Genomic DNA, 55,964 nt, shown 5'->3' with positions numbered 1-55,964 from the left:
CCGAACCGGCGCGAACGGGTCGGTGACGGGAACGCTCACGACGCGGGGCGCCGGGCGAACAGGTGCAACTGGGCGGCGATGTCTCGGTACGGCGGAAGCGCGGCGGCGGCCAGCTCGAGCTCGAGCAGCGCCGACGGATCGGCGTCGGCGACCACGGCCGGGATCAGGTCGGCGAGCACCCGTACCCCGTGGGTCTGCTCGACCTCCAGCCCCGCGGCGCGCAGCAGCGCCCCGGCGCTCCCGGCGTCGTAGCGCCGCCGCAGCGTGTCGCGCGCCCCGGCGCAGCCGTCGGGGTCGGCGAGGATCGTGGCGGCGAGGTCGAGATGACCGTTCATGGCCCGGGTCAGCACGGCGGCGGCCCGGCTGGCGACCAGTACGCTCGCCGCGCCGCCCGGTCGCAGCGCGGTGGCGACGGCGCGCACCACGTCGGCGGGATCGTCGACCACCTCCAGCACAGCGTGACAGAGGACCAGATCGGCGCTGGCCGGCTCGACGAGCCCGGCGAGCGCGTCGCCGTCGCCCTGCACCGCCCGCACCCGCTCCGCGACGCCGGCGTCGGCGGCCCGGCGGGTCAGCGCGGCGAGCGCGTCGGGGCTGGCGTCGACGACGGTCACCCGGTGCCCGGCCTCGGCCAACGGCACCGCGAACCCGCCGGTGCCGCCCCCCACGTCGAGCACGGTGAGCGTGCGGTCGCCGAGGCGCTCGAGTTCGCGCCGCAGCACCGCCCAGACCGCGGCGGTGCGGGGGCCGGCGGGCGGGGCGCCGTGGCCCCGGGTGTGTGTTCGCTCCACCTGCGCGAGCCTATGCCACCCCTCGCAATGGCGTCATCGGGCGCTATGGGTGCGGCCGCCGCCGCTGAGCTTCATTTAGGAGAAACGGAGCACGAACCGGGTGGATTCGCGTAGGACGGCCGTAGCACCGGCGAGATCGGCGAGGCGCGCGGCGACGGTCGCCATCGCCAGCCGCTCCGGTAGCGCCACGCTGGCTTCTCCTTCCGCTGCTTCGCGAGCCGGTCGACTGCGCGCGGGGTGAGCGTCACCGGCGGGTCCGCATCGAGCAGCACCTCGCGCATGGAGCATGCCGTCGTCGCTGTCGAGGTAGCCGGATCGACGAGATGCCGCACGATCGGTTCGGCGCACCGACCGAAGGGGTGCAGTCCGTTCGGGTTGCCGCATTGCGGGAAGTTCGTCAGGGGTCACCGGAGGTGAACCTACCCACGCCACCCCGTGAGCCCACGACACGCCGACCTACCAAAGCCCTACTTCGCGACCCAGAGATCTCGCTAACGTAGGTCGTCGAGGACGTCGGCAGCCAGGCCACGCAGAATCTCCCGATGCTCCGCCAAGGCATCGTCCCAAGCGGATCGCTCCAGCTCGGCAACCTGGTAGTAGACCGTGAACTCGGCGTTGCTGGACAAAATCGACAGCTTTATGGTGACGCGGTCCTTGTGGATGCTGAGGTAGGCCTTGTCCTCCAGAGCTGGTTCGGGCTTCCAGTACACGGTCGAACCGTCCGCGACGTACCGGTCGAAGAAGCGCTGGAACTGCTGCGCCGTCGCCTGGTCCGCCGGCAGCGGCCCGTCGCTGCGATTGAGGGAGAGGAGCACGCCGACCGATTTCTCGCCCTCACCCCAGGTGCAGTTGACGATCTGCGCCACCGGTGTGTCCACGTTCCCAGGCCCAGGTTTACCGGCACCGGTTCTCCCCACCGAGGCGGCGGTCGCGCCGGTCAGCGTCGGGCACACACCGGCGAGCTTCGTCCACCGGCCCGTGAACGACGTTGTCGGCACCGCGGGCACCGTGGTCTGGCTCTCGCGCTCCGGTGGTCGGGATCCAGCACATCCCGCCGGCAGCGCCAGCATCAGGACCGACAGCGAGGCCCGCGCGAGCCGAGAAAATCGCCCCACTCTCCGCACCATGGTTCTCCTCTTCAGCCTTCGGTCGTCATGCCTGCCGCCGGTCGCCGGCGACACCGTCACGACGACACCGGCGCCGGCCATGTCCCGTCCGGCGTCAGTCCGGTCAGGTCCGATTTCGACGTCTCCAGGGCGAGGATCTGGTTGAGTACTTCCGCGATCCGGGCGCCCAGTGCGGTGATGTAGCCGATGACCTGCGAGACGGCGGTGCCGATCACCTCAGAGATATGCGCCAGCGCCTCCATGACCTGGGTGATGGCGCCCGCGCTGGCGGCCGCCAGGTCGACACAGGTCGTGGCGACCGCCCCGTAGACCTCGCCCATGCGCGCTCCCAGGTCCGCCATGTACGTCATGTTGGCGGTGGCGGCGTCACCGAGGAACGAAGCCAGCGACTCCACCTTGTCGGAGGCGTTGGTGAGCGCGTTCTGCTGGTCACCGACCCGCTTCTCGTAGGTGATCTTCGCGGGTCCGCGCCAGAAGTCGATTTCGCCGGACCCGGTCATCTCCCCGTACATGCCGGTCAGCGGACGGTTGATCTTGTCGCCCAGGTCCAACGCCCGGGAAAACAGCGAACCGACCGCGATGGAGCCGGCGACCGACTTCTCCGCCTTCTCCAGCAGCTCGCTGATCTTGTTCGTCGCCCGTTCGAGAAGCTGCCGGATCTCGTCCAGCCCTTCGCTGATGTCGTTGTTGAAGAACTCGAAGAGGGAGTCGATCCAGCTGTCCTCGAGTTCCTTCTGCGCGTTCGAGATGAAGGTGTTGACGCGGCTGATCAGATTGTCGAGTTCGGTTCGGATCTTCGCGATGAACTGCTCGACCAGGGACACCGCCCTGTCGAAGCCCTCGATCGAGATCGGAGTGTACGCGGAACCGCCGCCGGGAGACGTCACGCTGTGGCCCTTCAGATGCGCGGAAACCGTCACGACTTTGCGATCTTGTCGAAGCTGGCGGCGCTCCGGCCGTCAGTCTCGTCGTACTCGTTGGCACACTTCTTCAGCGCGTCGCCCAACTCGTTAAATCGCTGTGCCGCGTCTCTGAACAGCTGAGTGAGCCAGCCCTGCGTCGTGGTGTACGCGCCGTGCTGGTCCACGGTCGTCATGGCGGCCGACACGTCGATGACCGCGAACGCCGCCGGCTGCAGCGTCATGGACGCCATCTGCTGGGCGATGGTCTCCGTCGTGTCGGCGAATCCGTACCACTTCTTCGCCTCGGCGCGGATGCCCTCGGTCGCGGCCTCGATGGGGGCTGAACTGAACCAGTTGTAGTCGGTCACCGCCGCGCCCCCTCCCCGACGAACCAGTACGCCGGGTCCTGTTCCCGACTCGCCTGCCGCAGCGCCGCCCTGGCGTCCTCGGCCAGCCGGTCCGTGTCCAGTTCGGAGAGCGACTGGACGTCGACCTCGCTGCCGGTGATGGCGAATCCGACCAGGTGCAAACGGAAAAGCCCCGACGGGCCGGAGATCGACCGCGGCTGGCCGGAGTCTCGGAGTTCCGCGACCCGATCAGCAATCGTCATCAGGGCGTACCCCCGCTCGACCTTCGCCTCCGCAGCGGCCCACGCCGCCCACGCGTCGCGCGATGGCCCCGACGCCGAATCCCCGGCCGAAAACGGATCGTCCCGTGGTGCGGCTGGGACCTGCCGGCCACGGCGACGCAGCGTCATCCTCGCCAGCATGGCCTTGTCCTGAGCGAACTGAAGGGCGTCGAGAATGGCCGAGGCGATGCCCGACGGGCCCACCGAGTACCACCAGTCAGCGCCGATGCCGAGATCCACGAACTCGCCGCGGGCGTCGACCGTGCAGGTGACCGTGGCGGTCCGGTCCGTCGCCGAGATGCGTTCCAGCCCGTCGACCGGCCGGTTCGCAGGGACGCGCGAGAGTGACTCCTCCATCTGCCGTACGAACTGCCGGGCCTGATCGAACCGTGGATCGCCCCTTGTGACCGTACGTGATGTGTGAAGCACGTCTCCCCCGCTGGTCCCGCGTCCCGTTCCAGTAGCCGGCTGACAATATCGCCGGTCACGGATCGTAGCCGCACCGCGCAACGGCGCTGGCCTTCCAATCGCTTGGCGCCTGCCCTTGCGGGTCGAGGTGTCCGTATTCCAGCCGCCTTGGCCCGAGTCAGCGGAAGTCCCGGGAGGCGGGGCTGACCGGCGCGGTGATCGCGTCGAGCCGGTCGGCGGTCAGGTTGAGCACCCCCTCGTGCTTCTCCAGCCGGCCCCGCACCACCAGCGCCGCACTGGTCCGCGCGACCGTGCGGTAGCGCTGCCACAACCCCGGCGAACAACTCACGTTGAGCATGCCGGTCTCGTCCTCGAGGTTCAGGAACGTGACCCCGCCAGCGGTCGCCGGCCGCTGCCGGTGGGTCACGATGCCGCCGACCCGGACCCGCCGTCCGTGCTCCACCCGGCCGAGCCGCGCGATCGGCACCGCGCCGAGTGAGTCGAGCTGCGGCCGGATGAACCGCGCCGGATGCGTCTCCGGCGACAGGCCGGTCGCCCAGACGTCGGCGACCAGTTTGTCCACCTCGTCCAGCCCGGGCAGGGTCGGTGCCGTCGTCGCGGCGATCGTGCCGGGCAGCCGGTCCGGACGCTCCTGCGCGGCCGCCCCCGCCGCCCAGAGCGCCTCGCGACGGCTCAGCCCGAAACAGGCGAAGGCGTCCGCGGTGGCCAGCGCCTCCAACTGCGCGGTCGTCAGACCCACCCGGCGGGCGAGCTCCGGCATGCTCCCGTACGGGCCGTTCGCCACCCGCTCCGCCGCGATCCGCTCGGCCAGGTCATCGCCGAGCGTGCGCACACTGGACAGCCCCATCCGCACCGCCGGACCACCCAGCCCCCACTGGTGCGGCGGCTCGCCGGGCGCGCTCCCCCACCGGGTCTCCCTCGCCGACTCCAGCACCGCCTTGGCGTGGCTGGCGTTGATGTCCGGGCGCCGCACCTCCACCCCGTGCCGGCGGGCGTCGTCGACCAGGGTCTGCGGCGAGTAGAAGCCCATCGGCTGCGCATTGAGCAGCGCGGCCAGGAACGGCGCCGGGTGGTAGCGCTTGAGCCACGAGCTGGCGTAGACCAGGTAGGCGAAGCTCATCGCGTGGCTCTCCGGGAAGCCGTAACTGGCGAAGGCCGACAACTTGAGAAAGAGATCGTCGGCGAGCTCGCCGATGATGCCCCGCTCGGCCATCCCGGCGTAGAGCCGTTCCTTGATCTGCGTCATCCGCTCCATCGAGCGCTTCGACCCCATCGCCCGGCGAAGCTCATCGGCGCCGCCCGCGTCGAAGCCGGCCACATCGATCGCCAGCTGCATCAACTGCTCCTGGAACAGCGGCACCCCGAGCGTCTTCTCCAACGCGTTGCGCATCAACGGATGCGCGAACTCGACCGGCTCCAGGCCGTTCTTGCGCCGGATGTACGGATGCACCGAGCCGCCCTGGATCGGACCGGGTCGGATCAGCGCCACCTCGACGACAAGGTCGTAGAAGCACTCCGGCTTGAGCCGGGGCAGGGTCGCCATCTGCGCCCGGCTCTCCACCTGGAACACCCCGACCGAGTCCGCCCGTTGCAGCATCGCGTAGACCTCGGGGTCGTCCAGCGACATGCCGCCCAGGTCGAGTTCGGACTCGATCATGTCGTACGCGTAGTGCAGGGCGGAGAGCATGCCGAGGCCGAGCAGGTCGAACTTGACCAGTCCGGCGCTCGCGCAGTCGTCCTTGTCCCACTGCAGCACCGTGCGCCCCGGCATCCGCCCCCACTCCACCGGGCACACCTCGATCACGGGCCGGTCGCAGATCACCATCCCACCCGAGTGGATACCCAGATGCCGCGGAAAGGTCTGCAGCTCGTTGGCGTACGCCACCACGTGCTCCGGGATACCTTCGACGTCGACCGCGGCGACGGACCCCCACCGGTCGATCTGCTTGCTCCAGGCGTCCTGCTGTCCCGGCGAGAAGCCGAACGCCTTCGCGATGTCGCGCACCGCCGACCGCGGCCGGTAGGAGATGACGTTGGCGACCTGGGCGGTGTGCTCCCGGCCGCACTTCGCGTAGACGTGCTGGATGACCTCCTCGCGCCGGTCGGACTCGATGTCGACGTCGATGTCGGGTGGACCGTCGCGCTCCGGGGCGAGGAAGCGCTCGAAGAGCAGGTTGTGCCGGACCGCGTCGACGTTGGTGATGCGCAGCGCGTAGCAGACCGCCGAGTTGGCCGCCGAGCCGCGGCCCTGGCAGTAGATGTCGTTGTCCCGGCAGAACTGGACGATGTCGTAGACCACCAGGAAATAGCCGGGGAAGCCCAGCTCCTCGATCATCCGCAGTTCGTGCTCAAGCTGCTCGTACGCGCGTGGATGTGCGGCGCGCGGGCCGTAGCGTTCCAGCGCCCCACGCATGGTCAGCTCGCGCAGCCAGCTCATCTCGGTGTGCCCGGCCGGCACGTCGTAGTCGGGCAGCTTCGGCGCGACCAGATGCAGGTCGAAGGCGAGCTCGGCGCCGAACTCCGCGGCCCGGGCGACCGCACCCGGATACGCGGCGAACCGGGCCGCCATCTCGGCGCCGCTGCGCAGGTGGGCGGTGGCGGCGGCGGGGAGCCAGCCGTCGATCTCGTCGAGGCTGCGCCGCGCGCGGACCGCGGCGAGCGCCGTGGCGAGTCGGCGGCGCGACGGGTTGGCGTAGTGCACGTTGTTGGTGGCGACCGTGGGCAGGCCGTGCCCGCGGGCCAGCTCGTCGAGCGCGTCGTTGCGGTCGCCGTCGAGCGGATCGCCGTGGTCGGTCAGCTCGACGGCCACGTTCTCCGCGCCGAAGAGCGCGGTCAACCGGTCCAGTTCGCGCGCGGCCCCCTCGACCCCCTCGGTGAGCAGCGCCGACGGCACGAGTCCCTTGCGGCAGCCGGTGAGCACCAGCACGTGGTCGCGGAGCTCCGCGGCGAGCTCTTCCAGCTCGCCGTAGACCGGGCGCCCCTTCTCCCCGCCACGCAGCTGTGCCCGGCCGATGGTCCGCGCCATCCGCGCGTACCCCTCGGGGCCGTGCGCGAGCACCAGCAGGTGCCGCCCGAGCGGATCGGGCTCCCCGGTACGGATCGCCGAGCGCCCCCGGTCGGCGGCGGCCTCGCCGAGCGAGAGCTCGGCGCCGAAGATGGTGGGCAGGCGCAGCGCGCGGGCCGCGTCGGCGAAGCGGACCACGCCGTAGAACCCGTCGTGGTCGGTCACCGCGAGCGCGGTCAGCCCCAGCCGGACCGCCTCCTCGGCCAGTTCCTCGGGGTGGCTGGCCCCGTCGAGGAAGCTGAAGTTGCTGTGGCAGTGCAGCTCGGCGTAGGGCACGTCGGCCGGATCACGGCGCGCGCCGGCCGCCGGCGGTTCGTACGCCGGCCGCTTGCGCGTCCACGCCGGCGAGTCCCCGCCGTCACCATCGACGGCGAGCGGGTCCACCACGTGCAGGTGGCCGGCCTCCCCCGGCTTCGCGCGGCCCTCGCCGGAACGGCCGGAGAGCGTGCGCTCCAGCTCCGACCAGGACATCTTCGGGTTGTGGAAGCTCATCGCGTGCTCACCGGCCTGGTCGTCCCCGCGCTAGTCATAGATCGCCTCCACCGACCACTGCCCCGCGGCGAGGGAGAGCAGCAGCGCCGTCCCGTCGGCGAGGCTGACCTGGAACCGGGCCCGCCGCCGCGACTCGGCCGGCGCCCACCAGCGCTCGTCGACCGGCCACGGACCCGCCCAGCCGACGATCTCCACCAGCGCCTGGCTCCCCACGGCGATGCGGGCCGGCGCGGCGCTGACCTCCAGCCGGGCGGTCACCGCGACGAGCTCGCCGGCGACGTCGTAGACCGCCGCGGGCAGCGGCGTGGGCAGCACCAGGGCCGGCGCCGGCGCCGGCAACCGGCCGGGCCACGGCGGAACCGCGCGGCCGTTGTCACCATCCTGGGCACCCGGCCGGGTCGGCACGCGCTCGTCCCCCCACGGCACCAGCCGCACCTGGTCCCCGGGGGAACGACCGCCACCGAGCACCGGGGTGACCACGGACTCCGGACCGAGGATGCCCTGCACCCGGCTCAGTGCCCGGTGCGCGCGCTCCCGCTCCTCGCCGGTCTCGCCCCAGAGCCCGGGCTGCAGCCCGACGTGCGCGAGCACCCCGTCGGGGATCAGGCGTAGCCGGATGATCCCGGAGGTCGGCCGGGGCGGCATCACCCGACCGGCGCCGCCCGGCCGGACGCGTCCCTGCCCGGAGAGCCATCCGTCGAGCTGCCAGCGCACCCGGTCGGCGATCGCCGCCGCGGTCAGCAGCCCGTCGTGCCGCCAGACCCGGTGCAGCTCCTGGCCGTGCGCCGTCACCGCCTCGATGCCGAGCCGGGTGCAGGCCAGGCCGTACCGGGCGAGCGTGTCGTGCAGCCGCTCGGCGAGCGACCGGGCGGCGAACGCGGCCACGTCGACCCGGTCGATCGGCTCGTCGTAGGTGTCGGTCACGTCGAGATCGACCGGGGGGCGACGCGCCGCGAGCGGCCGGTGGTCGCGGCCGGCGGCGAGCCGGTGGGCCAGCGCCGCGTCGAACCCGAACCGGGACAGGACGTCCGCGGCGGGCAGCGCCGCGAAGTCCCCGAGGGTACGTACACCGAGCCGGCGCAGCAGGTCGGTCAGCGTAGGACGGCCGAGCGCCCCGACGGGCAGGCCGGCGAGGAACCGTGGCGTGGCGCCGGGCTCGACGATCTGACCGGCGCGGGCGGCCATCCCGGCGGCGAAGACCCCGTCGGCGATCCCGATCTGGCTCTCCACCGCGCACGTCTGGGCCACCTGTTCGATGATCTGCTCGGCCGCCCGTTCCTCGCCGCCGAAGTAGCGCGCCGGCCCACGGGCGGCGAGCGCACAGGCGCCGGGGCGCACCACCTCCACGCCGGCGGCGATCTCTTCGACGGCGGCGACCACCGGCTCGAACGCGCGCGCGTCCCGGCCGGGATCGTGGTCGACCGTCGTCAACTGCGGGCAACGGCTCTGCGCCTCCCGCTTACGCAGCCCGCGACGCACCCCCTCGGCCCGGGCCGCCTCGGAACAGGCCACCACCCGGTTGGCGTGCAGCACGGCGACCGGCGTGGACGCCGGGACCCCGTCGACGATCTCGGCGGCGATCACCGGCCAGTCCGGACACCAGACGAGCAGCGTGCGCACCGGAGCGGTCACGACGCCGACCGCCCGACGAGGGTGAGCGCGGCGCGGCGCGCCGCCGGCCCGGAGCGGGTCGGGACGAGCGGGCTCCCGGTCGTGGCGGGCGGCCTTCCGGTCGCGGTGACGGCGCGGGTCGCCCCGTCACCGGGCATCCAGACCTTGACCTCTTTGGGGCGGGCCGCCGCTCCCCGACCCCGTGCGGAGATGGTCACCTCACGTCGGCGCAGCCGTCCCCGGCCCTGTCCGAGCCCCTCCCACATGCCCCGCATCACCTGGAGCGTGACGTCGGCGCCCTCCCACGGGCCGTACGGGACCAGCACGCTGCCGCGCTGCCGGGCCCGCGCCGCCAGCCGGGTGGCGACCGAGGCGGTGAGCGCCGGCGGAACGGCGACGACGACGACGTCGACCCCGTCGATCAGCGCGGCGACCACGGTCGCCCATTCGGGCCCCGGATGGGGCACGAGAGCGAGCCGGTCGAGCGCGATGCCCACGTCGGCGGCGGCGACCGCGCCGAAGGTGGGCACTCCGACGACGGCGCACCACGATCCCGAGCGCGACGCCTCGGCGAGCAACGCGAGCACCAGCGAACTCCCGCCGCCGCGCGCGGGACGGCCGCTCGCGACCGCCACCGTGCTGCCCCGGCGCAGCCCGCGGTTGGGCAGCAGCCCACTCAGCTCGGGCAACACCGGCAGCACCCGGTGTGCGCCGGCCGGATCCGGCTCACTCGCCGGTCGGACCAGTCCCGCCGCGACGGCGGACAGCGCGGTGGCCCCGACCACCATCCGGCCCGCCATTATCTCGCCCCCGTGTTACTCATCTGATTTCTTCGCTTGAGTGGATCCCGAAATGCATTAACGGCACAAAATGGACTTGCGATGGACAAGCTCGCCCCGACGGTGGGGCGACGATTTCAGTGGGTTACGCGCCAGGCACGCGACGCGTCACGCGCCCTCTACGAGGGCGGGCGCCGCACGCTGCCGCCGCACGCCGCCGATCCGCGTGGGCGACGCTGCACGCTGCACGCCGCCGATCCGTGTGGCGCTGCACGCTGCCGACAGTGTCGGCGTCGGCGTCGGCGTCGGCGTCGGCGTCGGCGTCGGCGTCGGGTCAGGCTGCCAGGCCGTCGAGGACGGGCTGGTGTGCCACGCCGAGCGCCACCTCGACCACCGCCACGAACTGCTCCGCGGCGCGCAACAGGTCATCCGCCTCCCGGGCGCTCACCACCCGGGGGATGCCCGCCTCGGCGGCGGCCCGCTTGCTCGCGCCGGCCGCGAAGAAGGTGGCCCACTCGTCCAACTCGGGAGCGACCATCAGCAGCAGCGTCCAGACATTGGTGACGCGGTTGCGCCGGGTGGGCGCCGGTCGGGCACGGGTGGCGAGCATCGCCGCGGCGGCGCGCAGAGCGGCCAGGTGCGCGGCGGCGTAGCGCAGCCCGTCGGGGCGCGTCACCGCCGCCTCCGCCAGCCCGTGCCGGGCGATGACGAGCAGCTGGGCCGGGGTGCGGTGCGGTAGCACATGGGCCGGCACCGTAGGCGGCTGAGCCGGGCTGGTCGGCATGGGACTGTCTCCTCCGGGTCGCCAATTCGGGGTGTCGCGCGGTCGGGTCGAATCCGACCGCCGACACCTGGATCGAAGAGCCCGCCCGCGGAGGAAGACGCGGCCGTGCGTGGCCGGCCGGGTGTGATGCTTCCCCACACCCACCCGGCCGGCTGTGCCGGCGGGTCCGCTGTCCGCCACCCGGGGGTCGAGGGCGGCGGACAGCGGTCCTGCCTGTTGGGCTCGGACCCGCGAACGTCCAGAACCCTGTGCGGTCCGCGGAACCGCACCGCCGGGAGCCGCGCCGCGAATCGCCGCTCCCGATCAGCTAGCACGGGCGTTCGAGTGAATCGAACACTCGTTCTAACTACTGGAGACAGTACACCCCGCCGCCGACAAAAAAGCAACGTCCCGCGCGGCGAGTTCGCAGGTCCGCGTCGCGTAAGGGGCCCGGCAGAATCCGCCCGTGACACGTACCCCGGTAGCCTCACCGCGTGACGACTCGGCGACCGGCTCTCGGCGTGGCGATGGTGGTCGGCTCGGGCGTGCTGTTCGCGGTCAACGGCACCGTGTCGAAACTGGTCCTGCGCGCCGGCATCGAGGCCCCGCAGCTCACCCTGCTGCGCGCGGCCGGCGCCTTCGCCGGCCTGCTCCTGCTGAGCGTGGCGCTGCGTCCCGGCGCCCCCCGGCTCCGGGTCTCCCGCCACGAACTGCCGCTCCTCGTCGCGTACGGCCTGACCGGCTTCTTCCTCGTCCCCATGCTCTACTTCGTGGCGATCTCCCGGATGCCGGTGGGGATCGCGCTGCTGTTCGAATACACCGCTCCCCTGCTCGTCGCGCTCTGGGCCCGCTTCGGCCAGCGCCAGCGGGTGCGCCCCCGGCTCTGGGCCGGCCTGACCCTGAGCCTCGCCGGCCTGGCGTGCGTGGCCGAGATCTGGGGCGACCTCAAGCTCGACGGCCTCGGCGTCCTCGCCGGACTCGGCGCCGCCGTCATGCTCGCCTTCTACTACGTGCTCGGCGCGTACGGCGTGACGCGGCGCGACACGCTGTCCCTGACCACCTGGGCGTTCGGCGCCTCGGCCGTGGCCGGGCTACTCACCCGGGCGGTGACCGCCGGCAGCGGCGGGTGGGAGCCACTTGCCGCCCGTACGGACGGCGGCATCCCGGTCATCGCGCTCTGCGGCTACGTGATCGTGCTCGGCTCGATCGCGCCCTACCTCCTGGCGGCCGCGGCGCTGCGGCATCTGCCGGCCACCAGCGTCGGGATCGTCGGCATGGTCGAGCCCGTGATCGCCGCCGCGGTCGCCTGGCTCGCCCTCGGCGTCGGCGAGGCGCTCAACGCCGCCCAGCTCGCCGGCGGCGCCCTCGTGCTGGCCGGCGTGGCGCTGGCCGAAACGGCGCGCGTCGCGGGGGCACCCCCGCCGGTCCCACCCGCCCCCGACGTCATCGCCCCCACCGGCCAGCAAACCGTGTCTTCGTGATCGCGAATGATCGGTGTGGTCATGGCCCCACCGATCATTCGCGATCATCGGGAGCGCCGGCTGTGGACAACCCGCGTGTCGTCCACAGCCGGTCGACAGGCTCTGGCGCCGTACGAGTGAGGGCAGCAGTCTGGGCGGCGTGTTCGAGGAGATCTGTCGGCACCAGCGCGGGGTGGTGACCCGGCAGCAGGCGGTCGCCTGCGGCCTCACCCCGGAGCAGATTCGGGCCCGGCTGCGCTCGGGGCGCTGGCGACGGCTGTTCCCCGGGGTCTACGCGACGTTCAGCGGCACACCACCGCGTTCGGCCCAGCTCTGGGCGGCGCTGCTGACCGCCGGCGACGGCGCCGTGCTCAGCCACGAGACCGCGGCCGAACTCTGCGGGCTCCTCGACGCGCCCCGACCGGCCATCCACGTCACCATCCCGGCCGCCCGGCGGGTCCGCCGGATACCGGGGATGGTCGTACACATCTCGAAACACCTCGACGCGGCCCGCCACCCCGGCAAGGCGCCGCCGCAGACGCGCGTCGAGCAGACCGTGCTCGACCTGACCCAGACCGCACGAACACTTGACCAGGCGCTGTCCCACCTGACCAGGGCGGTGGCCCGCCGGCTGACCACCGTCCAGCGGCTGCGCACCGCGCTCACCGCGCGCAGGAAGGCGCGGTGGCGGGCCGAGATCAACGCCACCCTCTCGGACGTCGAGGAGGGCTGCCATTCGCCACTGGAGCTGCGCTATATGCACGACGTGGAACGCGCACACGGACTGCCCGCCGGGCTGCGGCAGGGGCGGCGCGCACGACGGGGTGGCCGGTGGTACGACGACGTGCGCTACCCAAGCTACGACACGCTCGTCGAGGTCGACGGACGCGCGGCGCATCCGGAGGACCAACGGTGGCGCGACCTGCACCGGGACAATGCCGGGGTCGCCGAAGGGCTCAGCGTGCTGCGGTACGGCGCGGCGGACGTGACGACCCGCGCGTGCGCGGTGGCGGCGCAGGTCGCCGGGGTGCTACGGCGCAACGGCTGGACGGGGCAGGCGACGCCCTGCGGGTCCGACTGTCCGGTGCGGCCCGATGATCCGGAACGATCAGTGGGGTCAGGGCACCACGAATCATTCGTGATCACGCGGCGGGCGCGCGAGGGCGGCGCGCCGATGCAACCCGCTGGTCAACCCGGGGTCACCACGAGCAAGATAGGCACTATGCAGCGACACCCGAATGTGCAGGCGGTGCAGGACGCGCTGGACAATGCCGGCGCGCGGGACGGGTCCGGCGAGGCGTGCCGGGTGCGGCTCCTGCCCGAGGCGGTGCACACGGCGGCGGCGGCCGCGACCGCGCTCGACGTCGAGGTGGGGCAGATCGCCAACTCGCTGATCTTCGACGCGGACGGCGAGCCGCTGCTGGTGCTCACCTCCGGCGCGCACCGGGTGGACACCGCACGGGTCGCCGCGACCCTCGGCGTGACCGGCGTCAGGCGGGCCACCCCCGAGTTCGTCCGCGAGCACACCGGCCAGCCGATCGGCGGGGTCGCCCCGCTCGGGCATCCCAAGCCGGTGCGCACCCTGGTCGACACCGCTCTCGCCGGGTACGACGAGATCTGGGCGGCCGGCGGCGTACCTCAGTCGATCTTCGCCACCACCTACCCGGAGCTGCTGCGAGTCACCGCCGGCACGCCGACCGCAGTGGCGTGAGCGACGTATCTGAGCTGGTCACCCTGCACGTCTGGCGGGTGCCCCGCCGGGCGCTTCCCCGTGCCCTGACCCGGATGGCGCTCGACCCGCGCCGGCTACGCCGCACCGCGGGAGTCCGCTTCGGCAAGCTTCTCGGCACGGGCACCGGCACCGGCTTCGGGCCGACCGACACGGATCTGACCCGGTGGGCCGCGCTGGTGGTGTGGGCCGACCCGGCCGCCGCGGCGCGCTTCGACGCCACCGGTGTCGGCCGGGCCTGGCAGCGCATCGCCACCGCCGGAGCGCGTCTCGACCTGCGCCCGCTGGCCAGCCGTGGCCGGTGGTCGGGGATCGAACCCTTCGGTCAGCCGGACGGCGGGCGGAGCGACCGACCGGTGCTGGCGTTGACCCGGGCCCGGCTCCGGGCGCGGCGGGCGCCGACGTTCTGGCGCGCGGTCCCGCCGGTCGCGGCGGCGCTGCGGAGCGCGCCGGGACTGCTCGCCCGGTTCGGCGTCGGCGAGGCCCCGATCGGATGGCAGGGCACAGTGAGCGTGTGGCGCAACGCGTCGGACCTGGTGCGGTTCGCGTACCGTCACCCGGAGCACCGGGCGGCGATCGCGCGTACGCCGACGGAGCGGTGGTACGCGGAGGAGCTGTTCGCGCGCTTCGAGGTGCGTGACGTCGCCGGGGACCGGGCAGTGCTCGGTTGGGTGGGGGACGACGGTGAGGCGAACGTGAGGAGCGGGCACGCATGAGGTTGGTGCCGTGGCAGCCGGATGATCTCGTCCGGCGGTTGGATGACGTGGTCACCGTCTACGGCGAGGCGATGGGTTACCGCGCCGAGCTGCTGGAGTCGCGGCGGGGCTACATCGCGACCCACGCGCGTCGCCCCGGTTTCCGGGCGGTCGCGACGCTGACCACCGAGGGACAGCTCGCGGGCTTCGGCTACGGATACACCTCCGCGGCGGGGCAGTGGTGGCACGACCAGGTGCGCGGCCCGCTGGATGAGGCGACCCGCCGGAGATGGCTGACCGACTGCTTCGAGGTGGTGGAGCTGCACGTACGGCCCGCCGCGCAGGGGCACGGGCTGGGCGACCGGCAGCTGCGGGCGCTGCTGACCATGGCGACCGGCACGACGACGCTGCTCTCCACACCCGAGACCGACGAGCAGACCTCGCGGGCCTGGCGGCTCTACCGGCGGTACGGCTTCGTCGACGTCCTGCGCGACTTCCGCTTCCCCGGCGACGAGCGGCCCTTCGCGGTCCTCGGACGGGACCTGCCGCTGCCGCCGCCCGGGCAATGATCCGCCGCCGACCGTCCCGGGCGCTGCCGACCGCCTGGGCGATGCTGGCCTGTCTGGTGCTGGCGCAGATCGCCTACCCACTGACCGGCGGCGCCGCCCGGGCCCGGCTCACCGTCGTCACCGTGGTGCTCGGCTATCTGCTGTCGGTGACCCACGCGCTGCTCACCCGGGGCCCGCGCACCGCCGTCGCGCTCGTGCTGGTCACCACCGGGGGCGGCCTGGCCGTCGAAGCGGTCGGGGTCGCCACCGGCGTGCCGTTCGGCGACTACGACTACTCCGGCGGTCTGGGCCCGAAGCTGCTCGGGGTGCCGCTGGTCATCCCCCTGGCCTGGACCTGGATGGCCTGGCCGGGGTGGCTCGCGGCGCTGCGCCTGACCCGCTCGCCCGCCGCCCGGATCATCGTGGCCGGGGTGGGGCTGGCGACCTGGGACGTGTTCCTCGATCCGCAGATGGTCTCGGCGGGCTACTGGACGTGGCACGACCCGACCCCGGCGCTGCCCGGCGTACCCGGCATCCCGGTCGGCAACTACCTCGGCTGGCTGGTCGTCGCGGTGGCGATGATGGGGCTGCTCGGGCTGGTCGGCGGAGCCGCCCCGCGGCCCGCCGACGCGGATCAGCCGATGTACGCCCTCTACCTCTGGACGTACGCCTCGAGCGTGCTGGCGCACGCCGTCTTCCTCGACCTGCCCGCCTCGGCGGTCTGGGGCGGGCTGGCCATGGCGCTGGTCGCCCTGCCACTGGCCGTCACGCTCGCCCGCCCGCGACGCCGGGCCGTGCCGGTGTGAGCTGGCTGCTCACCGCGGCCGTCGCCGCGCTCACCGCGCATACCGCCGTCAACGCCGGCCGCTGGCTGCGTCGACCGTCGGCTACGCCATCCACAGTGGATGAGCCGGTCACCGTGCTGCTGCCGCTGCGCGACGAGGCCGACCGGCTCGCTCCGTGCCTGCGCTCGCTGCTGGCTCAGGAAGGGCTGTCCCGGATGGAGCTTCTCGTCCTCGATGACGGCTCCACCGACGCCACCGCCGAACTGGTGCACGCGATCGGCGGCGACGACCCGCGGCTGCGGCTGCTCACCGGCGCCACCCCGCCGCCGGGCTGGCTGGGCAAGCCGCACGCCTGCCACCAGCTCGCCGCGGCCGCCGATCCGGCCAGCACCGCCCTGGTCTTCGTCGACGCCGACGTGGTGCTCGCCCCGCACGCCGTCGCCACGGCCGTGGCCACTCTCCGCGCGGCCGGGGTTGAGCTGCTCTCCCCGTACCCGAGGATCGTGGCCGGCTCACCCGGCGAGCGGCTCGTGCAGCCGTTGCTGCAGTGGTCGTGGCTGACGTTCCTGCCGCTGCGCGCGATGGAACGCTCACCGCGGCCGTCGCTGGCCGCCGCCGGCGGCCAGTTCCTCGTGCTGGACCGGTCCGGCTACCAGCGGGCCGGCGGTCATGCCGCGGTGCGCGACCGGATCCTGGAGGACATCGAGCTGGCCCGGGCGGTCAAGCGCGGCGGCGGCCGGATCGCCCTGGCCGACGGCTCCACGCTGGCCACCTGCCGGATGTACACGTCCTGGCGCGAGCTCTCCGCCGGCTACACCAAATCGCTCTGGGCGTCATTCGGCTCACCGGCCGGCGCCACGGCCGGCGTGCTGCTGCTCCTCGCGCTGTACGTCGTGCCGCCGCTGCTCGCGATCGGCGCGGCGCTCGCCGGCGAGGTCGGGATGGCGGCGGCCGGACTGTCGGCGTACCTGCTCGGGGTCGTCGGCCGCGCGGTCAGCGCGCGGGCGACCGGCGGACGCGCCTGGCCGGACGCGCTCGCCCACCCGGTCTCGGTCGCGCTCTTCGGCTGGCTGGTCGCGCGCTCCCACCACCTGCGACGTCGGCGGCGGCTGTCCTGGCGCGGCCGTCCCGTGGTGACGCCGTGAGCCACGTCGTCGTGGTCGGCGCCGGGGTCGGCGGGCTCGCGACCGCCGCCCGGCTGGCCGCCACCGGGCACCGGGTCACCGTCTACGAACGCGCCGAGACGGTCGGCGGCAAGCTCGGTCGGTTCGTCCGGGAGACGCCCGCCGGTCCGTTCCACTTCGACACCGGGCCGAGCCTGTTGACGCTGCCGCAGGTCTTCGCCGACCTGTTCGCGGCGACCGGCCCCGCCCCCGCGCCGCTGGAACCCGTGCCGCTCGACCCGATCGTGCGGCACGTCTTCCCCGACCGGTCGGTGCTGGACTCGTGCGCCGATCCGGCCACCTTCGCGGCCCGGATCGGCGCGGTCCTCGGCGCCGAGGCCGCCGAGGACTGGCAGCGGTTGTGGCGGCGCGCCGAGCGGGTCTGGCACGCCTCGTGGCGGGACATCCTGCGCGCCCCCGTCGATTCGCCCCTCTCCCTGGTCCGCCTCGGCTGGCGCTTCGGTGACCTGGCCGCCATCGCCCCGGGGCAGACGCTGCGCGGGCTCGGCCGACGGCATCTGCGGGATCCGCGGCTGCGGATGCTGCTGGACCGCTACGCCACCTACACCGGCGCCGACCCGCGCCGCGCGCCGGCCGCGCTGGTCGCCGTCCCCTACGCCGAACTGGCCTTCGGCGGCTACTACCTGCGGGGCGGCCTCGGCACGCTCGCCGACGCGCTGCTGGCCCGCTGCCGGGAACTCGGCGTGCAGGTGCGGACCGGCACACCCGTCACCGCCATCGACGCCGCCGGCGGTCGGGTGCACGGCGTACGCCTCGCCGCCGGCGCCCGGGTCCGCGCCGACGTGGTCGTGGCCAATGTGGACGCGCTCACCGTCTACCGGGACCTGCTGCCCACCCCGACCCGGCTGGCCGGGCTCACCGACCGGAGCCTCGCCGGCTTCGTGCTGCTGCTCGGGGTACGCGGCCGAACCCCCGGGCTGGCCCATCACACCGTCTTCTTCCCCGATGATTACGACGCCGAGTTCGACGCGGTCTTCGGCGATCCGGGGCGCGGTGTCGCGGCCCGCCCGGCCGCCGACCCGACCGTGTTCGTGACGGTCGCCGACGATCCGGCGGTCCGCCCGGACGGGCACGAGGCGTGGTTCGTCCTGGTCAACGCCGCCCGGCACGGCCGGGCGACGTCGGCGGTGGACTGGCGCCGGCCGGGGCTCGCCGAGGCGTACGCCGACCGGATCCTCGACGTGCTCGCGGCGCGCGGCGTCGACGTCCGCGATCGGCTGCTGTTCCGGGAAATCCGCACGCCCGCCGACCTCGACACGGCCACCGGCACACCGGGCGGAGCGATCTACGGCACCGCCGGCGGGCTGCTGCGCCCCGCGAACCGCGGTCCGGTGCGCGGACTCTTCCTCGTCGGCGGCGCCACCCATCCGGGCGGCGGCCTACCGATGGTCACCCTCTCCGCCCAGATCGTCGCCGCCGAAATCGGCCCCGCCTGACCCCTCCCCCCCCGGCGGCCACTGCCCCGTCGATCAAGGACGTATTCGCATGGATGGATCTCCGATCGGGTGAATACGTCCTTGATCGACGGGAAAGTCCTTGATCGACGGGGAGAGGCCGGACGCAGGGCGGCGGGGCGTGCGGGGTTCGGGGTTCGGGGCGCGGCGGTCAGCCCAGAGCGGCGCGGACGGCGGCCAGCAGTTGGACCAGGCCGAAGATGCTCAGCAGCACCCAGACCACGGCCACCAGGGTGACGATCCCCGCGGCCAGATCCGGCTGGATGATCGCGCCCGCCCCCGCGACCAGGAACCCGACCAGGGCGACGGAGACCCGGGTCGGGCGCTCCCCGACCGTCACCGCACCGATCTCCCGCATTCCCGCCGCCGCCGCGCGGGCACGCACATACTCGTGCAACCAGCACAGCACCCCACCGGCCACGACCAGCGGACCCGGTGCCCCGATCAACCAGAACGCCGCGAGCCATGCGGCCTCGCCGAGCCGGTCGGCGAGCGAGTCGTAGACGTAGCCCAGACGGCTGGCCTGCCCCGTGGTCACCGCGACGGCGCCGTCAACGCTGTCGGCGACCGCCGACAGCACGACGAGCGACGCGCCGAGGAAGATCCCGTACGGGGGTCGGGTCACGCTCAGCGGCACGGCCAGGCAGAGCAGCAGCCCGAACACGGTGACCGCGGTCGGCTTCACGCGCAGTCGGGCGAGCACGGTGCCCACCGCGTACGCCATGCGCAACCAGCCGCTCACCACAGGTGTGGCCAGGCGCGGGTCGAACCCGCCGTGCAACCGCGCCCAGGTGGTCGCGTATTCGTCCCAGTTCAGCCGGGTGCTCACCACGGATCAACCGCGCAGTGGGGGGCGAGGTGGCGGTCTCACACCCGCGCGCCGGCCTCGAGGTTCTGCCACACCTCACGCGTGGCGGTGGAGCGGTTGAGGGTGATGAAGTGGATGCCGGGCACCCCTTCGTCGAGCAGCCGGCGACACATCTCGCTGCATTGTTCGACGCCGAGCCGGCGCACGGCCTCCGGGTCGTCCGCGACGCGCTCGAACTGGGCGGCCAGCGCGGCGGGGAACGGCGCGCCGGAGAGCTGCCGCGACCGCTCGATGGTGGCCATCCGGGTCACCGGCATGACGCCGGCGACGATCGGCGTGTCGCAGCCCGTCTCCGCCACCCGGTCGCGCAACCGCAGGTAGTCGTCGGCGTCGAAGAACATCTGGGTGATCGCGAAGTCGGCGCCGGCGCGGCACTTGCGGACGAAGTGCGCGGTGTCGGTGGCCACGTCGGGCGAACGCGGGTGCTTGTACGGGAAGGCGGCCACCCCGATGCTGAAGTCACCCGACTCCTTCACCAGCCGGACCAGATCCTCGGCGTAGAGCACCCCTTCGGGGTGACGCACCCAGTCGCCCATCGGGTTGCCGGGCGGGTCGCCGCGCAGAACGAGCACGTTGCGCACCCCGGCCCCGGCGACCCGGCCGATCACGTTGCGCAGCTCGGCGACGGAGTGGTCGACGGCGGTCAGGTGCGCCATCGGCAGCAGCGTCGTCTCGGTGGCGATGCGCTCGGTGACCGAGACGGTGGTGTCGCGGGTGGAACCGCCGGCGCCGTAGGTGATCGACACGAACGACGGCCGCAGCGACTCCAGCTCGCGGATCGCCTGCCACAGCAGGCGCTCGCCCTCATCGGTCTTCGGCGGGAAGAACTCGAACGAGAACGTCGGGCGCCCGTCACGGATGAGGTCCCCGATCGACGGCTGTGAGCCGGGGAGGACTGATGGGAGACCGAGCGCCATTCCGCGACTCTACCGGCCGACGTGCCCGTCATCCGGTTCGTCCCAGCCCGTGGCGCCGCCGTGACGAGCGCCACGGCACTCGACGCCCGGGCACTCGACGCGACGGCACTCGACGCCCGGGCACTCGACGCCACGGCACTCGACGCTCGGGCACTCCGCGACGGCCTCAGTACGGTCCGGGCCGGTCGGGGTCGGGGCGGCGGTACCAGTCGGAGTGGGACGTGGCGCCCCGTGGGGCGCGCGGGTCACGCAGGGCGGCGACGAGCCCGCGCCGGGCGATCCGTCGGGGTCGGCAGGGCCAGGGGTCGCCGCAGGCACGGCAGAACGGGGATCCGGCCGCGTCGGGTCGGCCGCGTTCGTGGTCGCGGTGCAGTCGTAGGGCCAGCCGCCACATCATCGGCTGCCGCACCTGCTCGGGCGGTTCGTCGGGTGGATTGTCGGGATCGAACGGCAGCTCTGCCATGGGTCGCTCCTGGGCCCTCATCGGGGATCGCGACGGGTTGCGCGACGGCGACCAGCAAAGCGTCGTACCGGTCCGGTAGGGAGGAGCCAGCGGGTGGGGGCCAGGTGCTGGCCCCCGGGGGCCAGCGCACAGTGACGGGCCGGCACAGGCGACGCGGGGGCGTCGTGCCGGACCGCCGGGACGCGCCGCGTCGGGGGCATCACCGACGACCTTCGGAGGACGACGTGACACCGCCCATCCCCGGCCCCTTCGACGCGTTCCCGCCGCCGCTCGGCGCGCTCCTGGTCCAGCTGCGGCTGGCCCGCGGGTGGAGCCAGGCGCGCCTCGCCGAACGGCTGTGCGGGGCGTCCGGCGTACCGACGGTGAGCCGCCACGAGGTTTCGCGCTGGGAGCGGCAGGAGCGGATCCCGGCTGATTTCTGGCTCGGCTGGCTGGCGCGGGTGCTGGCCGCGCCCCTCGGCGAGCTGACGGCCGCCGCCCGGCGGGCACTGGAGCAGCGGGCCGCCGCCGGCAGCCCCGAGACCGCTTTCCGGCGCGCCCGCACCGATCTGGTCCGTGTCGCCCATGCCTGGCTCGCCGACCCGACCAGCGCCGCCACCCGGGACACGGCCGACCCGGACGACGGCGCGTACCTGACCGGCGGGGCGTATCCGGACGACGGCGGGGCGTACCCGGACGGCGGCGCGTACCCGAGGACCGACCGGAACGGGGCGCGACCGTGCCGTGGTCGACGCGGGGTTCCCCCCACGGACGCCGTCGCGGCCGAACTGGCGACCCTGCGCCGGATGGACGACACGGTCGGCGGTCTGGACCTTCTTCCCCTGGTCCGCGCGCGGCTGGCGGCCGGCACCCCACCGCGACGCCGTCGCATGCTCGGGCTGGTCGCCGAGTTCGCCCAGCTGGCCGGATGGATCTCCGCCGACGCCGGCGACCCGGTGGCGGCGCTGTCGGCGTACCGGCGGTCCGTCGCCGCCGCGTCCGGCGCCGCCGACCGCCCGCTGGCGGGGCACGCGCTCGGCTCGGCGAGCCATCTCCTCGTCGCGCAGGGGCGCCCGCGCGAGGGGTTGCTGCTGGCCCGCACCGCGTACGCCGGCGCCCGCCGCGCCGCGTCCCCGCGCACCCGGGCGCTCCTGCTGCACCGCGTGGCCTTCGCGGCCGCCTCCTGCCGGCAGCCGGGCGAGGCGGCCCGCGCGCTGGTCGCCGCGGAACGGGCGGCGGACCGCGCGGCGCGGCAGGCGGACCCGGCCTGGCTGTACTGGCTCGACGACGGCGAACTCCGCGCGATGACCGGGCGGTGCCTCGCGGCGCTCGGCCGTCCGCTGCGGGCCGAGCCGCTGCTCGCCGCCGCCGTCGCCCGGGGCGGTCCGCCGCGGTCACGGGCGCTCTACGGCGCGTGGCTGGCCCGCACGTATCTCGATCTCGGCGAGGCGGACCAGGCCTGCCGGGTCGCGGAGGTGGCGCTGCTGGACGCCGTGCGCGCCGGCTCGGCGCGGGCGGTGGCGCTGATCGACGGAGTGAACCGGCGGCTCGCACCGGTCCGGGACCGGCCGGCCGCGTGGCGGCACGCGGCGCTCGTCGCGGCCGCCCGACCCTACCTTCCGGAACCGGCCGGAACGCTGCCCGCATGCCCCGCGACCAGCCCCGTCGACGGGGCGGGAGGGTGGGGACCGGCGCCCCGCGCATCGACCGACTAGCGTCATGGCGTGACCGAACGTACCCCCGTCGCTCCGGTTGACCGCGCCGGCCTGCGTCAACGCATCGACAAGGCGCTCGCCGACTTCCTGGCCGAGCGGCGGCGCTGGCTGCACGGCGTCGATGACGCCCTGCTGCCGGTGGCCGAGGCGCTGGAAGCGTTCGTGCTGCGCGGCAAGCGGCTCCGCCCGGCCTTCGCCTACTGGGGATATCGCGGGGCGGGCGGGGTCGACACCGACCAGGTCGTGGCGACCCTGGCCGCGTTGGAGCTGGTGCAGGCGAGCGCGCTGATCCACGACGACCTGATGGACCGCTCCGACACGCGGCGCGGCGAGCCCGCCATCCACCGGCGGTTCAGCGCCCAGCACCAGGCCGCCGGCTGGCGCGGTGACGCCGACAGCTTCGGGGACTCCGCGGCGATCCTTCTCGGCGACCTCTGCCTGGTCTGGTCCGACGAACTGCTGCACAGCAGCGGCCTCGAGCCGGAGACGCTGGCCCGCGCCCGCCCGGTCTTCGACGAGATGCGCACCGAGGTGACCGTCGGGCAGTACCTCGACGTGCTCACCCAGGCCACCGGTGACACATCGGTCGACCGGGCGAGCAAGGTGGCGCGCTACAAGTCGGCCAAATACACCGTCGAGCGTCCGCTGCTGCTCGGCGCCGCGCTCGCCGCCGCGCCGGCCGAGGTGACGGCCGCCTACTCGGCGTACGGGCTGCCGCTCGGCGAGGCCTTCCAGCTGCGCGACGACGTTCTCGGGGTATTCGGTGACCCGGCGCAGACCGGCAAGCCCGCCGGCGACGACCTGCGGGAGGGGAAACGCACCTACCTGGTGGCGGCGGCGTTCGACGCGACGGACGAGGCCGGCCGGGCGACGCTGGAGCGCCGGCTCGGCGATCCACGACTGGATGCCGCCGGGGTCGGCCAGCTCCGCGAGATCATCACGGCGAGCGGGGCGCTGGCCCGCACCGAGCGGCGGATCGACGAGCTGACCGAGGGGGCGCTCGCCGCCCTCGCCGGCGTGGAGTTGGACGGTGAGTCGCGCCAGGTACTCGTCGAACTGGCCGCCGCGGCGACCCGACGGACGGACTAGACGGCACAGCGACAGCCGCCGCAGGCCCTGGGCGTGACGCGGCGGCAGCCCGCCCAGGGGCGGCGTCACAGCACGGGGATCGGCACGCCCTCGGGGTCGTTGACCGGGCCGGCCCCGCGCAGCAGCAGATAGAGCGGGGGCAGGCCGGCCGCGCGCCGGGCCTCGGCCGTCGTCGCGAACGTCTGGTAGGCCAGCGTCCACGCCTTCGGATCGGTGCGGGCGAGCACGCCGTAGCGGTCCCACAGCAGCAGATGTCCCCGCCCCGGGACCCAGGAGAGGTCGGCCAGGCAGTCGGCGAAGCCGTCCCAGGTGTGCCGGAACCACGCGGGGAACGCAAGCTCCTCGGCGTACCGCTCCAACACCTCCGTCGCTCCGGTCAGGGCACGGCCGTCGAGCAGATGGCTGGTCCAGCCGGCGGCGGAGAGCTCCCGACGTACGGGTTCGGGGTGCGCCCGGGACAGCCAGCGGTAGACGCCCGGATTTCTGGCTCCGCTCAACACCGCGTCGAGCCGGGGGGTCGTGGCCGGGCCGGACGGGCGGTCGAACCGGCCGCGGTTCGACGATCGGCTGCCGGCCGACCCATCGTGCCGCATCACCGCGGCACCTGCCGGAACCCGTGCACCGACTCCCCCTCGCCTCACCACTACGCCCCTCCCCCGACGCACGTCCCGTTTCGGCCCCCCGGCGCTGGACGTGCCTGCGCAGTCTGCTGCCCCGGCCCGGCGGAGGCAAGCCGCCGGGCGGACGATCCGACCGGGGCCCGTCCGGTGGAGCTCTTGGCGAGCGTGACGGAGGCGGGCGGCGACGCGTGATGTCCACCGCACGTGGCCGGCGACCGGTCCGTCGGGCCGCCGGCGCGGCTAGCGATCGCGGCGCAGCCGCCGCAGCAGCCGGCTGCCCTCACCCGCGGCGGGTAAGGGCTGCACGCCCCGCCGGCCCAGCCACACCCAGACCGACAGCGTGAGCAGGATCAGCGCGAACCCGAACAGCAGGTCTTCCACGGGGGCGTGGACCAGGCGTACGCCGACGATGGCGGCCGGGTCGTACCGGACGATGTCGCGGCCGGTGAGGATGCCGTTGGAGAGCAACTGGAAGAAGAAGATGATCGGGTAGGTGGCCCAGAACACGGCGCGCCGCACCAGGCGGGTGCGGAGCACGGCGAGGTCCACGACGAGCGCGCCGGCCACGCCGAGCAGCACGGCAGTGGTGTACGTCATCGCGCCTCTCGGCCGTCAGCGCCGGGCTCGTCGCCCACCCGCCAGCGCGGGTCCGTGCTCCCCGCCGGAGCGAGGACCGCCCGGACCGCCTCGAAGCCGAGTACGGCACAGATCGGCACGACGACGAAGAAGAGCATCTCGTCCAGGGGCAGGCCACCGGGGAGCAGCACCCCGGTGATCTGCTCCGGGTCGAACGTCCAGTGTCCGGCGGCGATGGCGGCGAGATCCCAGAGGACGAAGACGACGACGACCGGGAGCAACGTCAGCAGCAGCCGACGCCAGCGGCGCAGGACGTTGACGCGCAGCGCCGGCTCCAACCACAATGCGGCGGCCAGACATCCGACGAGGACGGCAAGGTAGGAGAAGTGCCGCACCCCCGGCTCAGAACCCGAGCGCCTGCGCGCGGCGTTTCACCTCACGCGCGCGGTCGCCGCCGAGCGCCGCCGCGTGGGTCCCCGGAAGGGTGTCGTCGGGCAGATAGAGCCACCGCAACGCCTCTTCGTCGTTGTACCCAGCATCGTGCAGCAACGTGAGGATGCCGGGGAGGTGCTTGAGCACGGTGTGGTTCGCCACCAGCTCAGCCGGGACCCGTCGCACCGCGTCGCGGCGCACCGCGAGCAACTCCCGGTCCCGGATCATCTGGTGCACCTTGCTGATCGACACGTCGAGCCGCTCGGCGACGTCGGGCAGGGTCAACCACTCGGTCGGCTCCAGCGGAGCGGGCTGCGAGGTGTCGGCCGGCGTCCCGGCAGGTAGGGAATCGGTCACCCGATCACACTGCCATGTCGCCGCCGTCGCGTACCACCGGCACCGCCGACACGTTCCAATTGCCCCGGTCCACGTACCCCCGGTCCACCTGGCCGGATCCACATGCCCCCTGATCCCATCGCGTGTTCCGGCAGCCGGACCTGACCGGACACGCCCGTTCGTGCGGTGACCCGTCCGCCTTGGTCGCCGTCGAAAGGAACCCACGTGAGCACCTGGCAGGGCGTACGCCGAGAACTGGCGGGCGCGTGGCGCTCGCTGCGGTACGACCTGGCGCGGCGGCCGACGGCCACACGCCACCCGTACGGAAGCGCCGACTGGGCGGAAGGACGTAAGCCGCGGCGTCTGCTCGCCATGTCCGGAATCGGGATGCTGGCGGTGGTCGGCGCCATCGGAACGTACTTCGGGGTGGTCATCGGTCTGGGCGCGCTCATCTCCGATGAGGGCGCACCGGCCGAGCAGGCGCCCGTGCTGGTCCGGCCGGACCGACCGGTCACGCAGGATGTGGTCCTGACGCCCGACCCGACGCTCCATCCGGCCGTCAACGATTCGCCGGCTCCGCCGCGTCGGGCGACGCCGTCGCGGAGTCCGTCGCCCCGCCGCAGCGGCGAGCCGAACCCGAGCAGGTCGTCGCCGCCGCTCCGCCAGTCGCCGTCGCCGAGCCGGTCCAGCGTCAGTCCGTCGGCGTCGGTGACCCCGTCGCCGTCGCCGAGTTCCCCCGGCACGCCGACGGTGGAGCCCTCCTTGCCGCCGCCGACGGGCGGCTGACGACACATCCGCCCCCGATTTTCGGGATAATTGTCCCGGTCCGTGTGGCTGCGTACCGGGCCGGCGGGTTCCTCTTCCCCTGCCGCTGTGGCATCCTGTTCTGCCGTCACCCTTCCGACACATAGACTGCCTGCCGATGGACACACAGGTCGCCGACACGCTGCTGGGCTCGCTGATCGACGGGCGCTACCGCATTCGCGGTCGCGTGGCTCGTGGTGGCATGGCTACCGTCTACACAGCCATCGATGAGCGGCTCGAACGCACCGTCGCTTTGAAGATCATTCACCCGGCACAGGCCGAGGACGCGCGGGCGAGCCTCCCCGGTTTCCTGGAGCGCTTCACCGACGAGGCGAAAACGATCGCCCGGCTGACCCACCCCAATGTGGTGGCGGTCTACGACCAGGGCACGCACGCCGGCCTGCCGTACCTCGTCATGGAGTACGTGCGCGGCCGCACGCTGCGCGACGTCCTGAGCGAGCGGCGGCGACTCAACCCGGGCGAGGCGCTCGCGATCCTCGAGCAGATGCTCGCCGCGATCGCCGCCTCCCACCGGGCGGGTCTGGTGCACCGCGACGTCAAGCCGGAGAACGTGCTCGTCGCGGAGGCGCCGAGCGGAGGCGCCGGCAACCTGATCGACAGCGTCGTGAAGGTCGCCGACTTCGGGCTCGCCCGGGCGGTCGAGGCCAGCGCCGACGAGGACTCGACCGGGCCGCTGATGGCGACGGTCGCGTACGTCGCGCCGGAGCTGGTCACCAGTGGCCGCGCCGACCCGCGCACCGACGTCTACTCCGCCGGCATCGTGCTCTTCGAGATGCTCACCGGACGGGTCCCGTACGACGGGGACAAGCCGGCCGAGGTCGCCTGGCAGCACGTCGACCGGGACGTGCCGCCCCCGTCGAAGTTGGTCGCGGGGCTCCCCCCGGTCCTCGACGACCTCGTCGCGCGGGCCACCCGGCGTGACCCGGGCGCGCGCCCCACCGATGCCGGCGCGCTCCTGGCCGAGGTGCAGGTCGTCCGGGACGATCTCGGCAACGCCAGCGCCAACACCGCGGTCCTGCGCCAGGTGGCGCAGCCGACCGTCGTGGTGTCGACGGTGCGCCCCGCCGAGCGCCCCGCGTGGGCCCGGCTTCCCGACCAGAAGGAGAAGCCCCAGCCGCGCCGGCGTCGCGCGGAGGACGCGGCGGCGTCGGAGGGCGCGATCGCGCGTCTTCGGCTGGCGTGGCGGCAGATCCTGGCCGACAAGCGGGGGCGGAAGGCGGTCACCGCCGCGCTCGTGGCGATCGTCCTGCTGGCCGTCTCCGGCGGGTGGTGGCTGGGCTTCGGGCGCTACACCGTCGCGCCGGAGCTGGTCAACATGCCCAAGGCCGCGGCCGCGGCGCAGGCCGCGCGGGGCGGCTTCACCATCGCGTACGGCGAGCAGCGCTACAACGAGAAGATCCCGAAGGACGTCGTGCTGGGTCAGCAGCCGGCGTCGGGCGACCGCATCGTCAAGGGCGGCAAGATCACGCTCATCCTTTCCATGGGGCCGGAGCGCTACCAGGTGCCGGACGTGCTCGGCAAGACGCTCGACCTGGCCCAGGCCGACCTGGAGAAGGCCCGGCTGGTGGTGTCGAAGGGCCCGGACAAGTTCGACAACAACCTGCCCGCCGGCATGGTGGTGGCCATCGATCCCCCGGTCGGCACGCAGGTCAAGCCGGGCGACAAGGTCACCGTCACGGTCAGCAAGGGCAAGGCGCCGATCACGGTGCCCAACGTTGTCGGCAAGAGCATCACCGACGCGCGCGCCGCGCTGCAGCAGCTCGGGCTGGCGGCGGTGGAGGTGTACGTCCCCTCCGAGAAGACCAAGGACCTGGTCCTCGGCCAGGACCCGCCGGACGGTTCCGGGGCGGAGCAGGGCGCGCAGATCACACTGCAGGTCAGCAAGGGTCCACCGACGATTCCGGTCCCGCGCGTGATAGACATGCCGTGCGCGCAGGCGAAGCAGATCCTGGAAAGCCAGCAACTGCAGGTTCGGGTGGACTTCAACCCGAACGGGACCGTGCGCTACCAGGTCCCGGGCGAGAACACCCAGGTACCGCCCGGCACCCAGATCGCGATCGGATGCCTCTGACATGTCCCTCAACCGACCCGTGGGTTCGCACACGCCCACCTCTGGCGGCCTCGCCAAAGCGGCCCTCCCCTACGCCGACGCGGCGGAGTCCGAGGTGGTGCAGGTCTACGTCTCCAACTCCCGCGGCTGGGCGCTGCCCATGGGTAACCCCGCTCAGGACGCCGCCTTCCGGGCGGGATGCGAAGAGCGGGACATCCCGGTCTACATCCACGCGTCGCTGCTGGTCAATCTCGGCTCGCCGACCGAGGCCACGGTCGAGAAGTCGGTCGCCACGCTGACCCACGCGCTGCACCGGGGCGCGGCGATCGGCGCCCGCGGCGTGGTCTTCCACGCCGGCAGCGCGGTCGACGCCGGCCACGCCGACAAGGCGATGGCACAGCTCCGCGAGGCACTGCTGCCCGTACTCGACGCCGCGGAGGCGGCCGGCGGTCCGGCCCTGCTGGTGGAGCCGAGCGCCGGTGGCGGGCGGTCGTTGGCCGCGCGGGTCGAGCAGCTCGAGCCCTACCTGGCGGCGGTGGACCGGCACCCGCGCCTCGGCGTGTGCTTCGACACCTGCCACGCGTGGGCGGCCGGCCATGACCTGGCCAGCGAGGGAGGCATGACCCGTACGCTCGACGCGCTCGTCGCGGCGGTCGGCGCCGACCGGCTGTGGCTGGTGCACGCCAACGACTCGCGCGATCTGTGCGGGTCGACGCGAGACCGGCACGAGACGATCGGCAAGGGCAACATCGGCGAGCCCGCGTTCGCCGAGTTGATGACGCATCCGGCCACCGCCGGTGTCCCGATCGTGGTTGAGACCCCCACCGAGGGGCACGAGGGCCACGCCGCCGACATCGCCACCCTCAAGCGGCTCCGCCCCTGAGTCGCGCGGCCCGCGGCCGCGAGTCGGTTTCCGGGTCAACAGGTCGGCGCGGGTGCCTCCGATCGCGGATCCGGCTCCTCGATGCCCATCGCGGCCAGCACCTGCCGCCGGAGCGCGTCGGCGTCGGGGGTCAGGATGACCACCCGGATCACGGTTTCCAGCAGTACGGCCTCGTGGCGGTCGGTGCCGCGTCGGTAGCGCTCGCGGTCGCCCTCGACCCAGGCGGAGTGGATGCGGTGGCCGCCACCGCAGGGGGCGAAGTCGGCGTAGTAGATCCCGTAGCCGCTCCAGCTGCGGTGCAGGGAGAGCCGGTCCCCTTCGACCAGCGCCAGCCACGGCTCGTCGAGCAACTCGGCGTTGACGCCGCGTCGGATCCGTCCCCACTGTGCGGCGGTCCAGACGCGCGTCGGCGGGGCGATCGGCTCGGGGCGTCCGATCGGAATCAACCGGTAGAAGTCAGCGCGGGTGACCGGGTCGGCTTCCATCTGCGTCAGCGTATCGAGCACGCTCACCGACGCCCCTGACCGATGGTTCAGTCTCCGGAGCCGATCGGTCGTCCCCGATCGCCCGGTCGCCGACGCATTCCCGTCGATCCGCGCCGACCCGCGCTCCCCACCCCGTCGATCAAGGAATTACCCGTCGATCAAGGGTATATACACACGAATGAAGATCAAAGCGTGTGAATACGTCCTTGATCGACGCGGCAGGCCCGCCGGGCGGGGCGGCGGGTGGGTCAGCGGCGGAAGATGGTGGTGAGGACCTCGGTCGCCCGGTCCACACCGGCGTCGTCGAGATCCAGGTGGGTGACGAGTCGCGCGGTACGCGGGCCGAGCACCGACACGAACACGCCTTCGGCGCGGGCCGCCGCGCCGAGCGCCGGGGCGTCCAGCGCCGACTTGGTCAGGTCGAGCGGCACGATGTTGGTGCGGACCCGCGCCGCGTCGACGACGCCGAACGGCGCGAGCGCCTCGGCGAGCCGCGACGCCCGGGCGTGGTCGTCGGCGAGCCGCTCGATGTGGTGCCGGAGCGCGTGCAGGCCACCGGCGGCGAGGATGCCGACCTGGCGCATGCCGCCGCCCATCCGCTTGCGGATCCACCGCGCCCGCTCGATCTTCTCGGCGCTGCCGACGACGAGCGAGCCGACCGGCGCGCCCAGCCCCTTGGAGAGGCAGACCGACAGGGTGTCGAAGAGCGTGCCGTAGTCGCGCAGCGGCACGCCGTCCGCCACGTGGGCGTGCCAGATCCGGGCGCCGTCGCAGTGCAGCGCCACCCCGGCGTCGTCGGCCACGCCGCGCAGCTCACGCAGGGTCGGCAGCGGGATGACGCCGCCACCGCCCCGGTTGTGGGTCTGCTCGACGGCGATCGCCCGGGTCGGGACGGCGAAGTAGCCGTCCGGCCGGATCATGCCGGCGACCACCTCGGGGTCGATCTCGGCGCCGACCGCGGGCCAGGTCCGCGAGGAGATTCCGCCGTACGCGGCGGCGGCCCCGATCTCGTACGTCACCACGTGCGCGTCGGCGTCGCAGAGCAGTTCGTCGGCCGGCGACACGAGCAGTTGCAGGGCGATCTGGTTGGCCATCGACCCGGTGGGGGCGAAGAGCGCCGCCTCGTGCCCGAAGAGCGCGGCGACCTCGGCTTCGAGCACCGCGACGGTCGGGTCCTCGCCGTAGACGTCGTCGCCGACCTCGGCCTGCGCCATCGCGGCCCGCATCGCGGGGGTCGGCTTGGTCACGGTGTCCGAGCGGAGATCAACCACGGAGCATCTCCGCCACGAGGAAGGCCAGTTCGAGGGACTGCTGGGTGTTGAGGCGCGGGTCGCAGGCCGTCTCGTAGCGGTCGGGGAGGTGAACGTCCTCGATCGCCTGGGCGCCGCCGAGGCACTCCGTGACGTCCTCGCCGGTCAACTCGACGTGCAGCCCGCCGGGGTGGGTCTCCAGGCCGCGGTGCACCTCGAAGTAGCCGAGCACCTCGTCGACGATGCGGTCGAAGTGACGGGTCTTGTAGCCGTTGGACGACTCGTGGGTGTTGCCGTGCATCGGGTCGCACTGCCACACCACCTTGGCGCCGGCGGCGGTGACCTTCTCCACGATCGGCGGCAGGGCGTCGCGGACCTTGTGGTTGCCCATCCGGCTGATCAGCGTGAGCCGCCCCGGAATGTTGTCGGGGTTGAGCTTCTCGCACAGCTCCAGCGCCTGTTCCGGCGTGGTGGTCGGGCCGAGCTTGACCCCGATCGGGTTGGCGATCCGGGAGATGTAGTCGATGTGCGCCCCGTCGAGTTGCCGGGTGCGCTCGCCGATCCAGAGGAAGTGGCCGGAGAGGCCGTACGCCTTGCGGTCCGACACGCGGGTCAGCGCCCGGTCGTACTCCAGGGCGAGCGCCTCGTGCGAGCAGTAGAGGGTGACGGTGCGCAGCGCGTCCTCGTCCGTCATCCCGCACGCGCGGATGAACGCCAGCGCCCGGTCGATCTCCCGGGCGATCGCCTCGTAGCGCTCCCCCGCCGGAGAGTTCTTGACGAAGCCCTTGTTCCAGTCGTGCACGGCGTGCAGGTCGGCGAGGCCGCCGGAGAGGTAGGCGCGGAGCATGTTCATCGCGGCGGCCGAGTTGGCGTACGCCCGGATCATGCGCTGCGGGTCGGCGACGCGCGCCTCCGGCGTCGTCTCCAGCGAGTTGATCAGGTCGCCGCGGTAGGCCGGCAGGCCGAGCGCGTCGGTCGCCGACGAACGGGGCTTGGTGTACTGCCCGGCGACCCGGGCCACCTTGACCACCGGCAGCGAGGCGCCGTAGGTCAGCACGATCGCCATCTGGAGCAGGGTGCGGGCGTTGGCCAGCAGGTGGCTCTCGGTGTTGTCGACGAAGGTCTCGGCGCAGTCGCCGCCCTGCAGCAGGAACGCCTTGCCCTCGCAGACCAGCGCCAGCCGTTCACGCAGGTGGTCGACCTCGTAGGGGGCGACGATCGACGGCACGTTGTCGAGGACCTTGCACACCTCGGTGACCGCGTTCTGGTCCGGCCAGGGCGGGGTCTGGGCGCGCGGCATGGTGCGCCAGCGGTCCAGACCGAGGGCCTCGTCCTCGGCGGAGTCGACGGTCGGCCGGCTGGTCTGGAGGCCGGGGGTGCCCACTGCGGGGTAGCTCAACTGATGCCACTCATGGCGCATGTCCAAAAGCGTACGGCGACCGCCGGGGTGGCCGGCCGGCGAGGGGCGGCGTTCCGGTGCGTGGGACCTTGGCTGGTCAGCGGCGGTCGGGGGGCCGCGAACGGCGTGGTACGGCGGATCCGCGCTCAGGAGGCGGCAGGCGTGGGCGTCGGGGTGCCGCCGAGCTTCTCGTTGGCGATGCACCAGCCGTCCGCGTTGGTGACGGTAAACACGATATTGACCGGCACCTTCCGGCTCTTGGCGACCACGCGCGCCGAGGTGGTCACCTCGTGCTTACCGGCGACGACGCGCGCGCCGGTGACCTTCGCCTGGTCGACGGTGAACGCGGCGCTGAAGTCGCCGTTCGGGGAAGTTGCGGTCTTGTCGAACGCGGCCCGCAGCGGCTCGCACAGTTGTGCGCGCCCCTTGGCGACGTCCTTGTCGGTCATCGCCTCGAGATAGGTCTGCACGACCTGGCGGGACTCGGCGGCACCGTCGCTGACGGCCTTCGGGCTTTCCGAGTTGCCGTCGCTGACCTTCGGGCTTTCCCAGCTACCCCCGCTGGCGTTGGCGTTGCCGTCGTCCGAGCCGCACGCCGCGAGGCCGAGCGGCAGCACCGCGAGCGAGCCGATCAGGGTGACGGCAGGCAGGGTACGCATTCGCATGTCGCTCCTCTCCGTCTGTGACCGGTACGGACCGCACCGGTCGACCGAGTCTCACACATAGATCGTTACGCACCGGTGAACCCCATCCGCACGGAAGGACCCCTTCATGGGAGAAGGAGCCCTTCCGCACATCTCAGTCCAGCAACTCGGTCACCGTGCCGGCGGCGACCGTACGACCGCCTTCGCGGACCGCGAAGCCGAGCCCGACGTCCATCGCGACCGGCCGGCCGAGCTCGACGGTGATCGACACTGTGTCGCCGGGCGCCACCTGGCTGAGCGGTCCCAGCTCGACCGCCCCCACCACATCCGTGGTGCGGAAGTAGAACTGGGGCCGGTAGTTGGCGGCGAACGGCGTGCGCCGCCCGCCCTCGGCCGCGGTCAGCGCCGAGAGTCGCGCCGCGAACCGGCGGTGCGGCCGTACGGTGCCCGGCAGCGCCACCACCTGGCCCCGCTGCACCTGCTCGCGGCGGACCCCGCGCAGCAGCACCGCGGCGTTGTCCCCCGCTTCGGCCACCGGCAGCGACCGCCCGAAGGTCTCCAGCCCGGTCGCCACCGTGGACAGCGTCGGACCGAGCCCGACGACCTCCACCGGGTCACCGACGCGCAGCGTGCCCCGCTCGATCGCGCCGGTGACCACGGTCCCGCGCCCGGAGATGGTGAGCACGTTCTCGATCGGCATCAGGAACGGCCCGTCGAGCTGCCGCGGCGGTAGCGGGACGTGGCGGTCGACCGCGTCGAGCAGCTCGACGACCGAGCCCACCCACCGCGGGTCGCCCTCCAGCGCCCGCAACGCCGACACCCGGACCACCGGCACCTCGTCACCGGGGAAGCCGTACCCGGTGAGCAGTTCGCGCACCTCCAGCTCGACCAGGTCGAGCAGGTCCGGGTCGTCCACGGCGTCGGCCTTGTTCATCGCCACGACCAGATGGGGTACGCCGATGCGCCGGGCGAGCAGCACGTGCTCCCGGGTCTGCGGCATCGCCCCGTCGAGCGCGGAGACGACCAGGATCGCGGCGTCCACCTGCGCCGCCCCCGTGATCATGTTTTTCACGTAGTCGGCATGGCCGGGCATGTCCACGTGCGCGTAGTGCCGCGTCGCGGTCTCGTACTCGACGTGGGCGATGGTGATGGTGATGCCGCGGGCGACCTCCTCCGGCGCCCGGTCGATGCCGTCGAACGCGACGAACCGGTTGGCGGCCGGGTCGCGGTCGGCGAGGACCTTGGTGATCGCGGCGGTCAGGGTCGTCTTGCCGTGGTCGACGTGCCCCATCGTGCCGATGTTGAGGTGCGGCTTGCTCCGTACGAACTGGCTCTTGGCCATGATGCGTCCTCAAAGGAGAGACGGTTGGCGGACGACGTACGCGGCCGGGGCGCCACCCCTGAGTCGACCGCGCCAGAACCGCGCGTCCGGACACCACGATCAGGTGGCGCCGGGAATCCGGGCCACCCTCCTCCGTGGGTTCTGCTGGTCCGGGAGGAGGGTCAGCCTCGCGCGCCGTTATCCAGCCGTCCCACGCACACGGCGACGGCGCCGGGCAGGCAGGTGCCTGCGGGGCGCGCGAATCCAACCGTGGCGAACATGCCGATCACGGTAGCCAGGAGCGTCGATCCGGGCCACCGATATACGCAGCGGGGCGGGGAGCCGGCAACGCCGACTCCCCGCCCCTGCCTGCGGCTGCGTTGGCTCAGCCGAGGCCGTTCTTCACGGCCGTGATGAGCTCGCCGTTGGCCGTGTCGCCGGAGAGCTCCCAGAAGAAGGAGCCACCCAGACCCTGGTTGTTGGCGTACGTCATCTTGCCGTTGATGGTGCTCGGGGTGTCGTAGCTCCACCAGTTGCTGCCGCACTTGGCGTACGCCGTTCCGGCGATGGTGCCGGTGGCCGGGCAGCTGTTCTTGAGGACCTTGTAGTCCTCGATGCCCGCCTCGTACGTGCCGGGCGCGGCGCCGGTCGCCGTGCCACCCGGTGCGGCCTGGGTCACCCCGGTCCAGCCACGACCGTAGAAGCCGACGCCGAGCAGCAGCTTGCTCGCCGGCACACCCTTGCTCTTCAGCTTCTGGATGGCCGCGTCGGAGTTGAAGCCCTGCTGCGGGATCCCGGCGTACGACGTCAACGGCGAGTGCGGCGCCGTCGGGCCCTGGGCGTTGAACGCGCCGAAGTAGTCGTACGTCATCGGCATCAGCCAGTTGAGGTTGTTGACCGCACCGGCGTAGTCGGTGGCGTCGATCTTGCCGCCGTTGCTGCCATCCGCCGTGATGGCGGCGGTGACCAGCGCGGACGAGCCGAACTTGGCCCGCAGCGCCCCGATCACGTTCTTGAACGCGTTGGGTCCGCTGGTGTCGCACTGCAGCCCGCAGGCGTTGGGGTACTCCCAGTCGATGTCGATGCCGTCGAAGACATCGGCCCAGCGCGGGTCCTCGACGAGGCTGTGGCAGGAGTCGGCGAACGCCGCCGGGTTCTGCGCGGCCTGGGTGAAGCCGCCGGACCAGGTCCACCCGCCGAAGGAGTAGATCACCTTCAGGTGCGGGTACATCTTCTTGAGCTTGCGGAGCTGGTTGAAGCTGCCGCGCAGCGCACCGGCATCCCAGGTGTCGGCGACGCCGTCGACGCTGTCCGCCGCCGTGTACGCCTTGTCGTAGTCGGCGTAGCTGTCGCCGATGCTGCAGCGGCCGCCGGTGGTGTTGCCGAAGGCGTACAGGATGTGGGTCAGCTTCGCGGCCGAGCCGCTCGTGTGGATGTTCTTGACGTGGTAGTTACGCCCGTAGACGCCCCACTCCGCGAAGTAGCCGACGACCTTCTTGCCGCCGGTCGGCGGGGGCGTGGTCGGGGGCTGCGTGGGCGGGGTGGTCGGCGGCTGCGTCGTCGGCGGGGTGGTCGGTGGCTTGGTCGTGGGCGGCGTCGTGGCCGGCGGCGGGGTGCCGCCACCGCAGGAGGCGCCGTTGACCGTGCAGTTCGCCGGGGCCTTGAAGCCGCCGGTGGCGTTGTAGCCCCAGCTGAACGAGGCGCCGGGGGCGAGCGCGCCGGCCCAGCTCTTCTTGACCGCCACGTAGTGGTTGCCGCTGCTGGTCACGTCGGCGTCCCAGAAGCTGCTGATCGTGGTGCCGGCCGGCAGGTCGAACTCGATCCGCCAGGTGCTCACGGAGGCGTCCGAGCCGTTGGTGACGGTCACCTTCGCCTCGTGGCCGGTCCCCCAGTCCGACGCGGCGGCGAAGGTGGTGGTCACGCTGCCCGCGCCGAGGGCCGCGGTGACGGGTACGGCGGCGACCGCGAGCGCGACCGCCGCACCGGCCCACAGGGCGCGGCGGAGGGATCTCTTCATGTGGCGTCTCCCCAAACAGTTAGGAAACTTTCCAGAAACGTAGTGAGACGCTACTCAGAAGTTCATCGCCTCGTCAAGATGTCTATATTTCGATCTACCGGACACGTGCCCGTGTTGGGGTTGGGCAAGTGATCTCGTCGGGCGTCAGCGTGTATGAGCGTCCCGCGATCTGATCGACACGGCGGACACGGAGGGCCAAGGAGATCCTGTCAGCAACCTGATCGGTGCCGGTCAGGGAAAGCAACGCGACCCGAACTGAATGGTCTACCCCCGCGAAAATCCCGTATAGATCCAGAACGGCCGCACCTACGGCCATCCACACGACGGAATTGCCGCATCGACCGATGGTAATCCGGTATGAGACGTGAGCCCGATTCGCGGCGCGGTCAGCTTGCGAAGAGAGCACCGGGCGGGAAGTCGCCGCTTTCGCGCCACGCCTTTTTGATCTTCGAGGAGATTGCTCCGGCGGCGGCGTCGAAGTTGCCGTCCTCCGCGCGCACCTCCCACGTCTCCTTGTCGATTACCAGCACACGATTGAAATCCCTGTCGAAGCCGAACTCATAGCGCACCTCGCCGGGCCCATCCACCAGCTTCCGAGCGGTCACCATCATGCCCACTGCCGTTACCCCCAGGGCTCCGCAAAGTCTTCGAACGTCGGATCAGGAATCTGCCGTTGCCAGTTGGACATCTCGTTGGCCGCCGCGTGCGCCTCCTGATAGGTAGCGCCCGGATGATCGCGATAGTAGCGAGATTCGGCCAGCTCATGCTCCAGCAGCGTCACGTCCTGGGGCAACTGCCTACCGCTTCTGAGGCGCAGCCACGCGTCGGCCGCACAGGAACTGCGGGCACGCTCCGCCGAAGAAGACTCGCTGGTCGTCGGTAACGTCGTGTGGCTCTATCGCGAGGGGTCCGCGGCAGGCGAGGTGACCGTCGCCGGCACGACTGAAGGCGACGATCGGCTGCGACGGATCTGGGTGGAGCTTGCCGGCAGCGACTACGAGACGGCGGTTCGCGCCCATCAGGAGATGCTGCAGGTTTCCGTGCGCGGAGACATCGTCCGGCGCGGCACACGGTCCTATCTCACTCGCGCGAGCGGCTTCCAGAGCATCCCGGAGCCGACCGATCCTTGATCGGGCACCTTGATCAACAGTTCGCGTTCGACACCGCGAGAGCCCTGACCCGGTCCAAGCCACCCATGGCGTGCCGGCCATCGCCGCGTGACAGTCGTCGGCCGCGCCCGCCGCGTCAGGTCGGCAGTGGCCGGGGGACGGCGCGGAACGCCGCCCCCGGCGTACGTCAGATCCGGAACCCGGCAACCAGCTGCTGCAGCTCGCTGGACATCTGCGCCAACTGCTCCGCGGCCTTGCGGGACTCGCCGACTCCGAGACTGGTCGCCCCGGCGGCCGTCGCGACGTTCGTGACGTTCTGAGCGATCTCGGTGGTGCCGCTCGCGGCCTCCGCGACGTTACGGCTGATCTCGCTGGTCGTCGCGGTCTGCTCCTCGACCGCGGAGGCGATAGTGGACGAGTAGCCGTCGATCTTGTCAATGACCTCGGCGATGCGCCGGATCGCCTCCACCGCCGCCTGCGCGTCGCCCTGGATCGCCCCGATCTTCCCGGAGATGTCCTCGGTCGCCCGCGAGGTCGCCTGCGCCAGGTCCTTGACCTCGCTGGCGACGACGGCGAAGCCCTTGCCGAGCTCGCCGGCGCGGGCCGCCTCGATCGTGGCGTTGAGCGCCAGCAGGTTGGTCTGCTCGGCGATCGAGGTAATCAGCTTGACCACGTTCCCGATCTCGCCGCTGGACTCGCCGAGCTTGGTCACGGTCGCGTTCGCGGACTCCGTGACCTCGACCGCGGTCTGGGCCACCCTGGCGGCGTCGGTCGCGTTGTTGGCGATCTCGCGGATCGACGCGCCCATCTCCTCGGCGCCGGCCGACACCGTCTCCACATTGCGCGAGACCTGCTCCGCGGCGGCCGCCACCGCGCCGGCCCGCCCGCTGACCTCGTCGGCGCTGCCGGCGATCTGCGTGCTCACCGCGGACAGCTCCTGGGCGGCGCCCGCGAGCGTCTCGCTGTTGCCGCCGATCCGGCCGATGGCCTCCCGCAGCCGGTGCGTGGCCGTGTCGAGCTGGCCGGCCATGCGGCCGACCTCGTCGCGCTGCCGCACCCCGGCGCTGCGCGTGAGGTCCCCCTCGGCGAGGCCCTCCGCCACATGTGCCACCTTGCGGACCGCCTCAACGATCATCCGGGCGATGTAGAGGCCGAACACCAGCGCGATCAACACACCGGTGACCAGGACCACGATCGTCGTGGTGCGGGCCGACGAGTACGCCGCGCGCGCCTTGTCCAGGCGCCGCTTCGCGTCGACGCTCTCCGCATCGGCGATCTGCTGCGCGGTCTCCGCCGCCTTTTGGGCATGCGGCGCGGCAACCTCGTCGCGGATCTTCGAGAACCCGGCCATGTCGTCCCGCCGGCTCGCCGGCAACATCTGTTCGTCGCGGACCTTCGCGTAGTTCGCCCACGCCTCACGCACCTGCGGAACCAGCTGGGCCACCGTGGTGTTCGACGCGTACGCGTCGAGGTCGGTATTGAGCTGGTCGTCCAGCTTCCGGATCGTCTCCTCGTACGTGTCCTTGTCCTCGTCGGACAGCGCCACGGCGTGGTTGAGCACGTTGCGGCGTCCCTCGGCGATGTCCAGCATCACCTTGTCGATGCGCTGGACGGGCAGCAGGCCGCTCTCGTAGACCTGCGTGACCTCGTCGTTCAGTTGGCTCATCCGGTTGACCGACAACACGCCGATGGTTCCAGCGACCGCCGTCATCACACCAATGATCAGCAAAATCTTTGTGTTGAGCGAACGATCGCCGATCAGGCGTGCCAGGAGCCCGCGTGCATGGCGATCGGGCGGTGTGGAGAAGTGAGCGGACATGGCATCACCTTTGGTGGAGGTACGGGGTCGGGGCGCGCCCGAGGAATTGATTCGCCCGTACCGTCGGAAACGTACGCCGTACGTTTAGGAATTTCGGTTGTACAGAAAGGGTCGATATGGCCGTACGGCGACTGACCGAACGTTCCATCGCGTCCGCCGCGCTCACCGTCATCGACGCCGAGGGCATCGACGGCCTGACCATGCGCCGCCTCGCCACCGAACTCGGCACCGGACCGATGGCGGTCTACCACCACTTCCCCGACAAGGACACGGTGCTGGAGGCGGTCACCCAACTGCTGTTCGGCGAGGTCGAGCCGCCCGCCGCCACGCTCGACTGGCAGGCGGTGATCCGACACATGATGTGCGCGCTACGGCGCAGCGCGCTGCGGCACCCGAACGCCGCCCCGCTGATCGGACGCTTTCCGCCCCGTACCCCGGATGCGCTCGCCTTCGTCGAGGGCGGCTTCCGCGCCCTGCGCGCCGCCGGATTCGACCCCGCCGAGACCGCCCGCGCGTACCGGATCGTCACCGCGTACGTCCTGGGCAGCCTGCAGTTCGAGCTCCGCGACTACTTCGGCAGCCACCCCGCGGCCCAGCCGCCCGAGGGCTCGCTGAACGAGGTCTCCGTCGGCCGACTCCTGCCCACCGTCCGCGAGGTCGGCGCGGAACTCGCCAAGCAGGACCACGACCAGCAATTCGAGTACGGGCTGCGCGTGCTGCTCGCCGGCCTCGCCAGCACCTGCGACGGCTAGTACGGCAGCCGCCGTGTGAGATGCCGCTGGGGAGGTGTCCCTAGGGGTTCTGTCAAGCGGCGGGGATCTGCTCGCTCCGTGCGCCCGTCGCCGCCGCCCTGCTCACAGCCGCTCCTCACGCCGAGTCGTTGGCCGGAGGCCAGCTCTCGAGCCGACGGATGTTAGTTCGGGCCAGATACGAGAGCTCGGACGGCGCAGGGGGCGCACCTTCCGGTACGCCCCCTGGCCTTATCCCGTTCGTCGGGTTACTTGGCGAACGCCTGGAACTCCGCCACGCGCACGTTCAGCGCCTGTGGGCTCGCCGTCGTGCAGTCGGTGTTGGCGCGCGGGTCGGCGTCCTGCTCGCCGGCGTAGTCCGGGGCCCCGGTGCACTGGTTGGTGACCACCTCGAACCGCAGGTGGGTCGCCGTGGTGCGGGGGATGTCGAACGACCGGATGATCAGCTCCGGCGCCCGGGGGCGTGGCGCGACCGAGGGGAACGCGTCGACCGGGCTGGTGTAGACCGGGCGGAAGTCGGCCGTGGCCGAACAGGTGACAGCACCCTTCGCCTCGCAGGCGAGGACCCGGAACTGCCGCAGCGCGGAGAACCGGCTCTGGTTGCCGTTGTCGGCGTCGGTCGGAATCGTCGGCCTCAGCATCGCGCTGACCTGGACCCGACCCACCTGCTGGGCGCCACCGGCCAGGTCAACCGTCACCTGCTTGCCCGCGACCGGACTGTTGAGCGACGCCCAGTTCGTCGCCTCATCGTCGTCGACGACCTTGTCGAGGTTGATGCCGTCACCGGAGACTGCTGCGCCGGCCGCGCCCGAGGCCAGATTGAGGCGCATCTCCACCGGAAGGTCGCGTACCTGGCCGGCCTTGACGGTGACCGGGCCGAGCCGGACATGTCCGCGTCCCGGCGCCCGGGCGACGAACTCGTACGTGCCCGGCACCAGCTTGACCTCGCCGGTCAGCGCGGTCGCCGGATCCGTGTCGGCCACCGGCACCGCCCGGGCCTGGTAGTCGCCGACGAACAACTGCGCACCCGCGATGGCCGCACGGTCGCCCACCGGCCGGAACCGCACCGTCGCCTCCTTGGCGTGCGGCGACGCGAAGCTCGGCACCGGGTCGACGTCGGTGTGCCCGATGCTGCTGGCGCCCTCGCCGAGGCCGCGCTGCGCGAACGCGTTCCAGAGCAGGTCCTGGTTCGCTCCGCCGAAGCGGATCCGGTCGGCGGCGAGCATCGCGTCCCGAGCGTCGACCATGCTGACCTGACTGACCGCCATCAGCAGGAACGAGTCGAACACGAGCTGAATCCAGCGCCGGTTGCCGGGGCAGGCGGTGACCGGGACGATGCCCTTCGCGCACGCCTTCTGCAGGAGCGAGTTGCCGGCGCCGTAGCGCCGCATCATCGCGCTGCGGATGTCGACGTTGGTGGCGCTCCACACCTCGCCCGAGGCGTGCACCTGCAGCCCGACGAAGTCGTAGTCGATGTGGCTGTAGTTGAGCGGGCTGACGCTCATGTTGTAGTTGCGGATGCCGGCGCCCGCGTCGCCGGTGGCGTACTCGCCGATGGTGAAGCCGCGGCGGCCCGCCGGGGCGTACCCGTGCTCGTAGAGGTACTCCATAGCGAGCTGGTCGGACCAGCTCTCGCTCATCCCCTGCGGCGAGCTGACCCCGGCGCTCGGGCCGGCGATCATCCGGTTGGTGATCGCGTGGGTGTACTCGTGGGCGATGACCGACATGTCGTAGTCACCGTCCACACAGGGGGCGTAGAAGGAACCGGCGATCGGCTGCCACAGGTACATGTTGGTGATCGGAGCGACGCCGTCGGGGAAGGTGATCTGGTTGGCGTTGTCGCGGGCCGCGAAGTCCGGCGGCCCGCCGCTGACCCCACCGGCCTGCGCGTTGCCCTGCTCCGGGTCGTTGCCGAGGCCGCCCCGGCCGGAGTTGTCGTTCTGCATGTTCCAGGTGGCCTCGGTGAAGCCGAGGTGGTAGGACCAGTCGTGCATGCGGTTGTGCATGGCGAACAGGTTGGCCCGGGCCGCGTCGAGGTCGTTGCGCTGAGGCGAGTTGAACACCTCCGGGTTGCACTTCTGTTCGTACCACTGGTTCGTCCACGGGTACCGGTAGTCGCGGTTCGGCCGCGCGGTCGCCGTCTCGGTGCCGACGGTCAACGCGTCGTTGCTGAACCAGTTGTGCACCGCGATCGCGTTGTTGCCGCGGGTCGTGTTGGTCGACTGGCCGGTCACCGGGTCGACGTCCCAGGGCAGCGGCGAGGCGGAGGTGCGGACCACCTCGTCACAGCCCGGTCTCGGCGCGAAGCACCAGCGGTCCCGGGTGTCTTTCGACGAGTAGTCGGTCGACGGCGAGTTGGGGAAGACCTCCCACTCCGGGTTGTCGCCGTGGTGGTCCACCAGGTTCTCCCGCACCAGCACATCTCCGTCGCGCCCGTCGACGTAGCTGGTGAAGGCTTCCGGCTCCGCACCGGACAGGTCGGCGCCGAGCACGACCTGATAGGCCGCCCGGGGGCCGCGGTCGGCGGTCGGCACGGCCACCAACTGGGTACGGAGGATCCGCGCCGCAGGCAGGCCGGCGTCGCTCCTGGCGATCTCCTCGGCCCGCGTCTGCGACAAGGTCGCCGGTGCGGGCGCCGCGCCATCGCGGGCCAGCGACGAGGAGACGTGCCAGACGGTCCCCTTACGCAGTCCGACGGAGAGGATGCCGTCGACCGCCGCCGGGAGATCTCCGAAGCGTTGCCGGAACAGGACGGTGGCACCCTCGCCCATCGGCGCGACGGTCAGCAGCTCCAGCGACTGGGCGCCGTCCGCGGAGAGGCCCAGCAGCTCGCGGTTGGCGTCGACGTAGGCGCGGGCGCCGGCGACGGGCTCGGCCGGTAGGCCGGTCGCCAGAGGCTTGCCGGTGGAGGTGAGCGTCGAGGGCGTGCCGAACGAGGTCCAGCGGGCCCGGGCGCCGAGCGCGTCGGCCCGGTCCCGCTGCCGCGCCGTGGGCGACACCCTGCCCTTGCGGTTGTCCCTGCTCTTGTCCTGGGCATGGTCGCCCGGGACTTGTACTGGCTCGGCTTCGGCCGCCGGTCGGCCCCCTGGTGCCGCCTGGCTGCCGGATCCGGCGGCCAGGACCAGCGCGGCTGCGACCAGCAGCGCTGTGGTCCCGGCGGACGCACGCGATGGTGTGCGCACGATGCCTCCTTGGTTGATCGACTGATACCGTTCTGGCATCCGATCAGGAACCGTCGCCGTCGCGACATGGGTCGAACATCTAAATATGCATGCATCCCCATGCGTCGACGTCGGATACGCGCACCGAAAATCAACGATCGGCGCCCGTGTTACCCGACAACCGGGGGCAGTCCCCGTCGAGCACCAGGCCGCGTCCGGCCGCCGCTCCGTCTGCACGGGCACCGTCGACGCGGCGCACCGCGCTGGTCACCCGCGGTAGCCGCGAAGGCCACGGACCACCGAACTAGAGTCCTCGATCATGGGAGATGCGCTCGGAACCATCGGGGCCGCGGTGGCCGTGTTCGCCGGCACCAACATCGACGACATCATCGTGCTCACCGTGCTCTTCCTGTCCTTCCGAGCCACCGGCAAACCTCGCCCCTGGCAGATCTGGACCGGTCAGTACGCCGGCGTCGCCCTGCTCGTCGCCATCTCCGCCGTCGCGGCCCTCGGCCTGACCATCGTCCCCGACCGGTGGGTCGGCCTCCTCGGCCTGATCCCCTTCGCCCTCGGCGTCAAGGGACTGATCGCGGCGATCCGCAGCCGAGGCGACAACGAACAACCCTCGCCGGCAGTCGCGACCGGGCTAATCTCGGTCGCCGGGATCACGATCGCCAACGGAGCGGACAACATCTCCGTCTACACCCCCATGTTCCGCACCATCGGCCTGACCAACAGCCTGATCACCGTCGCCGTGTTCACCATCGGGATCGCCGCCTGGTGCCTAGCCGGCTCCTGGCTCGGCTCGCACAAGAACGTCATCACGGTGGTCGAGCGCTACGGACACTGGATCGTGCCCGGCGTCTTCATGCTCATCGGCGCCGTGATCATCCTCGAGTCCGGCGTCCTCACCGGGACCGGCACTCACTGAGCACCATCGGCGCGGGCGACACGACAGTAAGCCCAACAAAACCCGCTTCAGGGCTTGCACAGTTCAGTAAAGGTATCCGTTGAGGAGCTCGGCCAGTGGCGCGAGCCGCACCTGGCGATACTTAGCGACCCGCTCCACGCTGCGGTAGGGCGACGGCTACGTCGAGCCAGGTTCTACAGATCGAGGTAGGCGCGACCATCGGGCGCAGCCGCGCTACGGCGATGATGCTGCGTTCTGGCCCGTACAGCCCAATGGCGTCGGAGTGAGCCGGCCGCACGCGCTACTACTGCGGTACGTCGCCATCCGGCTCCTCCTCGAAAGCGTCCGGCAGGTACACCTGATCCGCTGGCACCCCGGCCGCCGTCAGTCGGGCCCGCGCGTCCGCGACCATCGCCTCCGGGCCACAGACGTACACGTCATGGTCGTCCCAACGCCCGCGCGTCAGCGCCATCCACGTCGCGGTCCCGCGCTCGCGCGTGCGCACGAACGCGTCGTCGGAGAACGCGACCAGCATGGTCAGCCAGGGATGGGCGCGCTGGAGTGCGTCGAGCGTGATCGAGTCGTACAGCTCGTCGAGGGTGCGCGCGCCGACGACGAGCGTGATCCGACGGTCGGCGGGGTTGCCGGCGGCGAGCTGCTCGACCAACGCCCGCAGCGGCGCCAGCCCGGTGCCGCCGGCGATGAGCAGCAGGTCGCGGCGGGGCGGCCCGTCGAGCGTCAGGCCGCGCCCGGCCGCCGGGCCGAGCCGCACGATCTCACCGGGGCGTACGTCGTGGACGAGCGCGCCCGACACCTGCCCGCCGTCGACGGCCCGCACGTGCAGCTCGATCGTCTCGTCGGGGCGCGGGGCGTTGGCCGGCGAGTACCACCGCCACTGCCCCGGCCGACGCTCCGTGTGCAGCGGGATCGCCTGGCCGGGCCGGAAGGGCAGGCGCGGCTCCGGCCGTACCGTCAGGATCGCGATGCCCGTCGCGGGCCGCTGGTGGCCGACGACCTCGGCCGGCCACCAGGCCGGGCCGCCGTCGCCCGCGTCGGCGGCGGCACGAATCAGCGCGAGGCTGGCCGACTGGTACGCCCGCTTCCACTCCTCCGTCAACGTCGGCGTCCACGATGGACCGAGCTGGTACCGAAGCGTCTCCAGCAGCGCCTCGCCGATCATCACGTAGTGCGCCGGCAGCAGCCCGGCCCGGCGGTGGACGCGGGCCAGCACGGTCCGCAGCGCCGCGCGGGTCGCCGGGGTGCCGATGCGGGCGGCGAGCTGACCGAGCGCCGCGAAGAGTTCGCCGCGCTCCCCCGGCGGAATGAGCACCGGCAGCCCCCGATGGCAGCCCTGCACCGCAGCGCAGAACTGACAGGCGGCCTGGTCAGCGGCGGCGCTCACGGTCGCCCAGCTCTGCCCGAGCCGGGTCACGGCGTCGTCCCGTCGGCGAAGGCGCGCGCGACGGCGGCGATTCCCGCGGCGGGCAGGTCCATCGCCCACAGCACCCCGGCCAGATAGTCCAGCACCCGGCGGTGATGCCCCTCGCTCAACCCCAATCCCTGCCACGCCTCGGTCACCGGGCGCGCGATGTCGCCGGTCGACCCACCCAGCGCCGCCGTCAGCAGCAGCGCCAGATGCCCGGCCAGCCGCGACACCTCCACCCCGACCAGGTACGGCGCCAGCTCGGCGTCCGCCGCCACCAGCCGCAGCCACCACCTGACCGCGTCCCGCACCCCGGCTGCGCCGCCCAACCGGTCGAACCACTCCGCCGTCATCGGGTACGCCCGCCCGGTCATGCCCACGGCGACGCGTCCGGGTCGCCTTTGTCCGCCAGCTCCCCGATCCGCTCCGCGGGAACCTCGGCCGCGAGCAGCACCCGCCAGCCCCAGCGCGCCAGCCGGCACGGATGCGGCGCCCGGTCGTTGCGGCAGATCGTGCCGGCCGGCCACTCCTCGGCGGCGTGCACCACGACCGCGCGTACAGCCAACCGCGCATCCTCGTCCGAGACGGGCTCGACCACCGGGAACTCCCCCAGCGCGTCCCCAATCGGATCCACCACTAGCACCGCCACGATCCGCCTCCCTGAAGTCGACAATGGAGCGGCACCGAGGCGGGCGGGGTCGACTCTCCTGGGGTGGGGAGCAGGAGGCTGCCGGAGCCCGGCACCCGCCCCGGGCCGTGCCTCGATCGTGGGGCGGATGCTGTACGGGCAGAATGACGGGACGCTGATGCGACATATACGCACGGCGCATAGGTTGGATAGCCTTGCTGCGTTCTATCAGCGCTCCACTGATGTTCGAGGTACGCGATGCCGAGGCAGCGAAGGACGCTGTACTGCGCGTGTGGGACGCGGTTAGCGCACGACAATCGCACGGGCACCTGCGGCGGTTGCCGCCAGGAGCAGCGACGCCGGCTCCTGGCTCCCCCGCCGTTGCCGCCAGGTTTCTGGCGCACGAAGGAGTTCCGAGCGGCATTCGCGAGTCGCCACATCGGCCGCGTCATCAAGGTCTACCGCCATCACCCGATTCACGGCGCCCGTCCGCTCCCGCAGGAGGTCGTGGCTAGCTGGATGGGGCAAACGCAGGCGCAGCTCAGTCGACTGGAGAACGGCCCCGCCCTACGCCATATTGATCGGCTTGCCGCATGGGCCAGGCTCCTCGACATGCCGCAGGACCTGCTGTGGATCGCCCTACCGCCGGGGACGTCGCCGAACCGCGACCACCACGCACGAGGGAACGCGCGTGAAATGCCTTCACCCGAAGCCCATCTGCACTTCATTCGGTCACTGCGTAGCGCTGACCGGCAGGTTGGTGGCGGGCACCTCTATGCATCGGTGACGGCCTACCTGGCTGACACTGGCGATCTATCTCCACAGCAACTCCCCGCGGCGTTCGCACCGAAGCAACTCCTCGCCGCTACGGCGTCTTTGAACGAGATGGCGGGATGGATGGCCCATGACTCCGCTGCGGCCGGCCCGGCGCGGAAACATCTGTACCGTGCGATGGCGCTCGCGGGGCACAGCGGCGATCATCAACTCGCCGCGCAGGCGTCCGCCAGCATCAGTCACTTTGCGTGCCATCACGGTAATTCCAGGGCGGCCATCTCATTCGCGCAGGACGGATTGAGACATCTCGGAAGCGGGCCGCCACACGGCCGTCTCCAATCGAAACTCCTTGCCATGCAGGCACGCGGCCTGGCATCTGGAGGAAGGGTTGCAGAAGCGGCTACCGTCCTCGCGGAGGCGGAGAAGGCTCTTCAGCGAGAGACGTGCGTGACTTCCGACTGGCTGAGCCCATTCGACACCGCATCTTTCGCCATCGAAGCGGCTCGCTTCTTCCTGCGCATAGGTGACCTTGCCGAGGCGCGGAGACGACTAGAGGATGCACTCGCCCATACGCCTGCTGTCCGCGTCAGGAGCCGGGCGTTCGCTCAACTGATGCTCGTCACCGCGCTCCTCGGCAGGGGTGAACTGGACGAAGCTTGCTCGCTGGTTGAAGAAACATTAGGAGTCGTCGCCGGGCTTGGTTCGGCGATCATCGGAGACCACCTCGACCACGTCGGGATGCTACTCGCGCCGCACACCACGACGTCGCCACATGTCACGCCACTCCTGGACCGCCTCCGCAGTGTCGTGCGCGAGCAAGCATGGATCGCTTCGGTTCACGCGCTCCACGAGGCCACGATTCAGGGCGAGCCAGCTGATGGATGACCGTCCACTCTTCGAACGTGACCCGGCGGCGTGGCACGCCCACCTCGCGGAGGGCAACGCGAGACAGGCGCGGAAACGCGTCGGTGCGGACGTGCTGATCCGCAACGACCGGGGCGAGGTGCTGCTGGTGAATCCGCGGTACAAACCGGACTGGGATCTTCCAGGGGGCATGGCCGAGGCCAACGAAGCTCCGCACGGGGCGGCGCAGCGCGAATTACGGGAAGAACTCGGACTTCAGTTGAGGCTGCAAACCGTTCTGGTGGTCGACTGGGTCGCCCCGCACGGACCGTGGGACGACAGCCTCATGTTCGTGTTCGACGGTGGGACGCTGACGAACGCGCAGATCAGTAGCCTCCGGCTGACGGACGACGAACTGACGGGCTATCAGTTCTGCTCACCAAAAGCAGCGAAGTCCTTACTTCGCCCCTACGTCGCGGCCCGCGTCACGGCGTCCATCGCGGCGGCGGCAGAGGGTTTCCCGTGCTACCTGGTCAACGGAATCAGAAGTTTTGGTGCAGTCCACCCATCTGCCGCCCATCCTACGGCCCAATGAGCTCATGAACCACGAACTGACTTTCGCGCACCATGACGTTGACAGCGCAAAGCCGGTAGTCGACCAACTGGTCGCGGTCTACCTCGAAGCCCACGAGGATGACGGCCCGTTTTACAGCGAGGACCGCTACCGCCGCCAATTAGCGGCGCACATGAACGTGCCGGGCTGGAGCCAGGTGGCGGCGAGTCTCGGCGACGAGATGATCGGGTACATCTACGGCTTTCCCCTGCCGCGTGGGACACGCTGGTGGGAAGGGCTGCAGACGCCGGTACCTGACGACTTCACCCATGAGACCGGCCGGCGCACGTTCGCACTCAGCGAGCTGTTGGTCCGGCCAACATGGCGTCGACGGGGCATTGCCAAGGCACTGCATGACGAGTTGCTCAACAGCCGACCCGAGGAGCGGGCCACCCTGCTCGCCCGTCCCGACAACGAACCGGCGCAAGCCACGTACGCCAAGTGGGGCTGGCAGAAAGTCGCAGAGTTGTGTCCAAACTGGGAGCACGCGCCGCTCTTCGACGTGCTTCTCCGCCCGCGAACTGCACCAGCACGAAACCTGCTCTAGCGCCTACGACGCTTCTTCCTGCTCCGTGACCGTTGGCGGTAACACGAGCGCCATCCGCGTATTCCGTTGCAAGACCACGCAGGGATGATGCCCATGTCGGCCCGCGAAGGGCCATTGGCGCGGGAGAATGCCACCCAGCGGCACCGAGGGATCGAGCGCCGACGCGGTAGGGAGCGGGAGTGACCGGAACAGCACCACGACCAGTCCTGTACGTCATCGCATGCGGCGGCCGGCCCGCCGGTGAGCTGGGTCCGTTCGCCAAGTCGTGCCAGGACGAGGGGTGGGACGTGTGCGTCGTGGCCACCCCGTCGGCGCTCAAGTTCATGGACCCGGTAGCGCTGGCCGACCTGACCGGCCATCCCGTGCGACACGACTACAAGCATCCGGACGAGCCGGACGTGCTCCCGCCGCCCGACGCCATGGTGGTCGCGCCGGCCACCTTCAACACGATCAACAAGTGGGCGTACGGAGCGAGCGACACGCTCGCGCTCGGCCTGCTCAACGAAGCGGTCGGCCTCGGTCTGCCGCTCGCGGCCGCGCCGACGCCCACCGCGGCGTTGGCCCGGCATCCGGCCTTCACCGAGAGCGTCGCGCGGTTGCGGTCCTGGCGGGTCAGCGTGCTCTTCGACCCCGGACGTCTCGCCACCGGCGACGCGCCGCCGTTCGTGCCGTGGGACGCGCTGATCGAGACGGTCGCCCACTGGCGCAGCCGCCGCCTTCCGGGCGTTACGCCCTGACGGGTCAGACCGGGCGGCGGCCGGAGAAGCCGCACTCGACCCGGTGGTACCACCGGATCTCCTCGTCCCCCTCCAGCCAGCACCAGAGCACGGGTCGTCCGTCGCGTTCGCCGGAGAAGTCCAGCAGCATCGGCGCGAAGCCCTTGACCTGGATGTCGTGCCCGTTGAGCTCCTCCAGAATCGCGTAGATCCGGGCCTCCAGCGCCTTGACCTCGGGCACTCCGCCGAGCGGGCTGGTGCCGCCGTCGGCGAGGTCGGCCCGCAACTCGGTCAGGTCCGCGCGGAGGTTGATCAGCTCATCTATCCGGGGGCGCAGCGTCGCCATCAGGTGGCGCGCCTGGGCGAGGGTGAACACGCCCGCCAGTATGGTCCATCCGGCCGGGTGCATTTGCCCCCACTGTGCCGGGATAGCCGTACCTGAGTCGATCGCCCGAGCTGTGCAGGCCGCTGCGCGTGCTCCGGAAAATTGACCATGCGGTCCGTAACGTCCGGCCGGCGGCTGACACAAGTATGGGTATGAGGGAAGTCAACGACCGGGAGACGGACTGGTTCCGCGGGCTCTACGCGCGGCACTATCCGGACGTCGTGCGCTATGGCCTGCGCCGGCTCGACGGCCCGACGGCGGCCGAGGAACTGGCCCAGGAGGTGTTCCTGGTGACCTGGCGGCGCCGGTGGGAGGTGCCGGCGCGGACCCTTCCCTGGCTGTACGGGGTCGCCCGTCGAGTGCTGGCCAACCATTGGCGGGCGCAGCGGGCCGTACCCCCGTCCGTGGAACTGACCGAGACGGTCGCGCTGGACCGGCATGACGGCGTCGTGCGGCTGGTCGACGTGCGTTCGGCGCTCTTCCGCCTGTCCGACGACGATCAAGAGATCTTGCGGCTGGTCGGCTGGGAGCAGTTGTCGGTGGGCGAGGCGGCGCTGGTCCTGGGCTGCGGTCCGGCCACGGCCAAGGTGCGGCTGCACCGGGCACGGCGGCGGCTCACCGCGATGGTGCGGGAGCGATCCGAACCGACCCCTTCGATCATCAGCCAGCTGGGAGGAGCGCGATGAGCAAGCGGGTGCGGGAACTACTTGAAGCGGCTGACCCGGCGCGTGGGGCGCAGGTGGGGGCCGGTGATGTCGAGGCGCTCCTCCTACTCGCCCGCGCCGACATCACTCCCCACGCCGCTGTCGTGCCGGCGCGGCCACGGGGTTCGCGGCTCGCCGTCGTCGGTGCCGCCTGCGGCGCCATCGTTGTCGTGGCGACCGCGATCACGGTCCTGCAGCCCACCCCCGGACCGCCCGGATCGCCCGCGCCCTCCATCGTTCCGGATACCACCCGGGTCCCGGCCGACTGCCTGACGCCGATCGCGGACGGTCTGCGAGCCACGTCGTACGACGGGCGGACCGGACGGTATGAGTACCTCCACATGACAGGGCACAGCGGCTATCAGATCCAGATGCCGGGTAGACCCACCGGCGTCGCCACGGCACTGTTCAGCCATGAGACATCGCAGTGGCTCGCGGCCGACGGGTCGGGACGCATGCGCGTCGTTCGCGGGGCGCCGACGTACCCGGACGAGGCGTCGCGGAGTTTCTACGCCCAGCACCCGGATATCGGGCCGAAGGCGGGTAGCGAGACGAAGGACCTACGCTCCGGAGACTTCACCGTCACCGTGTTGCCCGCCGCGAATCCGGCAGCGATGGAGCAGGCGCTGTACCAACCGCGGGAGAACGGTCCGTCGCAGGCGCTCGTCGGCGTCGCGGGCCTGAACAGCCAGCGGGTTCTGGACTCTGCGCACCGGGCTGCTGTGCTGCGGTTCCTCGCCGGAACGGAGGGGGTGACCTGCCGCGGCGAACAGACCGATCCCGCCGGACGCAGCGGCATCGCGGTCTCGGCCGGCGGTGGCCGGAGTCCTCAGCCGAGCCCCGGCGACCAGGGCCGGGAGTATCTGCTCATCGACCCGCAGACCGGGGAGGTCCTGGCCAGCGGCGTCGGTGACGCCACCGCCGCGGGTGTCGTCACGTGGTCGACGGTGTACCTGGAACGGGGTCACACGGACGTGCTCGGCTGACGACGTCCCGGAAACGGAGGCGCAACCGCCCACCGCTCATCGCCGGCGTCGGCGGTCGCGTCGCGCCGTAGGGGCGACTCGTTGGAGGCATGTGACCCTGCCGGATCTGTCGGAGTATCGGCCGCACAAGGTCGTGACCGATGTCGATCTTGAGGGCGTGGTCGTGCCGGGTCTGTCGGCCACGTTCCACCGCCGCGCGGCCGGGTCGCGGGTGCGGACCGTCGGCGTCTACCGCTACGCCGGGGTCGAGCTCTTCATGGCGTGGGGGTACGTCGGCGAACCGCACTGCCGGTTCACCGCGCTGCGCCGTTCCGACGGATCGTGGGGGCCGCCCCGGCCGGGCTGTCCCCCGGTTGCGAAGGCTCGCGACGGCGGGCGGGTGACGGCGCTGACGATCAACGGCCATGTGCTGCCGACCGCACCCGGTCGCCCACCCGCCGTACCGAGGGGGAGGGCGGATCCCGGCGTGCCGCCGCCGGCACCGGTGACGCCGTAGATCCACATTGCCCCGGGAGCCGTTAGCGCGTGTCCGGCCGACCAACCCGCCGCGAAACGGGCCCGGACGGCAATCCGGCACGATCAGCCGGACACGCCGCTAGACCGGCTCCGACGCGGCCGCGGGGGAAGGCGCGGACCGGCGTACGAAGATCAGAGACGCGACCGTCAGGCCGAGCGCCAGGACGAGCGAGACCGCGTGCACCAGCGGGTGGACGATCGGCACGAAGGCGATCACCGCGACCGGCGCCTGGACCATGGCGACCAGCGCCAGCAGCAGTCCGCGCCGACGGCCACCCCAGAGGTACGCGGTCCAGAGCGGCGCGGTGACCACGGCGAGTACGAGCACGTCCAGCGCGGCGTGCAGGGCCGGGTTGGTGGCCTTGTCGTGAGCGAAGGCCGATGCCGGAGCGGAGACCATCAGCGCCGCCGCCACAATGCCGAGGATGATCGCTGGACGCCGCATGATCCACCTCCGAGAGTGCCGATATCGCTACTCGTTGTGGTGAAGGTAGTAGCGCGGCATCCCCGGTGGGAAGGGGGTGAAACATGAATGAACCTATTAGAGGTTCTGCTCGGCCAGCTCCCGCGCCCGGTCCCGGGCGGCCTCCAACGCGGCGAGCAGCGCCGCGCGGACCCCGTGGTTTTCCAGCTCGCGGATGGCGGAGATGGTGGTGCCGGCGGGCGATGTGACCGCCTCGCGCAGCTTGACCGGGTGTTCGCCGGAGTCACGCAGCATGACCGCCGAACCGATCGCGGTCTGCACGATCAGATCGTGCGCCACCTGACGCGGCAGCCCGAGCAGGATGCCGGCGTCGATCATCGCCTCGACCAGCAGGTAGAAGTAGGCCGGGCCGGATCCGGAGAGCGCCGTGACGGCGTCCTGCTGCGACTCGGGCACCCGGATGGTGGCGCCGAGCGGCTTGAACATCTCCTCGGCGAGCATCAGGTGCGCCGCGGTCGCGTGCGGGCCGGCGGAGATCGCGGTCATCGCCTCGTCGACGAGCGCCGGGGTGTTGGTCATGACCCGGACGACCGGGGTCCCGTCGGGGAGCCGGCGGTTGAAGAAGCTGGTCGGCAGGCCGGCGCAGAGCGAGATCACCAGCTTGTCGGCGGGGACCTTCGGGCCGATCTCGTCCAGCAGACCGGCGGCGTCCTGCGGCTTGACCGCGATCGCGAGCACCTCCGCCTCGTCGACCGCGGTGAAGTTGTCGACCATGCGTACGCCGTAGCGGGCGCCCAGTTCGGCGGCGCGCTCCTCCCGGCGGGCGGTGGCGAGCAGCTTGGCGGCCGGCCAGCCCGCGCGCAGCAGCCCGGAGAGCATCAGCTCGCCGATCTTTCCGGTGCCGATCACCGCGACCGTGTGCGCTCCCGGCACCACTACTCCCGGCATGACCGCGTCCGTCCCCTCATTCACGTTCCGCACCCCCGCTGATCACCGCCACGACCCCGCCGCGGCCTCCGTCGATCAAGGACTTCCCCGTCGATCAAGGGTTAGTTCACACGATTGAAGATCAGACCGTGGGAGTTTGCCCTTGATCGACGGGGTCGGCCTTGGTCGGTCAGCTGCCGAAGAAGACCTCGGCCTCGTTGTAGCGCTCCAGCGGCACGGTCTTCAGCTCGCGCGTCGCCTCGGCCAACGGCACCCGCACGATGTCCGTGCCCTGCATGGCGACCATCTTGCCCCAGTCACCCTCGTGCGCGGCGTCGATCGCGTGCAGCCCGAGCCGGGTGGCGAGCACCCGGTCGAACGCCGTCGGCGTGCCACCGCGCTGGATGTGGCCGAGCACGACCGTGCGGGCCTCCTTGCCGGTCTTCGCTTCGATCTGCTCGGCCAGCCACTGGCCGATGCCGCCGAGACGCACGTGGCCGAACGAATCCAGCTGCTGGTGTTGCACCACCATCTGGCCCTCCATCGGGTGGGCGCCCTCGGAGACCACCACGATCGGGGCGTACTGGTGCTGGAAGCGCTTCTCGACGTAGCCCGCGACCTGGTCCACATCGAACGGCCGTTCCGGCAGAAGGATCACGTTGGCGCCGCCGGCGAGCCCGGCGTGCAGGGCGATCCAGCCGGCGTGCCGCCCCATCACCTCGACGACCAGCGTGCGGTGGTGGCTCTCCGCCGTGGTGTGCAGGCGGTCGATCGCCTCCATCGCGATGTTGACCGCGGTGTCGAAGCCGAAGGTGTAGTCCGTCGCGCCGAGGTCGTTGTCGATCGTCTTCGGCACCCCGACGACGTTGACGCCGAGCTCGTGCAGCTTGGTCGCGACCCCCAGGGTGTCCTCGCCGCCGATCGCGACCAGCGCGTCGACGCCCTGCTCCGCGAGATTGGTCTTGATCTTCTCGACGCCGCCGTCAATCTTGAACGGGTTGGTGCGCGACGAGCCGAGGATGGTGCCGCCGCGGGGCAGGATGCCCCGGACCTCCGCGATGCCGAGGGGCTTGCTGACCCCCTCCAACGGACCCCGCCAGCCGTCGCGGAAGCCGATGAACTCGTGTCCGTACTCAGCGACGCCTTTACGCACCACCGCTCGGATCACCGCGTTCAGACCTGGGCAGTCGCCGCCGCCGGTGAGCACGCCGATACGCATGATCTGCTCATCCTCCAGGAACTCGAGGTAAGCCCATTCAAGCCCCAGGTACGCAGTCAGGTCAGACCATCGGCGTCGTTGCCGGCCCGGGGCGGGCCGTCAGTGCGCACTGTAGTCGTCCGGCAAGGCGGCGGGCCACCACGTTGGACGATCTCTCTCCCTCGCGACCCGACGGTGCGAACGCGGTCCACGCGCGATGATCGGCGTGATCAGGGAGCCGACGTCGTGGCGCGCCGACGACACACGCGGGCCGTTCCCTGATCACGCGGATCTCGGGGTCAGGAGCGGGTGCGCATGGCGTGCCAGCGGGCCAGATTGTGGCGGGCGTCGACGAGTGCGTCGTGCCGGCCGGACTCCGCGTCGGGCAGCGGCGGGCGCCCCCGGTCGTCCCAGAGCTGGCGCAGTTCCTTGGTGAAGCGCGGGATCTCCCGTGGCAGCGCGGGCATCGCACCCCAGAGCTGGGCGAGCACCACGTGGTCGTACGCCGCGAACCAGGCCCACAGCTCGATCTGCTCCCCCGGCCGGCCGCGCAGCGGCTCGACGAGAAACTCGTAGAGCTCATCGCGGATACGCTCCCGCGACCGCCACGCCCGGTCGGCCGGCGAGGGCAGCTTGTCGAGCACGTTGCGACGCACCCACGGTATCGCCCGGGAGTCGTCGAACTCCGTGGAGACCGCGTAGAACTCGCGGCCGTACTCGTCGACGACGCCGATCGACACCAGGTCGACGGTCCGGCCGTCCTCGATGAACTCACAGTCGTAGAAATAGCGGTAGACCATCACCGCCATCCTTGCCGATCGGCGGACGCCGAGTGACGGCGGGGCGGTCAGTGGTCGCACCCGGGCGTCGGAGGGCGCGGCCGGCGCGTACGGATCAGCGCCCGGCACAGGAGGATCAGCGTTCGACGCAGGCGATCCGGGCGAGGGCGTCGCGGGCGGCGTGCAGGCCGGCGAGGTTGTCGGCGGCGTCGCGCACCCCGGTCACGTCGGCCTCGTGGATGCGACGGGCGAACCAGTCGGCCTGCGCCGCCCAGCGGAAGCGCAGCAGCACCGGCAGCGTCGTTTCGATCTCGTCGCGCGGCACCGGCCCCGCCGCCGCGTAGCCGTCGAGCAGGTCTCCGGCCACGTCCGGGCCGCCGGCGTACATCACCGCGGACGCCACGTCGAACATCAGCGGGCCGCTCGCCGCGGAGCCCCAGTCG

General features: G+C 71.8%; 58 protein-coding genes and 1 pseudogene (2 of these 59 cut by a window edge). 23 read left to right on the top strand and 36 right to left on the bottom strand.

Features of this window, described 5'->3' with window-relative positions:
• From AB0J06_RS12715 to AB0J06_RS12670, 10 genes are all read right to left on the bottom strand, one after another.
• Positions 1-39, bottom strand: partial view of a nucleotide pyrophosphatase/phosphodiesterase family protein gene (locus tag AB0J06_RS12715; protein ID WP_357427740.1) — the beginning only. It extends 1,134 nt beyond the left edge of the window; the window shows 39 of its 1,173 coding nt (coding positions 1-39); its start codon is at positions 37-39; its stop codon lies beyond the left edge, outside the window.
• Positions 36-791, bottom strand: coding sequence for a methyltransferase domain-containing protein (locus tag AB0J06_RS12710; protein WP_357427738.1), 756 nt, complete (start codon positions 789-791; stop codon positions 36-38). Before AB0J06_RS12710 ends, AB0J06_RS12715 begins: the two co-directional genes overlap by 4 nt.
• Before the next feature lie 491 nt (positions 792-1,282).
• Positions 1,283-1,999 (bottom strand): hypothetical protein, encoded by a 717-nt coding sequence (locus AB0J06_RS12705; RefSeq protein ID WP_357427736.1) that lies wholly within the window; start codon positions 1,997-1,999, stop codon positions 1,283-1,285.
• On the bottom strand, positions 1,975-2,805 hold the full coding sequence (locus tag AB0J06_RS12700) for a hypothetical protein (protein WP_357427734.1): 831 nt from the start codon (positions 2,803-2,805) through the stop codon (positions 1,975-1,977). Before AB0J06_RS12700 ends, AB0J06_RS12705 begins: the two co-directional genes overlap by 25 nt.
• A 29-nt stretch (positions 2,806-2,834) precedes the next feature.
• A complete protein-coding gene (locus AB0J06_RS12695; protein ID WP_357427732.1) occupies positions 2,835-3,188 on the bottom strand; it encodes a hypothetical protein in 354 nt (117 codons plus the stop codon).
• Positions 3,185-3,805 (bottom strand): hypothetical protein, encoded by a 621-nt coding sequence (locus AB0J06_RS12690; protein WP_357427730.1) that lies wholly within the window; start codon positions 3,803-3,805, stop codon positions 3,185-3,187. The genes AB0J06_RS12695 and AB0J06_RS12690 overlap by 4 nt, the downstream gene beginning before the upstream one ends.
• A gap of 229 nt (positions 3,806-4,034) precedes the next feature.
• Positions 4,035-7,433, bottom strand: coding sequence for an error-prone DNA polymerase (locus AB0J06_RS12685; RefSeq protein ID WP_357427728.1), 3,399 nt, complete (start codon positions 7,431-7,433; stop codon positions 4,035-4,037).
• 30 nt (positions 7,434-7,463) lie between these two features.
• Positions 7,464-9,065, bottom strand: coding sequence for a DNA polymerase Y family protein (locus AB0J06_RS12680; RefSeq protein ID WP_357427726.1), 1,602 nt, complete (start codon positions 9,063-9,065; stop codon positions 7,464-7,466).
• Positions 9,062-9,844: a hypothetical protein gene (locus tag AB0J06_RS12675; RefSeq protein WP_357427724.1), complete on the bottom strand. Its 783-nt coding sequence runs from the start codon at positions 9,842-9,844 to the stop codon at positions 9,062-9,064. The genes AB0J06_RS12680 and AB0J06_RS12675 overlap by 4 nt, the downstream gene beginning before the upstream one ends.
• A 313-nt stretch (positions 9,845-10,157) precedes the next feature.
• Positions 10,158-10,607 carry an SAV_6107 family HEPN domain-containing protein gene (locus AB0J06_RS12670; RefSeq protein ID WP_357427722.1) on the bottom strand — a complete coding sequence of 150 codons (450 nt, stop codon included), beginning with the start codon at positions 10,605-10,607 and terminating at the stop codon, positions 10,158-10,160.
• Positions 10,608-11,080: 473 nt separating this feature from the next.
• Here AB0J06_RS12670 and AB0J06_RS12665 point away from each other — a divergent pair, with 473 nt between their 5' ends.
• The 8 genes and pseudogenes from AB0J06_RS12665 (at position 11,081) to crtI (ending at position 18,423) form a co-directional block, all read left to right on the top strand.
• Complete coding sequence (locus AB0J06_RS12665; RefSeq protein ID WP_357427720.1) at positions 11,081-12,067, top strand: EamA family transporter; 987 nt, start codon at positions 11,081-11,083, stop codon at positions 12,065-12,067.
• A gap of 13 nt (positions 12,068-12,080) precedes the next feature.
• Positions 12,081-12,332: pseudogene (locus tag AB0J06_RS12660) on the top strand (type IV toxin-antitoxin system AbiEi family antitoxin domain-containing protein); the annotation flags it as partial.
• A 936-nt stretch (positions 12,333-13,268) separates the two neighbouring features.
• Complete coding sequence (locus tag AB0J06_RS12655; RefSeq protein ID WP_357427785.1) at positions 13,269-13,757, top strand: YbaK/EbsC family protein; 489 nt, start codon at positions 13,269-13,271, stop codon at positions 13,755-13,757.
• Complete coding sequence (locus tag AB0J06_RS12650; RefSeq protein ID WP_357427718.1) at positions 13,754-14,491, top strand: monooxygenase; 738 nt, start codon at positions 13,754-13,756, stop codon at positions 14,489-14,491. Before AB0J06_RS12655 ends, AB0J06_RS12650 begins: the two co-directional genes overlap by 4 nt.
• Positions 14,488-15,039, top strand: a complete 552-nt coding sequence (locus AB0J06_RS12645) for a GNAT family N-acetyltransferase (protein WP_357427716.1) — start codon at positions 14,488-14,490, stop codon at positions 15,037-15,039. Before AB0J06_RS12650 ends, AB0J06_RS12645 begins: the two co-directional genes overlap by 4 nt.
• Positions 15,036-15,824: a carotenoid biosynthesis protein gene (locus AB0J06_RS12640; RefSeq protein WP_357427714.1), complete on the top strand. Its 789-nt coding sequence runs from the start codon at positions 15,036-15,038 to the stop codon at positions 15,822-15,824. Before AB0J06_RS12645 ends, AB0J06_RS12640 begins: the two co-directional genes overlap by 4 nt.
• On the top strand, positions 15,821-16,948 hold the full coding sequence (locus AB0J06_RS12635) for a glycosyltransferase (protein WP_357427712.1): 1,128 nt from the start codon (positions 15,821-15,823) through the stop codon (positions 16,946-16,948). Before AB0J06_RS12640 ends, AB0J06_RS12635 begins: the two co-directional genes overlap by 4 nt.
• A complete protein-coding gene (gene crtI / locus AB0J06_RS12630; RefSeq protein ID WP_357427710.1) occupies positions 16,945-18,423 on the top strand; it encodes a phytoene desaturase family protein in 1,479 nt (492 codons plus the stop codon). Before AB0J06_RS12635 ends, crtI begins: the two co-directional genes overlap by 4 nt.
• A 169-nt stretch (positions 18,424-18,592) precedes the next feature.
• Here crtI and AB0J06_RS12625 read toward each other — a convergent pair whose 3' ends face one another.
• From AB0J06_RS12625 to AB0J06_RS12615, 3 genes are all read right to left on the bottom strand, one after another.
• On the bottom strand, positions 18,593-19,273 hold the full coding sequence (locus AB0J06_RS12625) for a CDP-alcohol phosphatidyltransferase family protein (RefSeq protein WP_357427708.1): 681 nt from the start codon (positions 19,271-19,273) through the stop codon (positions 18,593-18,595).
• Between the two features lie 35 nt (positions 19,274-19,308).
• Entirely contained in the window at positions 19,309-20,226 is a 918-nt protein-coding gene (gene metF, locus AB0J06_RS12620) for a methylenetetrahydrofolate reductase [NAD(P)H] (protein WP_357427706.1), read from the bottom strand.
• A 166-nt stretch (positions 20,227-20,392) separates the two neighbouring features.
• Positions 20,393-20,689 carry a hypothetical protein gene (locus AB0J06_RS12615; protein WP_357427704.1) on the bottom strand — a complete coding sequence of 99 codons (297 nt, stop codon included), beginning with the start codon at positions 20,687-20,689 and terminating at the stop codon, positions 20,393-20,395.
• A 224-nt stretch (positions 20,690-20,913) separates the two neighbouring features.
• Here AB0J06_RS12615 and AB0J06_RS12610 point away from each other — a divergent pair, with 224 nt between their 5' ends.
• Both AB0J06_RS12610 and AB0J06_RS12605 read left to right on the top strand, forming a co-directional pair.
• Positions 20,914-22,383: a helix-turn-helix transcriptional regulator gene (locus AB0J06_RS12610; RefSeq protein WP_357427702.1), complete on the top strand. Its 1,470-nt coding sequence runs from the start codon at positions 20,914-20,916 to the stop codon at positions 22,381-22,383.
• 9 nt (positions 22,384-22,392) lie between these two features.
• Positions 22,393-23,472 (top strand): polyprenyl synthetase family protein, encoded by a 1,080-nt coding sequence (locus AB0J06_RS12605; protein WP_357427700.1) that lies wholly within the window; start codon positions 22,393-22,395, stop codon positions 23,470-23,472.
• A gap of 65 nt (positions 23,473-23,537) precedes the next feature.
• Here the strand turns inward: AB0J06_RS12605 and AB0J06_RS12600 are convergent, their stop codons facing one another.
• The 4 genes from AB0J06_RS12600 to AB0J06_RS12585 form a co-directional block, all read right to left on the bottom strand.
• Complete coding sequence (locus AB0J06_RS12600) at positions 23,538-24,065, bottom strand: barstar family protein (protein ID WP_357427783.1); 528 nt, start codon at positions 24,063-24,065, stop codon at positions 23,538-23,540.
• Between the two features lie 267 nt (positions 24,066-24,332).
• Entirely contained in the window at positions 24,333-24,689 is a 357-nt protein-coding gene (locus AB0J06_RS12595) for a lycopene cyclase domain-containing protein (RefSeq protein WP_357427698.1), read from the bottom strand.
• Positions 24,686-25,063 (bottom strand): lycopene cyclase domain-containing protein, encoded by a 378-nt coding sequence (locus AB0J06_RS12590; RefSeq protein WP_357427697.1) that lies wholly within the window; start codon positions 25,061-25,063, stop codon positions 24,686-24,688. The genes AB0J06_RS12595 and AB0J06_RS12590 overlap by 4 nt, the downstream gene beginning before the upstream one ends.
• A gap of 7 nt (positions 25,064-25,070) precedes the next feature.
• Positions 25,071-25,457, bottom strand: coding sequence for an Rv2175c family DNA-binding protein (locus tag AB0J06_RS12585; protein ID WP_357427695.1), 387 nt, complete (start codon positions 25,455-25,457; stop codon positions 25,071-25,073).
• Between the two features lie 204 nt (positions 25,458-25,661).
• Between AB0J06_RS12585 and AB0J06_RS12580 the strand changes: the two genes are divergently transcribed.
• The 3 genes from AB0J06_RS12580 to AB0J06_RS12570 all read left to right on the top strand — a co-directional run bounded on the left by AB0J06_RS12580 (position 25,662) and on the right by AB0J06_RS12570 (position 29,194).
• Positions 25,662-26,222, top strand: a complete 561-nt coding sequence (locus tag AB0J06_RS12580) for a hypothetical protein (RefSeq protein WP_357427693.1) — start codon at positions 25,662-25,664, stop codon at positions 26,220-26,222.
• Positions 26,223-26,358: 136 nt separating this feature from the next.
• Complete coding sequence (gene pknB, locus AB0J06_RS12575; protein ID WP_357427691.1) at positions 26,359-28,332, top strand: Stk1 family PASTA domain-containing Ser/Thr kinase; 1,974 nt, start codon at positions 26,359-26,361, stop codon at positions 28,330-28,332.
• A 1-nt stretch (position 28,333) separates the two neighbouring features.
• Complete coding sequence (locus AB0J06_RS12570; protein WP_357427689.1) at positions 28,334-29,194, top strand: deoxyribonuclease IV; 861 nt, start codon at positions 28,334-28,336, stop codon at positions 29,192-29,194.
• 35 nt (positions 29,195-29,229) lie between these two features.
• Here AB0J06_RS12570 and AB0J06_RS12565 read toward each other — a convergent pair whose 3' ends face one another.
• The 8 genes from AB0J06_RS12565 to AB0J06_RS12530 all read right to left on the bottom strand — a co-directional run bounded on the left by AB0J06_RS12565 (position 29,230) and on the right by AB0J06_RS12530 (position 37,091).
• Positions 29,230-29,706 (bottom strand): hypothetical protein, encoded by a 477-nt coding sequence (locus tag AB0J06_RS12565; RefSeq protein WP_357427687.1) that lies wholly within the window; start codon positions 29,704-29,706, stop codon positions 29,230-29,232.
• Positions 29,707-29,927: 221 nt separating this feature from the next.
• A complete protein-coding gene (locus tag AB0J06_RS12560) occupies positions 29,928-30,950 on the bottom strand; it encodes a GntG family PLP-dependent aldolase (RefSeq protein WP_357427685.1) in 1,023 nt (340 codons plus the stop codon).
• Positions 30,943-32,349, bottom strand: a complete 1,407-nt coding sequence (locus tag AB0J06_RS12555) for a class II 3-deoxy-7-phosphoheptulonate synthase (RefSeq protein WP_357427683.1) — start codon at positions 32,347-32,349, stop codon at positions 30,943-30,945. The genes AB0J06_RS12560 and AB0J06_RS12555 overlap by 8 nt, the downstream gene beginning before the upstream one ends.
• 125 nt (positions 32,350-32,474) lie before the next feature.
• Positions 32,475-32,987 (bottom strand): hypothetical protein, encoded by a 513-nt coding sequence (locus tag AB0J06_RS12550; protein WP_357427681.1) that lies wholly within the window; start codon positions 32,985-32,987, stop codon positions 32,475-32,477.
• 139 nt (positions 32,988-33,126) lie between these two features.
• Positions 33,127-34,314: an elongation factor Tu gene (gene tuf, locus AB0J06_RS12545; RefSeq protein WP_357427679.1), complete on the bottom strand. Its 1,188-nt coding sequence runs from the start codon at positions 34,312-34,314 to the stop codon at positions 33,127-33,129.
• Positions 34,315-34,678: 364 nt separating this feature from the next.
• On the bottom strand, positions 34,679-36,310 hold the full coding sequence (locus AB0J06_RS12540; RefSeq protein WP_357427677.1) for a glycosyl hydrolase family 18 protein: 1,632 nt from the start codon (positions 36,308-36,310) through the stop codon (positions 34,679-34,681).
• Between the two features lie 386 nt (positions 36,311-36,696).
• Positions 36,697-36,921 (bottom strand): hypothetical protein, encoded by a 225-nt coding sequence (locus AB0J06_RS12535; RefSeq protein ID WP_357427781.1) that lies wholly within the window; start codon positions 36,919-36,921, stop codon positions 36,697-36,699.
• Positions 36,922-36,932: 11 nt separating this feature from the next.
• Positions 36,933-37,091 carry a hypothetical protein gene (locus AB0J06_RS12530; protein WP_357427675.1) on the bottom strand — a complete coding sequence of 53 codons (159 nt, stop codon included), beginning with the start codon at positions 37,089-37,091 and terminating at the stop codon, positions 36,933-36,935.
• Between the two features lie 142 nt (positions 37,092-37,233).
• Between AB0J06_RS12530 and AB0J06_RS12525 the strand changes: the two genes are divergently transcribed.
• Positions 37,234-37,440, top strand: coding sequence for a hypothetical protein (locus AB0J06_RS12525; protein WP_357427673.1), 207 nt, complete (start codon positions 37,234-37,236; stop codon positions 37,438-37,440).
• Positions 37,441-37,606: 166 nt separating this feature from the next.
• Here AB0J06_RS12525 and AB0J06_RS12520 read toward each other — a convergent pair whose 3' ends face one another.
• Complete coding sequence (locus AB0J06_RS12520) at positions 37,607-39,238, bottom strand: methyl-accepting chemotaxis protein (RefSeq protein WP_357427672.1); 1,632 nt, start codon at positions 39,236-39,238, stop codon at positions 37,607-37,609.
• 116 nt (positions 39,239-39,354) lie between these two features.
• Between AB0J06_RS12520 and AB0J06_RS12515 the strand changes: the two genes are divergently transcribed.
• Entirely contained in the window at positions 39,355-39,990 is a 636-nt protein-coding gene (locus AB0J06_RS12515; protein ID WP_357427670.1) for a TetR/AcrR family transcriptional regulator C-terminal domain-containing protein, read from the top strand.
• 245 nt (positions 39,991-40,235) lie between these two features.
• On the opposite strand, the gene AB0J06_RS12510 is transcribed toward AB0J06_RS12515, so the two are convergent.
• Positions 40,236-43,169 (bottom strand): M36 family metallopeptidase, encoded by a 2,934-nt coding sequence (locus AB0J06_RS12510; RefSeq protein WP_357427668.1) that lies wholly within the window; start codon positions 43,167-43,169, stop codon positions 40,236-40,238.
• A gap of 298 nt (positions 43,170-43,467) precedes the next feature.
• Between AB0J06_RS12510 and AB0J06_RS12505 the strand changes: the two genes are divergently transcribed.
• On the top strand, positions 43,468-44,079 hold the full coding sequence (locus AB0J06_RS12505) for a cadmium resistance transporter (protein WP_357427666.1): 612 nt from the start codon (positions 43,468-43,470) through the stop codon (positions 44,077-44,079).
• Between the two features lie 283 nt (positions 44,080-44,362).
• On the opposite strand, the gene AB0J06_RS12500 is transcribed toward AB0J06_RS12505, so the two are convergent.
• From AB0J06_RS12500 to AB0J06_RS12490, 3 genes are read right to left on the bottom strand one after another with little or no spacing between them, the layout of a single operon-like run.
• Complete coding sequence (locus tag AB0J06_RS12500) at positions 44,363-45,490, bottom strand: FAD-binding oxidoreductase (RefSeq protein WP_357427664.1); 1,128 nt, start codon at positions 45,488-45,490, stop codon at positions 44,363-44,365.
• The gene (locus AB0J06_RS12495) at positions 45,487-45,855 is read right to left on the bottom strand and encodes a hypothetical protein (RefSeq protein WP_357427779.1); all 369 of its coding nucleotides are present in this window, start codon (positions 45,853-45,855) and stop codon (positions 45,487-45,489) included. Before AB0J06_RS12495 ends, AB0J06_RS12500 begins: the two co-directional genes overlap by 4 nt.
• Entirely contained in the window at positions 45,852-46,130 is a 279-nt protein-coding gene (locus tag AB0J06_RS12490) for a hypothetical protein (protein WP_357427662.1), read from the bottom strand. The genes AB0J06_RS12495 and AB0J06_RS12490 overlap by 4 nt, the downstream gene beginning before the upstream one ends.
• A 486-nt stretch (positions 46,131-46,616) precedes the next feature.
• On the opposite strand from AB0J06_RS12490, the gene AB0J06_RS12485 reads away from it, so the two are divergent.
• The 4 genes from AB0J06_RS12485 to AB0J06_RS12470 all read left to right on the top strand — a co-directional run bounded on the left by AB0J06_RS12485 (position 46,617) and on the right by AB0J06_RS12470 (position 49,623).
• Positions 46,617-47,768: a DNA-binding protein gene (locus tag AB0J06_RS12485; RefSeq protein ID WP_357427660.1), complete on the top strand. Its 1,152-nt coding sequence runs from the start codon at positions 46,617-46,619 to the stop codon at positions 47,766-47,768.
• On the top strand, positions 47,761-48,321 hold the full coding sequence (locus AB0J06_RS12480) for an NUDIX hydrolase (protein ID WP_357427658.1): 561 nt from the start codon (positions 47,761-47,763) through the stop codon (positions 48,319-48,321). Before AB0J06_RS12485 ends, AB0J06_RS12480 begins: the two co-directional genes overlap by 8 nt.
• 4 nt (positions 48,322-48,325) lie before the next feature.
• Positions 48,326-48,886, top strand: coding sequence for a GNAT family N-acetyltransferase (locus AB0J06_RS12475; protein WP_357427656.1), 561 nt, complete (start codon positions 48,326-48,328; stop codon positions 48,884-48,886).
• Between the two features lie 179 nt (positions 48,887-49,065).
• Positions 49,066-49,623, top strand: coding sequence for a flavoprotein (locus AB0J06_RS12470; protein WP_357427654.1), 558 nt, complete (start codon positions 49,066-49,068; stop codon positions 49,621-49,623).
• A gap of 4 nt (positions 49,624-49,627) precedes the next feature.
• Here the strand turns inward: AB0J06_RS12470 and AB0J06_RS12465 are convergent, their stop codons facing one another.
• Complete coding sequence (locus tag AB0J06_RS12465) at positions 49,628-49,978, bottom strand: DUF2203 domain-containing protein (protein ID WP_357427652.1); 351 nt, start codon at positions 49,976-49,978, stop codon at positions 49,628-49,630.
• Positions 49,979-50,139: 161 nt separating this feature from the next.
• Here AB0J06_RS12465 and AB0J06_RS12460 point away from each other — a divergent pair, with 161 nt between their 5' ends.
• From AB0J06_RS12460 to AB0J06_RS12450, 3 genes are all read left to right on the top strand, one after another.
• Positions 50,140-50,673 (top strand): sigma-70 family RNA polymerase sigma factor, encoded by a 534-nt coding sequence (locus AB0J06_RS12460; protein ID WP_357427650.1) that lies wholly within the window; start codon positions 50,140-50,142, stop codon positions 50,671-50,673.
• Entirely contained in the window at positions 50,670-51,677 is a 1,008-nt protein-coding gene (locus AB0J06_RS12455) for a CU044_5270 family protein (protein WP_357427648.1), read from the top strand. Before AB0J06_RS12460 ends, AB0J06_RS12455 begins: the two co-directional genes overlap by 4 nt.
• A gap of 91 nt (positions 51,678-51,768) precedes the next feature.
• The gene (locus AB0J06_RS12450; protein ID WP_357427646.1) at positions 51,769-52,173 is read left to right on the top strand and encodes a hypothetical protein; all 405 of its coding nucleotides are present in this window, start codon (positions 51,769-51,771) and stop codon (positions 52,171-52,173) included.
• Between the two features lie 99 nt (positions 52,174-52,272).
• On the opposite strand, the gene AB0J06_RS12445 is transcribed toward AB0J06_RS12450, so the two are convergent.
• The 5 genes from AB0J06_RS12445 to AB0J06_RS12425 all read right to left on the bottom strand — a co-directional run.
• Positions 52,273-52,638: a hypothetical protein gene (locus tag AB0J06_RS12445; protein ID WP_357427644.1), complete on the bottom strand. Its 366-nt coding sequence runs from the start codon at positions 52,636-52,638 to the stop codon at positions 52,273-52,275.
• Between the two features lie 96 nt (positions 52,639-52,734).
• On the bottom strand, positions 52,735-53,565 hold the full coding sequence (gene proC, locus AB0J06_RS12440; RefSeq protein WP_357427777.1) for a pyrroline-5-carboxylate reductase: 831 nt from the start codon (positions 53,563-53,565) through the stop codon (positions 52,735-52,737).
• Positions 53,566-53,734: 169 nt separating this feature from the next.
• Positions 53,735-54,763, bottom strand: a complete 1,029-nt coding sequence (locus AB0J06_RS12435; RefSeq protein WP_357427642.1) for a 6-phosphofructokinase — start codon at positions 54,761-54,763, stop codon at positions 53,735-53,737.
• A 278-nt stretch (positions 54,764-55,041) separates the two neighbouring features.
• Entirely contained in the window at positions 55,042-55,542 is a 501-nt protein-coding gene (locus AB0J06_RS12430; protein WP_357427640.1) for a polyadenylate-specific 3'-exoribonuclease AS, read from the bottom strand.
• Between the two features lie 115 nt (positions 55,543-55,657).
• Positions 55,658-55,964, bottom strand: partial view of a phosphotransferase gene (locus AB0J06_RS12425; protein WP_357427638.1) — the 3' end only. 326 nt of this gene lie beyond the right edge of the window; the window shows 307 of its 633 coding nt (coding positions 327-633); its start codon lies beyond the right edge, outside the window; its stop codon occupies positions 55,658-55,660.

The sequence above is a fragment of the Micromonospora sp. NPDC049679 genome, from assembly GCF_040659735.1.
In the GTDB taxonomy this organism is placed as follows: Bacteria; Actinomycetota; Actinomycetes; order Mycobacteriales; family Micromonosporaceae; genus Micromonospora_I.
Note: the sequence above shows the minus strand (reverse complement) of the source record. Positions and strands in the feature narration are given on the sequence as shown.

Bases quoted from the DNA above. Each gene is read 5' to 3' on its own strand.
- AB0J06_RS12705 (WP_357427736.1), bottom strand. From the start codon at position 1,999: ATGGCCGGCGCCGGTGTCGTCGTGACGGTGTCGCCGGCGACCGGCGGC.
- AB0J06_RS12690 (WP_357427730.1), bottom strand. From the start codon at position 3,805: ATGGAGGAGTCACTCTCGCGCGTCCCTGCGAACCGGCCGGTCGACGGG.
- AB0J06_RS12685 (WP_357427728.1), bottom strand. From the start codon at position 7,433: ATGAGCTTCCACAACCCGAAGATGTCCTGGTCGGAGCTGGAGCGCACG.
- AB0J06_RS12675 (WP_357427724.1), bottom strand. From the start codon at position 9,844: ATGGCGGGCCGGATGGTGGTCGGGGCCACCGCGCTGTCCGCCGTCGCG.
- AB0J06_RS12670 (WP_357427722.1), bottom strand. From the start codon at position 10,607: ATGCCGACCAGCCCGGCTCAGCCGCCTACGGTGCCGGCCCATGTGCTA.
- AB0J06_RS12655 (WP_357427785.1), top strand. From the start codon at position 13,269: ATGCAGCGACACCCGAATGTGCAGGCGGTGCAGGACGCGCTGGACAAT.
- AB0J06_RS12645 (WP_357427716.1), top strand. From the start codon at position 14,488: ATGAGGTTGGTGCCGTGGCAGCCGGATGATCTCGTCCGGCGGTTGGAT.
- AB0J06_RS12640 (WP_357427714.1), top strand. From the start codon at position 15,036: ATGATCCGCCGCCGACCGTCCCGGGCGCTGCCGACCGCCTGGGCGATG.
- metF (WP_357427706.1), bottom strand. From the start codon at position 20,226: ATGGCGCTCGGTCTCCCATCAGTCCTCCCCGGCTCACAGCCGTCGATC.
- AB0J06_RS12615 (WP_357427704.1), bottom strand. From the start codon at position 20,689: ATGGCAGAGCTGCCGTTCGATCCCGACAATCCACCCGACGAACCGCCC.
- AB0J06_RS12600 (WP_357427783.1), bottom strand. From the start codon at position 24,065: ATGCGGCACGATGGGTCGGCCGGCAGCCGATCGTCGAACCGCGGCCGG.
- AB0J06_RS12595 (WP_357427698.1), bottom strand. From the start codon at position 24,689: ATGACGTACACCACTGCCGTGCTGCTCGGCGTGGCCGGCGCGCTCGTC.
- pknB (WP_357427691.1), top strand. From the start codon at position 26,359: ATGGACACACAGGTCGCCGACACGCTGCTGGGCTCGCTGATCGACGGG.
- AB0J06_RS12570 (WP_357427689.1), top strand. From the start codon at position 28,334: ATGTCCCTCAACCGACCCGTGGGTTCGCACACGCCCACCTCTGGCGGC.
- AB0J06_RS12555 (WP_357427683.1), bottom strand. From the start codon at position 32,349: ATGCGCCATGAGTGGCATCAGTTGAGCTACCCCGCAGTGGGCACCCCC.
- AB0J06_RS12550 (WP_357427681.1), bottom strand. From the start codon at position 32,987: ATGCGTACCCTGCCTGCCGTCACCCTGATCGGCTCGCTCGCGGTGCTG.
- tuf (WP_357427679.1), bottom strand. From the start codon at position 34,314: ATGGCCAAGAGCCAGTTCGTACGGAGCAAGCCGCACCTCAACATCGGC.
- AB0J06_RS12540 (WP_357427677.1), bottom strand. From the start codon at position 36,310: ATGAAGAGATCCCTCCGCCGCGCCCTGTGGGCCGGTGCGGCGGTCGCG.
- AB0J06_RS12535 (WP_357427781.1), bottom strand. From the start codon at position 36,921: ATGATGGTGACCGCTCGGAAGCTGGTGGATGGGCCCGGCGAGGTGCGC.
- AB0J06_RS12520 (WP_357427672.1), bottom strand. From the start codon at position 39,238: ATGTCCGCTCACTTCTCCACACCGCCCGATCGCCATGCACGCGGGCTC.
- AB0J06_RS12515 (WP_357427670.1), top strand. From the start codon at position 39,355: ATGGCCGTACGGCGACTGACCGAACGTTCCATCGCGTCCGCCGCGCTC.
- AB0J06_RS12505 (WP_357427666.1), top strand. From the start codon at position 43,468: ATGGGAGATGCGCTCGGAACCATCGGGGCCGCGGTGGCCGTGTTCGCC.
- AB0J06_RS12495 (WP_357427779.1), bottom strand. From the start codon at position 45,855: ATGACCGGGCGGGCGTACCCGATGACGGCGGAGTGGTTCGACCGGTTG.
- AB0J06_RS12480 (WP_357427658.1), top strand. From the start codon at position 47,761: ATGGATGACCGTCCACTCTTCGAACGTGACCCGGCGGCGTGGCACGCC.
- AB0J06_RS12475 (WP_357427656.1), top strand. From the start codon at position 48,326: ATGAACCACGAACTGACTTTCGCGCACCATGACGTTGACAGCGCAAAG.
- AB0J06_RS12460 (WP_357427650.1), top strand. From the start codon at position 50,140: ATGAGGGAAGTCAACGACCGGGAGACGGACTGGTTCCGCGGGCTCTAC.
- AB0J06_RS12455 (WP_357427648.1), top strand. From the start codon at position 50,670: ATGAGCAAGCGGGTGCGGGAACTACTTGAAGCGGCTGACCCGGCGCGT.
- AB0J06_RS12445 (WP_357427644.1), bottom strand. From the start codon at position 52,638: ATGCGGCGTCCAGCGATCATCCTCGGCATTGTGGCGGCGGCGCTGATG.
- proC (WP_357427777.1), bottom strand. From the start codon at position 53,565: ATGCCGGGAGTAGTGGTGCCGGGAGCGCACACGGTCGCGGTGATCGGC.
- AB0J06_RS12435 (WP_357427642.1), bottom strand. From the start codon at position 54,763: ATGCGTATCGGCGTGCTCACCGGCGGCGGCGACTGCCCAGGTCTGAAC.
- AB0J06_RS12430 (WP_357427640.1), bottom strand. From the start codon at position 55,542: ATGGTCTACCGCTATTTCTACGACTGTGAGTTCATCGAGGACGGCCGG.